Source organism: Gorillibacterium sp. sgz306347, from assembly GCF_059735245.1.
Genome location: NZ_JCAPET010000042.1, coordinates 1 through 42067, shown reverse-complemented (window position 1 = coordinate 42067; position 42067 = coordinate 1). Strand labels below are relative to the sequence as shown.

Below are 42067 nucleotides of genomic sequence, written 5' to 3'. Positions count from 1 at the left end.
CTGGCGGGCACCACAGACGATGAAGTTGCGTTATTTTCAGGGTAGAATGAACGTATTTTCAACGACCACAGTTACACGTAATGAAAAAAAGAAGTAGGACGTTTCATTATGCTTGGCTCCGAAAACGAGCAAGTAATGAAACAAGTCCTACAAAGGGTTAATCGATTAAGACTCAATATAACGAACCTTCCCAATCCTTACGCCACCAACTAAGGTACAGGCTGCTTGGCTGTATTTTTTCTTTCAAAACTTTCTATAACCTCCATATGAGTTATTTCCCTATACTGTCATTGGATTGAATTCATTAACTCGTAGAAATGTTTAGGTTCGTGAGTTTTATTAAGTCGATACCAAGCGTCTAATGTTTTTGAAGAAAATACATCCAGCGCTTTTAAAGCATGAACAGCAAATTCTAATGGAGCTACTCCGGATGCGGTGATCAATTTCCCATCGGTGACAGCAGGTTCCATTTTGTAATATTCTTCGCCCGTGTAAGATTGGCAAATCATTTTAAGGTAGGCCAAATCATTGCTTGTGTGCCAACGTGAATCTAACAGTCCTGCTTGAGCAAGTCCAAAAGTAGCACCGCAAATTGCTCCAACTATGATCCCTTCCTTTAAACACATCTCGGCAATTTTTAATAGGGGCATGTGAATAGCTTCTGTCCATGTATTTCCACCAGGTAAAATCAGTGCATCTACGCTTTTCATTCTCCACTCCTCCACTTTAATGTCAGGCATTATTTTCAATCCGCCCATTGTAGTTACTGGAGTCTTTTCTATCCCAACGGTGACTATTTTTGCTGGAGCCAGCCCATGTCTGAAGTATCTTCCGGAATTCAGCTCGGCGGTTAAATAACCTATTTCCCAATCGGACATGGTATCAAACACATAAAGATATACTGTACGGTTCATTTCTAATTGCTCCTCATAAAGTTTATTAGGTAACAGAAGCCATTCCTCTTTCATGAGTGGTTAATCATTATAATAAAACAACTTCACTGACAACTGCTGTCAGTGAAGTTGTTAAGCTTGATAATGTTCCATTAACTCGGAAGCAACCGCCACAAGTTTATTCTTTAGATTCTGTGGCTCTATAACTTGAATGGATTTCCCATAGGGGAGAATTAGAAGCGGAACATGTGTATACAGTGATTCTTCCTCAAGTAAAAAAATTGCTTGCGTTGATGTCCGCTCCTGCAAATGATGCTCCAAAAACCAATGAAGGCATAAATCATCCAGCGCCTCTGCCCTGCCACCAATAATTAAAGAAATTAATCCGGATTTATCTCCTACATCCGGTAACAGATTTTTCATAAAAAAAGTACGCGCTGAAAATTCCTTGGGACGCCTAAATGAGAATGGCGCTGTTCCTGATTCGAATACATTTTCAACTTGGAGGTTGCATTCTCTAATGCCTCACTCAAAGGATATCCGGCTTCTTTTGCAAATAGGGCGGCATGAAGCAGTGTCTTTTTTTCATCCATACTAAATAGCAGAGGGGATTTGATAAAATTGTGCAGCAAGCTATACCCGCCATTGTGCCCTGTGTCGGCTATAATAGGGACGCCACTGGCACATAGTGCATCCATATACCGATAAACTGTTCTTATGTTTATCTCTAACTTTTCCGATATTTGCTGTGCAGTCAATTTCTCTCCCGAATTCAACATCCATAGAATGGTTAGCATATTATCATTTTTTGGCATAAGTTTTGTGAATTATATGTCCCCCCTTAATAACCTATCGATCTGTCTGCTCCTCAGAATTAAGCTGACTCCATGTGTTATTCAACCATTCAGCAAATAACTCTTCCTCCTCAAATTGAGGATAATGAGCGGATTTTTGGAAACTAACAAATTCCTTCATCGGCGCTTCCAATACTTCAAAGTATTCTTTTGCCGCGTTTACAGACGTCATATAATCATATTGCCCCATTACAAAATAAACGGGTATATCTAATTTATCGACAATGCTTGTAATATTATTTTTCGACTCTTCCTCTAACAAAATTTCCTGCGACAATGAAACTCCTTTTAAATAGCGAAGGACATCGAGCAAATTATACTCCGGATTAAAGAGAAACCCTGTATAATAATCCCTATTATCATCAATTAATCTAGCCGCTCCGCCATATTTCCGAACCATATCTCTTGGGGTAAGCTGCTCCTCTTTTTCTATTGGACCTCGAAGCTGTTCTAATCGTTCTGCATCCTTTAAATTACCAGCTAATTTTGCTTGTTCAATAGAGTAATTCAAGCTATCCAACTCGCTTTTTCCATGATCGGCAACCTGCCCTATTCCAACATAGGCACTATATTTTTCAGGTGCTTTTGCGGCAGCTTTCATTCCAATATATGTGCCAAAAGAGTGGCCGACCAGCAGCACTTTTTCTTGTCCGAATTCCTTTTCCACATAATCTGTTAAGGCCAACAAATCTTCTACGAGCAAGTCAGCGGATAATGTAGAATAATCCTCAAAAAAATGATACGACTTCCCGCTTCCGCGTTGATCATAGTGTACAATGGTAAAGTTTTTTTCAAGCAAATCTTGATATTTCCGCACATAAGGAATTTCCGAACAGCCCGGACCGCCATGCACAAAAATGACTATTGGATTGCGTCGGTCCACTCCCCTAATCATGACTTCATGATCAGTGCCGTTGATCTCGACCTGTTTTAGAGAACTTATGCTATGATCTCCTTCAATTCGAGGTGTCCATGTTGGAAAAACGAATCCGATTGCAAGAAGCATACCCATAATGAAAATACTTATCTTTGTCATTTTTATGTATTTTCTTTTCATATGACGCTCCTTAATGGTATTCCATACATTATTCAAACCATTGACACTCTGAGAAGGAAGATCCAATTTTGAGTGTTTAAGCTGGCACAGCGAACTCACCCGACAATTGGCATCCAAGGGATTGAGTAAGGAAATTTACGAGGAGACCGTTGGAGAAATCACGAGAGAAAGAAAGTTTGTCCGTCTGGATGTTCCTGACGAGGAGACACTACGAGATATCCTGCACAACTTGATTCGGAAGATTGAAATCAATGCTGACGAAGATAGATGTCTCTAACAACTGCAACTTCATGAATCCTTTAACAGGAAAGGGAGCCGAAGCAGCTCCCTTTTTGTCTTAATCTTTCCTGATCAACAGTGAACAACACTCCACATGACTCGTCTGTGGGAACATGTCCACCGGCTGCATCCATTCCAGCCGGTAGCCGGAGGCGAGCAGCGTCTTGCAGTCTTTGGCCAGTGTGGACGGGTTGCAGGAGACGTATACGAACCGCTTCGGCTTTGCCTCGGCGACGGCGGCGAGGAGAGCGTCATCGCAGCCGGTGCGCGGCGGGTCGACGACCACGACGTCGGGCCGGATGCCTTCGCGCAGCCACTGGGGCAGCAGCTTCTCGGCCTGGCCCTGATAGAAGCGGGCGTTGGCGAAGCCGCTGCGCTCCGCGTTCCTGCGGGCGTCTTCGACCGCTTCGGGCACGCTTTCCACGCCGCGCACCTCGCGCGCGTGGGGAGCGAGCCACAGCCCGATGGTGCCCGTACCGCAGTAGGCGTCGACGACCAGCTCGCGGCCGGTCAACCCGGCGGCCTCGCGCACCGCGTCGTACAGCTTGACCGTCTGCTCGGGGTTCAGCTGGAAGAATGCGCGCGGCGACAGGGAAAGGGCGACATGGCCGAGCCGTTCGTCCAGCGTTTCGGAGCCCCACAGGTGGCGGGTTTTGTCGCCGAACACGAGAGGCGTGCTGGATGCGTTGATGTTTTGGGCGATGCCTTTCACCTCGGGCAATGCGCGCCGAATGTCTTCGACGAGGGCTTTCCAGCCCGGGAGGCGGTCGCCCGCCGTGACGAGCGTAAGCTGAACGCCGCCGTTTTCCAGGCCGATGCGGGCCACTATCGTGCGGATGTCGCCAGTGCGGGCACGCTCGTCGTACGGACGGAGGCCGGCTTTTTCGAGCAGGCCGCGCACCGTGTCGATCGTCCCGTTGACCGCCGGATGCTGGATGGGACAGCCGGAGATGTCGACGATGCGGTGAGACCCGGCAGCATACAGCCCCGTGACCAGTCGCTCCCCGTCCAATCCCGCTTGAAGCTGCGCCTTGTTGCGGTAGCCCCACGGCTCTTCCATACCGAGCATGGGGCGGAGGGGGGGATCTTCGATATCCGTGTAACGGGCGAATGCCTCGCGCAGCAGTTCTTCTTTGGCTTTCAGCTGGCCTGCGTAGGACAAATGCTGCAACTGGCAGCCGCCGCACTCCTCGTAAACGGGGCAGGGCGGTTGGACGCGGTCGGGCGAGCGCTTCTCGATTTCATGGAGCGTTGCCTGCAAGTAGCTTTTCTCGGAACGCGTCACGTCGGCTTCCACCACTTCGCCGGGCAGTGCGCCGGGCACAAAAACCGCTTTTTTGCGGTAGTAGCCGACGCCCTCGCCGTTGATGCCGATCCGCTTGATCGTCACGACGATCCGGTCGCCGGGCTTCAGCAGGTCGGCGTTGTCCCGTCCGCCGAAGGACGGTTTGGCGGCTTTTTCGGCGGTTGCCGAAGCGGGGCGGACGCGATGGCCGTCTTTTGCGGGCGTTCCCGTCCTTGCGCCATTCGTCATATCCCGCTGTCCGGACTTCGTGCCGCTCCATCGGGGCTGTCCCGTTTTTTCCGCTGCTGCGTTGCCGCCGTCTTGCCGTCCGCGGCCAATATCAGGCCGCCCGGTGCGCCCGGTGCTGCTCGCGTAGGGCTTTTTCGGCGTTTCTGCCGGTTTTCTTCCTGCTTGATGCCCGAATGAGGCTTTCTTTCCGGCTTCCACAGCCGGATTCGGTTTATAAGAGCGCGGCGGATTACCGTTTCGTTGATTGCCGTTCATGAGGGAGAGATCGCTCGCTTTCTTTTGGTAGACCGTTCTGGAAACGGTTGTCTGATTTCACTATACCACAAATCGCCACGATTCCATCTTGGGGAGGAGTGCGCCCGTAAAAAAGGGAATTACCGGTAGCGGCCTTTCATCTGAAACGGTAAGATAAGAGTATGACGTTTGTGCGAGATTCGGGCAAATGGCCGAGAGACCGTGTTCGGCAGGCTGTTTTGCAAACGCACCCAATAATTCGGATACACGAAGGAGAACTATGATCATCGACGATTGCAAGTTTACCGTAAACGAACTGACGTACACCATCCGCTCCGCCCGCCGGACCGATGCCGCGGCATTGTCCGCGCTCCGGCTGCAAATCGACGGAGAAACCGAGAACCTGGACCGCGAAAAGGGCGAGGCGTTCCTGGACGAAGCCGCATTTGAGTCGCTGATCGAGGCGGATACGAAGGCGGAACGAAATCTGTTTCTGGTGGCGGATGCGGGTGGGCGGCTCGCCGCTTTTTCCCGCTGCGAAGGCAATACGCTGAAACGGTTCGCTCATAAAGCGGAGTTTGGTGTCGGCGTTCTGCAAGCTTTTTGGGGACATGCGATCGGAAAGCAGCTCCTGGCAGAATCCATCCGCTGGGCCGACGCAAACGGAATCAAAAAACTGACGCTGCAGGTGCTCGAAACGAACGAAAAAGCGATCCGGCTGTACCAAGCCCACGGGTTTGAAACGGAAGGCGTCCTCAAAAACGACAAAATCCTTTCCGACGGAAAGTTCTACAATACCGTGCTGATGGGACGCTTCCGGGACTAGTGGACGGCATCGATGGCGGATCGGGAGCAGCGCAGGTAAGGCTTGAGAGGCGCTACCGGGGAGCGGCAGGCAGCGAAGCCCGAGAGAGTTTCGAGAAGGTGCTGGAGGCCGGTGGAAACAGACGCCAGCTAGAGGGCGGCGACATTGAAGGCGGGGAGATAACTTGAGAAGGCGCGCGGGGAGCATGGAAACAAACGCTAGCAGAGAGCGGCGGACGTTGAAACCCGAGAGACAAATTTGAGAAGGCGCGCGGGGAGCGAGGTAAACAAACGCTAGCTAGGGAGCGGCAGGCAGCGAAGTCCGAGAGCCAATTGCGAAAAGGCGTTGGTGGGGCAAGGAGAACTTCTTGAAATCGACTTGCAGACCTCGCCTGCCGCCCCTGCATATTCTAACGGTTGCCACAGCGCTTATTTGCACCAAAATGGCCCTTTTGAAATTCTAACGGTTGCCACAGCGCTTATTTGGAAAAAAACGGGCCGAATCAGGTGAAAAAACGAAAATAAGTCCTGTGGCAACCGTTACAGTTTTGAACCCTTCGTTTTTGGGCAAATAGCCGCTGTGGCAACCGTTAGCGTTCCCCGGCTCCTGAGAGCATCCAACGAGCCAACATGTATTTTGTCAGAGCCAAATGCCGCTGCGGATGCGCTGCTTATGCTCCGGCGGCCCAGCTATCTCCGTCCGCCCGACTATCACCGTCCCCCCAGACTATCTCCGTCGCCCCAGCTATCTCCGTCCGCAATGGCACAAGGAGCGGAAGTCCGGAATTTTTCTTTCCTTTATATATAGGGTTCTGGAGCAGGGTAATACGGCAATTCATTAGTGCAATGATCAGGCAGCGAAATGAGCAAATGAAGCGGTAAAGCATCCGGTTTTCATCTTACATAGAAAGAGGCGTATTTCATGGCAACGGATCAAATCCGCGCGCTCGCGGCGCGTATCCAGGCGAATATTTCCCGGGTGATGGTGGGCAAGGAGCAAACGGCCGAGCTGCTTTTGGTGGCGCTTGTTTCCGGCGGTCATGTGCTGCTGGAGGACGTGCCGGGCACGGGCAAAACGCTGCTCGCCAAAACCCTCGCGCGTTCGATCGACGGCCGGTTCAAACGGGTGCAGTTTACGCCGGATCTGCTTCCGTCGGACATCAGCGGGATCAACTTTTACAACCAGAAAAAAGGAGATTTCGAATTCCGCCCGGGTCCGCTGTTTGCGAACATCGTGCTGGCCGACGAGATCAACCGCGCCACGCCCCGCACGCAGTCCAGCCTGCTGGAGGCGATGGAAGAGCGGCAGGTAAGCGTGGACGGGGAAACGCGCCCGCTGGATAAGCCTTTTCTGGTCATTGCGACGCAAAATCCGGTGGAAAACCAGGGCACCTTCCCGCTCCCCGAGGCGCAGCTCGACCGGTTCCTGATCAAAATCGGCATGGGCTACCCGGCCGCCGAGGAAAGCGTGGAGCTGCTCCGCCGGTTCCGGGAGCAAAACCCGCTGGAGGAAATCGGGCCGGTCGCCGAAAAGGAAGAGCTGGCGGAGGCTGCCCGCGAAGTCGGGAAAATTCGCGTGAGCGACGATCTGCTGCGCTACCTGGTGGCGCTGGCGGAGAGCACGCGCGTTCACCCGGACATCGCTCTGGGCGTCAGCCCGCGCGGCATGCAGGCGATGCTGCGGGCGGCACAGGCGCTCGCGGCGATCCGGGGACGGGCTTACGTCATCCCGGATGACATCAAGGAGCTGGCTGTGCCGGTATTTGCCCACCGCATGCTGGTGCGGGGGCGCTTGCGCGGGCAGAGCGGCGGAGCCGAGCCGGTGCTCCGGCGCATTCTGGCCGAAACGCCCGTCCCGGCGGAAGCCGGCACGGCGTAAGGAGGACGCGATGGGAATCACTTGGCTTCTCGCGGCGGCCGCCATTCTCGTGCCGGTCCAGACCTGGGTGTTCCGCAAATGGGCGCTGAAGGGAATCGGCTACTCCCGTGCCTTTAGCGCGGCGGCCTGCACCGAAGGGGAGGAGGCGGAGCTGATTGAAACGATCGCCAACCGCAAGCTGCTTCCGCTGCCCTGGCTGCGCGTCGAATCCATGATCCTGAGCGGGTTGAAGTTCGGCGAGCAGAGCAACCTGGAAATGAGCAGCGGCCAGATTTACCAAAACCATGCCAGCCTTTTCAGCCTCATGCCTTATACGCGGATTGTCCGCAAGCACCGGATTTTTTGCAGCCGGAGAGGCTATTACAAGCTGGAGACGGCGGCGATGACCGCAGGCGATCTGCTCGGCATCCGGGCTGCGGCCCGCACGCTGCCGACGGACGCCGAGCTGCTTGTCTACCCGCGCCCGGCCGACTTGACGGACGTGGAAATTTCGTCGCACAGCTTCCAGGGAGACGTGACGGTCCGGCGCTGGATCGTGGACGATCCGTTCCTGGCGAGCGGCGTCCGCGAATACCGGTACGGGGACCCCTTAAACCGGGTGAACTGGAAGGCGACCGCACGCACCGGAGCGCTGCAGGTGACGGAGCGCGATTATACGGCCGATCCCCGGCTCATGCTGCTCGTCAACGTTGAAGTCTCGGAGAACATGTGGGGAGCGGTTACGGAGCCGGAGACGGTCGAGTACGCCATATCCGTCGCGGCGGCGCTGGCGATGCAGGCCGTGGGCAACGGCGTTCCCGTCGGCTTTGGTTACAACGGCTGGATGCAAGGGGGCGAGCCGAAGCCGGTCCGGATCGAGCCGCAGGGAGGCGGCGAGCAGCTCGCGCTTTTGCTGGAAACAATGGCGAAGCTGGTTTTGGAGCGGACGCTGGGAATGGAGGATTTCCTGGAGGCGGAAGCGGGGCAAACGGCCGGCAATATCGACTATGTGCTGATCACACCCTATGTATCCCCGAAAATGCAGCTGCAGCTCGATGAACTGGAGGAAGCCGGAAACACGGTGAAGCTCGTGCTTACGGAACACCTGCGAGCCGGAAACGAAAGGGGGACCGGCGATGAAACGAAAAGGCAAACGCCGGCCTGACGCGTTTGGCCCCGAACGGGAACCCGGGGGGACACGGGGAGCGTTCGAAGAAGGGGAGGGCCGCCGGGAAAGCGGCCCGGCAGAGTCCTCCTCTGGGGGCGGTAAGGGGCTGCGTGACGCTTCTGTTAAATGGCGGGGGCTGCCCGCCGTCGCTTTTCATTTGGTCGGCGACCTGCTGTTCTTTCTGCCCGCCGTCCTGCTGGTGTACGAGTTTGTGCGGATGCTCGCCGGTACCGAACGCGGCGGCGAAGCGGGGTTTGCGCTCCAGCTGCCGTTTTACGGTCTTGCCGGCTTTCTGCTGACAGGAAGCCGCAAAGGCTTTTTCCGCGGCCTGCTGCGCGCCGCGCTGCTCGCGGCGGCGGCAGGGGGCATCGCAGTAGCCGCAAACGGCCCGGGCGTAGCGGGATGGTTCTCCTGGGCGGCCGGACTCGCGCTGGGCGTCCGCGGAATGCGGCTGTTCGGGCGTGATTCGCTCCGGCTGTTCAATCCGGCGGCATCCGCCGCCGGACTGCTGCTGTACTTCTTGCTGCCGGCGATCGTCCGGCTGCAGCCCGCACTTGAGCCGGAAGCGGAGCTTCTGAACGCGCTCGGCATCGCAGCGCTCGGCGTCTACCTGTTCCGCTTGAGCCGGTATCAACTGGCGGAAGCGGCCCGGCAGCAAACCAGAGGCAAGCGGCCCGCCGCGGCCCTGGTGCTGAAAAACCGGATGTGGACCGCCGTCTTTTTCGTACTGGCGCTTGTCCTCGGGTTTTTCCGCCAGGCCGGGCAGGCGGTCGAGCAAGCGCTCGGTTTCCTCGGCCGGGGAGTGGCGTACCTGTTCTCTTTGATTCCGTCCGGCAAATCGGTGCCTATGGAGCCGGGAACGCCGCCGGCTCCTCCTCCGCAGCTTCCGGAGGCTCCGGACAAGGGCAATCCGCTTTGGGTCATGATCCTGAATGTGCTGTTTTACGTTTTGTTCGCCCTCATTGTCCTCTGGGCGCTCTATCATCTCCTGCGCCGGATCAAGGGAGTGCCCCGTCTTTTCGGACGGTGGAAGGCGTTTTTCGCCCGGCTCTTCGGCGGACGGGAACGGGCGCGGGCTTCGGACTACATCGACGAGAAGGAATCGCTGCTGGAGCTGAAGGAGGCGCCGCGGGCGCTGCTGGCGGGTCTCCGCCGGTGGCTGGCGGGCCGTACGGGCAAAGCGCCGGCGTGGAACAGCTTGACCGACGGCAAGGATAAGGTCCGGTTTCTTTACCGGTCCGCCGTACGGCGCGCCGCAGCCAAAGGCTTTCGCCCCGATCCTTCCCAGACTCCGGGTGAAACAGCGGATCGCCTTGGCGAAGGAGGATTTGCGCCGCCGGAGGATGCGGGGAAGCTGGCCGACGCTTATAACGCTGCGCGATACGGGGAAGAACCCCCCGGAGAGGAAGAGCTCGCCCACTTGACGGAGCGATTTCTGCACCCGAAAAAATAAAAGAATCACTCCAATCTATCACTAACCTGACATGTAAAGAGAGAAAGATCACACTTTTTCATAACGATGACATATTGCGCCGAGGCGTTTTTCGCCGAAGCGCTTTTTTTATGGCATTTATCAGGGTTTTCTTTACCATCCCAATCCCTTGATGCCAAATGATTTCATTTTTTTATGAGGCTTAATGGATATTTTATGGATGAATTCACATTTTTTTCACAGATGGTTCTGGTAGAAAAAACCTCTTCATGTTACTATTGATAACATTAATTCTATCCATGTACTGCACTAACGCAATATGGTGGTGATCGGGCAAACCAACCGGGAAATACCCAACGACGTGAGGAAAGACAGGGGCCTGTACAAAGAAAAGCAATCCAATAAACAGAGGTGCCAGATGGATTACCACATTCAGCAGTTAATCAACGGGATTTCCGCAGGGAGCATCTACGCGCTTATCGCTCTGGGCTATACGATGGTTTACGGCATTATCAAATTGATCAATTTCGCGCACGGGGACGTGTTCATGGTCGGCGCTTTCATCGGCCTGAATACCATCAAGACGCTGGACGGCCGGTTCGACCCCGTTACCACCTTTTTGACTTCGCTTGTCGTTTCCATGCTGCTTTGCGCCATTCTCGGCGTCGTTCTTGAGCGTCTCGCTTACCGGCCGCTGCGGGGCGCCTCGCGGATCGCGGTGCTCATCACGGCCGTGGGCATGTCGTTTTTTCTGGAATACGTGATGATGTATTTTGTCGGTCCGCAAGCCCAAGGCTTTCCCGATGTTCTTCAGAAGAAAACCTACCGCTTGTTCGGAGACGTTCAGATCGATTCCAATCAACTGATGATCCTGCTGTCGACCATTATTTTGATGCTGATTCTGGTCTTTATCGTGCATCGCACGAAAACCGGCAAGGCGATGCGCGCCGTATCGCACGACATGGAGGCCGCCCGCCTGATGGGCATCAACGTGGACCGTACGATTTCTGCGACCTTCGCCATCGGCTCGGCGCTCGCGGGCGCGGCCGGCGTTATCTTCGGCATGACGTACAGCTCGATCGATCCGCTCATGGGCATGATTCCGGGACTCAAGGCGTTCGTTGCGGCGGTTCTCGGCGGAATCGGCAGCATTCCGGGCGCGCTGGTCGGCGGGATTTTGCTCGGCACCATCGAAACGGAAATCTCGGCCGCCGGAGCGTCGATGTGGAGAGACGGAGCCGCGTTCGCGGTGCTGATCCTCATTCTGATTTTCCGGCCGTCCGGACTGTTCGGCAAAAACGTCAGGGAGAAGGTGTAACAAGTCATGCTCAAAAAGCTCAACATCAATTTTTGGCTTCCCTTCGCCGCTTCCCTGGTGCTGTATGCCGTCATTCAATTGCTTCTCGTCACCGGGTTTCTCGACGATGTGGCCGAATCGACCATTCTGCTTATCGGCATCAACGTGATCCTCGCGGTATCGCTTAACCTGATCAACGGCTTCACCGGCCAGTTCTCGCTCGGGCACGCCGGCTTTATGTCGGTCGGCGCTTACGCGTCCGCCGTGCTGACCATCAACTTCGACTTTCCGTTCGTTCTGGCGCTTCTGCTCGGCGGAGCGGTTTCCGCGCTCTGCGGCCTGCTGATCGGCATCCCGACCCTCCGGCTCAAAGGAGACTACCTCGCCATCGCCACGCTCGGCTTCGGCGAGATTATCCGCATTGTGCTGCTGAACACGGAGTATGTGGGGGGCGCTTCCGGCCTGAACGGAATTCCGACCTACACGAACTGGACCTGGATTTTTCTCTTCACGCTCGTGACCGTCATTCTGATTCAGAACTTTGTCCGCTCCAAGCACGGCCGGGCCTGTATCGCCATCCGCGAGAATGAAATCGCGGCGGAGGCGATGGGGATCAACACGACGTACTACAAGGTCGTTGCGTTTATGATCGGGGCTTTTTTCGCAGGCATCGCGGGCGGGCTGTCCGCCCACAATTTCTACGTCATCAACCCGACCAGCTTTAACTTTATGAAGTCGTTCGAGATTCTGGTTATGGTCGTGCTCGGCGGACTGGGCAGCACCACGGGCGCGATTCTGGGCGCGGTTGTGCTGACGCTGCTGTTGACCTTCCTCCAGGAATACCCGGAGCTGCGCATGATCATCTACTCCGCGCTTTTGGTTCTGATGATGATTTTCCGTCCCGGCGGATTTATGGGGACGAAGGAATTCACGCTCAAATTTTTCCGTAAGAAGGGGGTTCCGAACGCATGATGCATGCGGCATCCGTGTTGCTTGATGTTACGAACGCCAGCCGCCATTTCGGCGGCATCAAGGCCGTTACGGACGTTTCCATCCGCCTTCATTCCGGCGAGCTGATCGGGCTGATCGGCCCGAACGGCGCCGGGAAAACGACCCTGTTTAATCTTTTGACCGGAGTTTACGAGCCGTCGGCGGGCGACATCACCCTGAACGGACAGTCGATCAAAGGACAGAAGCCGTACCAGATCAATCACCAAGGCGCGGCCCGCACCTTTCAGAACATCCGCCTGTTCGGGAGCATGAGCGTCATCGAAAACGTGAAGATCGCCTATACCCATCACGCCAAATATTCCTTGTGGTCTTCCTTCTTCCGGCTTCCCTCCTACGTGAATGGGGAGGCGAAGATCGAAGCGAAGGCGCTGGAGCTGCTCAAAATTTTCAAGCTCGACGGACTGCGGGACGAGATGGCGGCCAACCTCAATTACGGCGCCCAGCGGCGGCTGGAAATCGCCCGCGCCCTTGCGGCCCGCCCGCAGCTGCTGCTGCTGGACGAACCGGCGGCCGGAATGAACCCGCAGGAAACCCGCGATCTGATGAACCTGATCCGCTGGATCCGGGAGGAATTCAAGCTTACCATTCTGCTGATTGAGCACGACATGTCCCTGGTCATGGGCGTCTGCGACCGCATTTACGTGCTGGACCAAGGGAAGCTGATCGCTCAGGGAACGCCCGAGCAGGTCCGCAACGATCGCCATGTGATCGAAGCGTATTTGGGACAGGAGGCTTAAGCCGTGCTGATCATCAACGACATCAACGTGTATTACGGAGCAATCCACGCTCTGCAAGGCGTTTCGCTTGAGGTTCGGCAGGGAGAGATCGTCTCCCTGATCGGGGCCAACGGGGCGGGCAAATCGACCCTGCTCAAAACCATTTCGGGCCTTCTGAAGCCCAAAACGGGCGAAATCCGGTTTCTGGATAAACCGATCGCCGGCCAGTCCGTGCAGGCCATTGTCAAAAACGGCATTGTTCACTGTCCGGAAGGGCGGCGGATTTTCGCCAACATGACCGTGGAGGAAAACCTGGACCTCGGCGCCTACCTGCGCAAGGACAAAAACGTCGGCGCGGACGCGGCGGCCGTATACAAACGGTTTCCCCGGCTCGCCGAACGCCGCAAGCAGCAGGCGGGCACCTTGTCCGGGGGGGAGCAGCAGATGCTCGCCATCGGCCGGGCGCTGATGAGCAAGCCTCAGCTGCTGCTTCTGGATGAACCGTCGATGGGGCTTGCCCCGATGCTGGTCGCGGAAATCTTCCGGGTTGTGGAGGAGATCAACCAGTCGGGCACGACCGTGCTGCTCGTCGAGCAGAACGCCAATCAGGCGCTCAAAATCGCCCATCGGGCCTATGTGCTGGAAACCGGGAAAATTGTGCTTTCCGGTCCGGCGGAGGAACTGGCAAACGCGGAAGAGGTTAAGCTGGCCTATCTGGGCCATTAACAATATCTTTGGGGGAAAAGGGAGGGCATTACATGAAGTTGAACAAATTCGCGGTGCTATCCGCCGCACTGGTCCTGGCTGTCACCGGCGCAGGCTGCGGCCAAAAAAGCGGGGATGACGGCACCGGTCCGATCAAGATCGGAGCAAACTTTGAAATGACCGGCGGAAATGCATCCTTCGGCAACTCCTCCATGAAAGGCGTCAAGCTTGCGGTGGAGGAAATTAACGCCGCCGGCGGGGTGCTGGGCCGCCAGCTGGAAATTCTGGAGGCCGACAATGCCTCGAAGGCGGAGGAAGCGACCCGTGCTGCCCAGAAGCTTATCAGTGAAGGCGCGATTGCGCTGATTGGTCCGGTTACAACCGGCAACACGCTAGGCGCGGTTCCGGTTGCAATGGAGAAAAAGATCCCGCTGATCACAACGTCCGCAACGAACCCTAATGTTACTGTAAACGAAAAGTCGGGCAAGGTGAACGACTGGATCTTCCGTGCTTGCTTTATCGACCCCTTCCAAGGGGAAGTGGCGGCGAATTTTGCCACGAACGATTTGAAAGCTAAAACCGCAGTCGTTTATGTCAACGCATCGAGCGACTATTCCAAAGGCCTGCAAAAGTTCTTTGAGCAAACCTTTACCGCAAACGGCGGTGAAATCGTCGGCAGCGAAGCGTTTGCCGAAAAGGATACGGACTTTAAGGCCGTTTTGACCCGGATCAAAGAGAAGAACCCCGAGGTGCTTTACGTTCCCGGCTATTATGAAGAGGTGGGCAAAATCGTGAAGCAGGCGCGCGAAATCGGCCTGACGATCCCGATTGTCGGCGGCGACGGCTGGGATTCCCCGAAGCTGGTGGAAATCGCCGGCGCAGACGCGCTGAACAACACGTTCATCTCCAACCACTATGCGCCGGACGATGAGTCCGAAGCGATCCAAGCCTTTGTCAAAGCCTACAAAGCCGCCAATAACGACGAAACGCCGGATGCGTTGGCCGCGCTTGCCTACGATGCCGTGAAGCTTCTGGCCGACGCCATCACACGCGCCGACTCGACCGACCCGGAGAAGCTGAAAGAAGCGCTTGCCGCCACGAAAGACCTGAAGCTGGCCACGGGTACGATCACGTTCAACGAAACCCATGACCCGGTGAAGGCCGCCGTCATCCTTGAATACAAAGACGGCAAGCAGACGTTTAAAGCCAAAGTAGACCCGAAATAATCTCCTTTCCTGCGAGCCTGTTCCCTATTGCCGGGGGAGCGGGTTCTTTTTTGTCTTCTTCCGCTCTGCTACAATAGAGGACGAAACAAGCGGAAAGGACTATCCCCCATGAAAATTGTACTCGCGACCCTGAACGCCAAGTTCATTCATACCAATCTGGCTCTGCGGCTGCTCAAGGCCTATTGCGGCAGCGAATTTCCCGTGGAAATCGCCGAATATACCATCAAGGACCCGGCCATGAACGTCGTGTCCGATCTGTTCGTAAAAAAACCCGACGTGCTCGGGTTTTCCTGCTACATCTGGAATATTGAAGAGACGCTCCGGATCGTCTCGATGATCCGCAAGATCATGCCCGAAACGCGAATTGTGCTGGGCGGCCCGGAGGTGTCTTACGACGCCGACCATTGGCTGAAGCGTTCCTCCGAAACCGACTTCGTCATCATGGGCGAAGGGGAGGGCCCGCTGCTCCATTTGCTGCGCGAGCTGGCGGGAGCGGGCGACTTCCGTTCGGTCGGAGGGCTCGCCTACCGGGAAGGCGAGCGCATCCGCCTGAATCCCGTGGCGCCCAAGCTGGACTTGGCGGACATTCCGTCGCCGTACCGGTTTCCGGAGGACGCGCCCGATCTGGACAAGCGGATCGTCTACTTTGAAACGAGCCGCGGCTGCCCGTTCAACTGCCAGTTCTGCCTTTCCAGCGTGGAGACGGGCGTGCGTTATTTTGACATCGAGCGCACGAAAGCGGACATCCTGTATCTGGTCCAGTCGGGAGCGAAGCAGATCAAATTTGTGGACCGGACCTTCAACATCAAGCGGGATTACGCCCTTGAAATGTTCGCCTTTCTGATCGAGCATCACGGCGGATGCGTCTTCCAATTCGAGATTACGGCGGATATCATGCGCCCCGAGGTGCTGGAGTATCTCTCCAAAAACGCGCCGCCCGGCGTGTTCCGGTTCGAGATCGGCGTCCAGTCGACCAACGAATTGACCAATGAGCTGGTCAAGCGGAAGCAAAATTTCGCCAAGCTGAGCCGTACGGTTCAAGCGGTCAAAGCGTCCGGGTGCATCGATCAGCATCTGGACCTGATCGCCGGCCTGCCGGAAGAAGACTATGAATCGTTCAAAAAAACCTTTAACGATGTTTTTGCCCTTCGGCCGGAGGAGCTGCAGCTCGGATTCCTAAAAATGCTGCGGGGGACCGGCATGCGGAGAGACGCGGAAAAGTACGGGTACGTTTATATGGATCACGCGCCTTACGAGATTCTGGGCAATCGCGTGCTGCCGTTCCGGGATATTTTGCGGATCAAGCGGGCGGAGGACATGCTGGAGAAATATTGGAACGATCATCGGCTGGACCGCACAGTGGAATTTCTGATCGGGCGGGTGTTTCCGACGCCGTTCGATTTTTTCCAGGAGCTTGGGGATTACGGCGAGCGCGAAGGGTGGGCCAAAACCGGGCATCAGCTGGAGGATTTGTTCAGCCGGCTGTACGGGTTCCTGCGGGACCGGGAGACCGCCGGGCTGGAGATCATCGAGGGCTTGCTGAAGCTCGATTACTTTCTCAACCATAAGTGCAAGCCGCGAAAGATCTGGTGGACGTTCGCCTATTCAAAGGAAGGGCAGGCGGAGCTGATCCGGTATGCGGCCGAGCACCCGGAGGCGTTTTTGCCCGGTGAAGGCTGGCTGGCGGGGGATGCGGCGGCCGTTCGTCCGGCGGGCATCGGACCGGCTGCGAAGGACGATGGCCCGGGGAAGAACGGGGCGGCAGACGGCCGGTTTGCCGCGTTGGCGCTGGGCGAACGCGAGCTGCACAAGCACGCCATGGTGGAGGCGCTGCCGTTCGACCTGCAGCGGTACGAGCGGGAGGGGACGCTGGACACGGCAAATGGCACGCTGCTTCTGGTGTATTACCCGCCGGGCGAAGAAAAAGCCCGGTATTACATGGCTCCGCTGCCGGATGCCTTCCGGCGGCGCACAGATTGGACGGCGGCGGAGAACGGCTGATCAGGAGCGGGGAGAAGCCCCGTTCCAGAAAAAGGACACAATCTGACGGACCGCGTCTTCCTTGGTTGCAAAGGGGGACGCTTCCGTGCTTTTTTGGCCGATTTTCATCATGGAGAAAAAAGCATGGGACAAAAACAGGGCGTTGCCATGCTCCATTTCGCCCCGCTGCATCGCCTCCAGAAAAGTGGCGGCCAGCAAATCATGGATGCCGGCTTCGGCTTTGCGGATGGACTGCGTTTGCTCTTCCGCAAGCTGCGGGCCGGCTTCCTTCATCAGGCTCTCAAAATCGACGTGGGAAGAACGCAGGTAACTGCCGACGATTCCCTCCAGCCGTTCCCGGAGAGAGCCTTCCTGCATGAGGATCGCCTGCGTATATCCGCGGATCTTGTCCATCATTTCCGTGACTCCGGCGGTGAAAAGCCCCGCTTTATTGGTGAAGTAATAATAGATGGAGGCTTTGGTCACCCCGCTGGCGGCGGCGATTTCCTCCAGCGATACGCTTTCGTAGCCGCGTTCCATAAACAGCCGGGAAGCGGTCGCGAGAATTTGCTTGGGCACCGTCATTCCGGCAGCCGATGCTTTGGGACGCCCGGGAGGACGCTTTGCCGGTTTGGCCATGCTCATCACTCCGTTTACAGTAGGCTTGTTTTACAAGATTGGAATCATTTTAAACCGCGTTGATAATTAACCTTCCGGTATATATAATTATGGTGTTCGAATTAATTCAAGTATACCGTGACGGAGGGGCAAATTCATCCTTTGCCTGGTTGTTCGTTCATGGGAGCAGGAGGAGAAAGATGAACGGTTCGCGTTTGGAAAGATTCGGCCGGCTGGTTGCCGGGCCGAAGACGAAATGGGTCACGCTTTTGGTGTGGATCATTCTCACTGCGGCGCTTACCCTGCTGCTGCCTTCCGTCGGGGAAAAAGAAGACAACGGAGCGGCCAATCTCAGCGCCGACCGGCCGTCGGTGCAGGCGGCCGAAGTGGCGGCCCGCGAGTTTCCCGGGCAGGAAGGGACGCCCGCCCTGGTGGTCTGGAGCCGGGAGGGGGGCTTGACGGACGGGGATTTGGGCGGCATCCAGGAATTGACCCGGATGCTGACGGAGGAGCCGCCCGCCAATCTGTCCTCGGTGCCGCCTTATTTTCAAATGCCGCTTCCGGCACTGAAGGCGGTTTTGTCGGAAGACGGAAGCACGCTTGTGCTGCCGGTCCTTTTCGCCGAGAAAGCCGGCGATCCTGACGACTGGCTGGAAAAAAGCGTCGACCGCCTCAAGGAAACCGCGACCGAAACCGTGGGCGAGTCGGGCGATCCGTTTGCCGCCAGGCTTGGCGGGGCGGAGCTGACGGCGCGCGTTACGGGGCCGGCTGGTATTTCACTCGACGCCGTGGGCCTGTTCGAGAACGCGGACGTGTCGCTGCTGATCGCGACGGTGCTGCTGGTGCTCGTTTTGCTGCTGCTGATTTACCGCTCGCCGGTGCTGGCCCTGATCCCGATTGTGGCGGTCGGCTTTGCCTATGGCGTTGTCAGTCCGCTGCTCGGGTTTATTGCCGGAGAGGGCTGGATTGTGGTCGACGCCCAGGCAATCTCCATCATGACGGTGCTTTTGTTCGGAGCGGGCACCGATTACTGCCTGTTCCTGATTGCGCGTTACCGCAAGCTGCTGACGGAGGAAGCCGACCGGAGCGGCGCCCTGGTGCGGGCGCTGAAGGATTCTTCGGGCGCTATCGCCATGAGCGGCATTACTGTGGTGCTGTCGCTGCTGGCGCTTCTTCTGGCGGAATACGGGGCGTATCACCGGTTCGCCGTGCCGTTCAGCCTTTCGATCCTGATCATGGGGCTGGCGAGCTTGACCCTGGTTCCGGCGCTGCTCGCTATTTTCGGCCGGGGCTCGTTCTATCCGTTTGTGCCCCGCACCCCGGAAATGCTTCGCGAACGGGCGGCGCGCAAAGGCAAGCCCGTCCGCCAGCCCCGCGAGGGCGGGCGCTTCGGCCGGATGATCGGCGGCGCCGTTACGCGTAAGCCGTGGACCGTCACCCTGTCGACGCTGGTCTTGCTGGGCGCCTTGGCGGCTTTTTCTCCGCAGGTGAAGGTATCGTACGACCTGCTTTCGTCCTTTCCCGAAGACATGCCCTCGCGCGAAGGCTTCGCGGTGCTGGCGGAGAAATTCGCGCCCGGCGAGCTGGCGCCCGTAAAAGTGATGGCGCAGACGGAAGGGAAGGCGGTGGACCTTGGCGCCAAGCTGGCGGCGCTGCCGGCGACCGGTAAGCTGTCCGAGGAAGCCAAAGGCCAGACCGATCCGAACATCGTCGCTTACGAGCTTCAGCTTCGCATGAATCCGTACTCCAACGAGGCAATGGAGGCGATTCCGCAAATCCGCGTAGCGGCCGAACAGGCCTTGGCCGAGGCGGGCGTCGCGAATCCCGGAAAGGCGGTCTGGATTTCGGGGCAGACCGCGACGCAGTATGACACGCGGCAGGTGAGCCAGCACGACACCTGGGAGATCATTCCCGTCGTGATCGGGCTGATCGCCGTGCTGCTGCTGTTGTACCTCCGTTCGATCACCGCAACGCTCTATCTGGTGCTCACGGTCATCCTGTCGTTTTTCTCCGCGCTTGGGCTGGGCTGGATCATTCTCCACTACGGCTTCGGCGCTGAAACGATTCAGGGCGCGATTCCGCTGTACTCGTTCGTCTTCCTGGTCGCGCTTGGGGAAGACTACAACATTTTCATGATCTCGAGCATCTGGCAAAAGGTGCGGCAGGGCATTCCGCTCCGCCAGGCCATCCGCGAAGGGGTGGCGCGCACCGGTTCGGTCATTACGTCCGCCGGACTGATCCTCGCCGGAACGTTTGCGGTGCTGACCACGCTGCCGATTCAGGTGCTCGTCCAGTTCGGCCTGATCACGGCGATCGGCGTCCTTCTGGACACCTTCATCGTCCGCCCGTTCCTGGTGCCGGCCATCACGACATTGCTTGGCCGCGCCGCCTTCTGGCCGGGCAAAGCGTGGAAGCTGCCGAACGCCGCCTCCGGCGAACCGGAGGTCGGGAAGCAGTCATAAATCATCCCATGAATTATAATGAAAAAGGGCTTTGGCTAATTCAGCAAAGCTCTTTTTTGTAAAAAATAAAATAAAAACATAAAAATGTAAAATTAATCACATGATTACATATGATGAATGAATTATAGTGGTAAATGAACAAAAAAAGGAAATACTTATTAATCTCTATTCATCTACAAAATTGGGAGGTTTTTTGGTGAAAAAAATATTTTCATTCATCTTATTGCTTCTGCTATTTCTAGGGGGAGCCAATAACTTTGCTAAAGCTGAGGAATCTGAAACAATAGCTCCGATAGAAGCTAAAGCCGCATCGCTTTATCACGTAATGATGGTTCAGAATTCAAATGATGATTCAGCCTGGAAGGGACATAACGTTAAAGCACTGGACCCGCAACCGGTTTTTGATGTTAATAATGAGATAGTTAGCTATGTGGTCAATCTAGAAGTAGAAGGTGCTGCGGCTGGATATGTAGAGATAGAAAACAACAGATTAAATTATCCAGTTATTAGCTATAGCGATACATTTAATGTGCACAAAGCGAAACAAGATATTGTTGCTGTGGCGGAAAATAATATAATGTCCAAAAAGGAAAAAAAGCACGAGTCATTGATCGCTATCGCTCCCGGGTATTTTGGAGTTAGGATTGACTATCAAGACGGGTCAACGGATTTATATGGTGGGGATAAAGCTAGGTTGATGAGTAATCAGAATTCGATTTATAAAAAATTAAAGTCCGTTGACCCAGGTAGTGCATCGGAATGGGAGACTGTTCAGGATATTGTTGATGGCGAACTTGGTTCCATAACAGATGGTGTAACAGACGACCTTTCTTTTGAAAAAGGCTACAGTAGTGTTATTACGATGTCCCACGCAAATGTCGGAGGGATAAATCAATATAATCAAACGGCACTATGGGCTGGGCCATCAGGATGTACACCAACAACTGCTTTTAATGTTTTGTCTTATTGGGTTACTAAAAATTCCACAAAGTATAACAGCCTTTTAACGACTGATCCCGTTTTCACCAGTATGGATGTAACCATATCGGCTCTACGAAGAGCAATGGGGACGGATAATAATGGTGGCACAATGAGAGCAAATGAAGTTCCCGGGTTAATTAACTATGTGAGAGCACGAGGTTTTGTTTCAGCGAGTGCGGCGTTACACCAAAATCCGTCTTGGAGCACCATCAAAAATGATCTTGGTTATGGACCAACTCTCCTAAATTTTAAGAACCAAACTTATTATAGAGAAAATTCTTCTAATCCCAACAGTGAGATTGGACATACGGTTGCAGGTATTGGCTATAAAGAATTTGTTTATAATGGTAGTTCAACAGGGCATCAATATATGCTTGTCCACGACAATTGGCATGGTTCAAATTCGGTAGCTATTGTTTATGGAAGAAGTTATGATAACATGGCATCGGCTTATTTTGTTCCGGAATAATGAAGAAAAGGGGATTGGTATGAAAAGAATAGTCATCCATCTTTTTCTTCTGTTCTTGATGGCTGGATGTCGTAGCAATCAGGTTGATGGTTTTCCTCCTTTCGTGCCGGAAAATTATCAAAGCCTGCTGAAGGAACATAACTTAACTGAGCTGGCCGCATTGCCAGACTTTAGGGAACCATTTGGCCTCGTGGGACGTAACCCGTCAGGAGAAGAATACCTTATTTTAGTTTACAAAGATGGGACCAAGGAGAAACTTGCTTTGCCTGTTCCTTTCGGGGAGATTGTGCAGAAATTTGTCGACGCTGGATGTTTTGTTATTTCGGAATCAAATAAGGTGATTAATATTTCTGTTTTTAAAAGCGAGGAATCTGTTTATTATACTTCGCAAAGTCATGATACCCATGAGGGACTTATGGTCACCTTAACTTTGGACGGTAAAACTACGGATATCGTACGAAAGTAAGAAGTCCCAAAACGATATAATTTCTGCCGACCATCACGATTGAAAATACCCGGCTGGAGAGAGGGAAGCCCCTCTCCGGCCGGGTATTTTTCAATCTTGGCTTCATCGCCCAAATAAAACAGTACCGAATGGAAAACCGACTAGGTTTCGTTTACGGCAAATAGCTGCGCAGTACGGTCAACTCGCCGTCCAGCGTGTAGGCGCCAAGCGTCGCCGGAACGAGGACGCAGTCGCCCGGTGCGAGCTCGAGCTTGCCGTCTTCCCAGGACAGCGTGCCGTTGCCTTCGCCAGCGACGAGGATCGTAAACGAGTCCGGCGAGGTTTCCAGGCTCCAGGGGCCGCGCACGATGCCTTTTTCCGTCACGAAGTAAGGGGAGCGCGCCAGCTCCAGCCAGGCGCCCGGCTTCGCGCCGTCCGTTTTCATCCGGGTTGCGCCCGCGCCTTCGTAGGCGATGACGTTCAGGGAGTCCTCGATGTGCAGCTCGCGCGGTTTGCCGTCCAGGCCCGGGCGGTTGTAATCATACAACCGGTAGGTGGTATCCGAGTTTTGCTGGATTTCCGCGACCAGAACACCGGAGCAGAGGGCATGCACGGTGCCCGCCGGAATGTAGAACGAGTCGCCGGCTTCGACGGGCACTTCCTGCAGCGTGTCCATGATGCGGTCTTCCGCGATGGCTTTTTCCAGCTCGGTCCGGCCGATGCCGTCCTTCAGCCCGTAGATAATTTTTGCGCCGGGCTTGGCGTCGAGGATGTACCACATTTCCGTTTTGCCCAGCTCGCCGGCCGGAAGCTTCTCATAGTCGTCGTTCGGGTGAACCTGAACGGACAGGTCGTCCTGGCAGTCGAGCAGCTTGATCAGGAGGGGGAACCGTCCTCCGCCGGGCGAAAAGCCTTTGCTTCCGAAGTAAGCTTCTCCGTATTTGGCGCGGATTTCATCCAGGCCTTTGCCGGCCAGCTCGCCGTTGACGGCGGAGGTGGTGCCGTTCGGGTGGTCGCCGATCGTCCAGGCTTCGCCGATCCGGCCTTCCGGCAGCTCGAAGCCGAATTGCTCGAGCGCCCGGCCGCCCCATACGCGTTCTTTCATTTCGGGTTTGAATTTCAAAGGATAAGGTTTCATCTCGTCCATTCCTGCTTTCTTTATATGATGGAAACAAGCGGAGCGCCAGACAGATGCGGCTTTTTGCCGGAAGTCACCCTCGGCAAGTTCGGGTCTCGAACCGTCCGCAGCTTATACGGCTCCGCTTCTTTCATTCCCGTATAGCGCCGGAACACCCGTGTTGCTCACCGCTTGATAAACGCGAGCAGGCGCGCGGCGCCGTCGCCGCGGTTCACGAAGCGGTATTCCAGCGCGTCGATGCGCTCCGGCGGAAGCGCGGCGGCCCAGGCGTCGACGGCGGCCGCTTCTTCGGCTCCGCCGGGATGGCCCGGGTACAGCACCGCGGTCAGAATGCCGCCGGGCCGGAGCAGGCGCAGCGCCGCATCCAGGGCGGGCAGCGTCGTCCCGGCCCGTGTTACGGTGGCGTGGTCCGCCGCCGAACCGGGCAGGAAGCCGAGGTTGAACATCGCGGCCGCGATCCTGCCCCGGTGCCGCTCCTCCACGGCCTCCTCCATCCGCTCATGGGAGAGAAGATGGAGGCGGACCTCCGCCAGCGCGGAGCATCCGCCGCTTTTGCCGCCGGCGCCCTCCAGCCGGACCCGCGTGCCCGCCAGCGCCGCCTCCTGAATGTCGAAGGCGTAGACCGTTCCTTTCGGACCGCTGGCCTCGGCCAGAAACAGCGTGTCCACGCCGTTTCCGGCTGTCGCGTCCACTGCCGGCTCGCCCGGCTGGATTCTTTCTCCGGCAAGCCGCCGGGCAAAGGACAAGACCGATAAAAAGCCCATTTTCCGACGTTCACTCCTTGCTGTTTGACCGGATGACCGCTTCAGGTGCGAAAACGGCCCGTCAGGCGTTCACCTTCGCCGCCCGCAGCTTGCCCTGCCATGTATTCCGCCGTTCCAGCTCGGCGTCGATGGCGTTCAGCACTTCCCATTTCTTCAGGCTCCACATCGGGCCGATCAGAAGCTCGCGCGGCGCGTCCCCGGTCAGCCGGTGAACGATCATCTCGGGCGGCAGCATTTCGAGCGTGTCGGCCACAAGCCCGACATACTCGTCCTTCTCGAGAAAACGAAGCAGCCCGGCTTCGTACTGCTTGACCATCGGCGTTTTGCGCATGAGGTGCAGAAGATGCACCTTGATGCCCTGCACGTCCATGTCCGCCACGGCCGCGCCGGTCTCCAGCATCATGCGGCGGTCTTCGCCGGGAAGCCCGTAAATGATGTGGGCGCAGGTGCGGATGCCGTGCTTGCGCAGCTTGGCGACCCCCTCCACGAACGTTTCCGTGTCGTGCGCCCGGTTGATCAGGCGGGAGGTCGATTCGTGAATGGTCTGAAGGCCCATTTCCACCCACAGGTACGTCCGCTTGTTCAGCTCCGCCAGATAATCCACCACATCGTCGGGCAGACAGTCGGGACGGGTGGCGATGGACAGGCCGACGACACCCGGCTGCTCCAGAATCGCTTCATAATACTCCCTCAGCTCTTCGACAGGGGCGTAAGTGTTGGTGTAAGCCTGAAAGTAACCGATGTATTTCGCGTCCGGCCATTTGAGGTGCTGCAGATCGCGAATTTTGTTGAACTGGGTGACCAGGTCGTCGCGGCGGCTGCCGGCAAAATCGCCGGACCCCCGCGCGCTGCAAAAGGTGCAGCCGCCTTTGGCGATGCTTCCGTCACGGTTGGGGCAGGTAAAGCCTGCATCCAGCATGACCTTGAATACCTTCGTACCGAACTCGCGGCGCATTTCGTGATTCCAGGTGTGGAACCTTTTGCCGCTCCACGTGGACGGCTCTTGCTGTTCCGGGCGCATGGGTTCCTCCCTTTTTGATCGTAATCCTGCAACCATTTTAGCCGAAAACCCGAAAAATTGCGAACGGCCGGGACCGGGCGGAGAACGGCGCGGGATAATTTTCGGCCCCCCCGAGAACAATAAGTTCGCATCTCCTATTAACCGAAGGAAAGGGGACTTCAGCTTGAAGAAAATTACGACAGCCTGGTTATCCGTTATGCTTGTGTCGGCCCTCGGCGCTTCCTCGGCTTTTGCCGCCGGAACGACCACGACGAGCGGCACCGGCGCGGGTATGGGCGGTACGACCACCACAAGCCCGGGCAACATGATGAACAACACGAACAACGCCCGGACGTACGGCACCAATCCGTACACCAACGACGGGATGGCCGGCCGCGGCGACTTCGGGATGACGAACCGGAACAACTACGGCGTCTATACGACCGAAACGCCTATTCCGGGGTACGGCAACAACAACAACACAGGCACGGCAGGCAATCGGGGCGGCGCCAACAACACTTACCGGACCCGCGCCGCCAACGGCAACAACAACAACGACAACTGGGGCTGGCTGGGACTTCTCGGCCTGATCGGCCTCGCCGGGATGCGCAACAAGAACGACAACCGCACGCAGAGCAAAATGTAAAAAGCAAAAGGAAGCAAGCTTTGCAAAAGGATGGCTGCCTCCCAAGGAACGCTGCTGCGTTTCCGGCCGGTGGCGGTCCTTTTTGCGTTCCGCGGCCTCGCCGGGGACGGGGCTTTACAGCGAGCGGCGGAATCGCGTATCCTTTGAGAATAGAAACGGTTTGGAGGAAGGCAGAGCATGCGATTAAGAGGAAGAAAAGGAATCCGCGAAGAGCTGGAAGCCCAGAAGGACCTGGTGATCCTGGAGCCGCAGGAGCTGAAGGGAAACTGGAGCAAGCATTTCGGCAACGACAACCCGATCCACGTGGAGCTGGGCATGGGAAAAGGAATTTTTATCAGTGAGATGAGCGCGCGCTACCCGAACGTGAATTTTATCGGGATTGATATGTACGACGAACTGATCCGCCGGGCAAGCGAAAAGGCGAGAAGGCAACGCGAGCCGGTGGAACGCTGGAATCTGGCTTTGGCCCTCGTGAACATCGGCCGTATTGCCGATGTCTTCGCTCCGGGCGAGGTGGAGCGGGTTTACCTCAACTTCAGCGACCCGTGGCCGAAAAAGCGGCATTTCCGCCGCCGGCTGACGCATCCGGTTTTTGTCCGGCGTTACCTGGATTTCCTGAACGAACGCGGGGAAATCCACTTCAAAACGGATTCCCGCATGCTGTTCGAATTTTCCTTGAACTCCTTTGCCGATATGGGCCTGCGCATGCGGAATATTTCCCTGGACCTGCACGGCGAAGGGGTTCGGGAAGACCTCGTCATGACCGAATATGAGAAAAAGTTCGTGGAACGGGGCATGCCGATCCACCGCGTCGAGGTCGTGACCGGGCGCGAAGCGCTTGCGAACCACTTGGAACGGCTTAAGCAGGCGGAGGCGGACGAAAACGCCGGGGAGACGCAAGACGACAGGGAAGAGCGGACCGGTGCAAGCAGCTAAGAGACCGTCCCGGAGCGCCTGAATCCGAGCAAGAGAACCGCCCGACGAAAGCCGCCATGCGGCCGGAACGGGCGGTTTTTTCGCGGGGAACGGAGTCATGTCGATCCGGGTCGAAAAGGCGCTTTGCGTCCGATTTTGCCGGATGGACGGAGCTTTCTCCCGGGACCCGGGCCTTTTTCTGGGACCATGCTCCTGTTTTGCTGCTAACCTTGGAACTTTTTAAGGTTTGAAACGTTCTCTATTTTGAAAGAATAAAGGTGACGAGAGCCGTTCCAAAGCCGAGGAGGGCGCCTGCGGCGCAGTCGGACGGGTAGTGGAGGCCGAGGATGATTCGCGAGACGCCGACCGTAAATGCCAGGGGCAGCAGCAGCAGCCCGAGGAACGGGAAATGGAGCACGTAAGGCGTGGTCAATGCGAAAATGGCGGTCGTGTGACCCGAGGGGAACGAGGCGTCGGTCAAGGGGTTCCGCACGGTTTCGGTTTCGGGCAGCGCCTGATGGGGCCGGACCCGGGGGAACGTTTTTTTGATCAGAGCTACCGGAACATGGCTTGCGGCAAGCGCCAGCAGCGAAGCGGCAGCCGCGCGCTGCCAGGCTTCGCCCCAGGCGGCGGCGAGGAGCAGGATGCTTGCAGAGACGGTAAACCAGGCTCCGCCCAAATGCGTGATGCGGGAAAAATAGCCGAACCCGGAAATGCGTTTCCGGTTGAGACGCCGAAACATCAGTAGCTCGGCTTCCCTCAGCCAAACCGTTACCTTTTGCATGCCAGTCGCCTCCCGACTCCGTATTTGTCACCAGTATAACCCCCCATTGTCATGGGGATGTAAAGCACGCGCCGTGTGCGGAAAAAGGCCGCGAGCCGTCGCCAAAAGGGACCGGTCTGCATTTTATGTTACAGGAATGTTTCATTTGTGTTACGATTAGGTTAAAATAACATCGGACCGATCCGCTGATCGAAATTATCGGGGGGATGGAGGGCAGGGGCAGGCTTCCGAGGGTACTTACCCCGAAAACGAGGCAAATAACCCCATGCGGACAGCTGGACGCCGAAATCATGTGCAAAGGCCGCAGCGGATTGCAGTTTGCTTACGCTGGCATTCGTTTGCAGGTCGAGGCAAGCTTTGACAAAAGGGACCGTCCGAGAGAAAATCAGTATCGGGCTCATGACATAGAATGCTTTAAAGCGATAAAGAATACGGTACTTACTTACAGAGAGATAAACTCAACTGCGCTTACGCGCGCTTGTGAAAAGGGGGAAATCCTATGCTGGACCGTGTGCTGATTGGTTTGCAGATCGTCTTTGCGGTAATCGCAGGCTACCAAACCATTCTCGCCTTCTTCGGCCTCATGCGAAAAAAGAAGCGGCAGAAGCATCTTCCGCAAAAATCGTTCGCTGTTCTCGTCGCCGCGCACAATGAGGAGCAGGTTGTGGGCGCGCTGCTGGAAAACCTGAAGAAAATGAATTATCCGAAAGAACTTTACGATGTGTTTGTCATTGCCGACAATTGTACCGACAATACCGCTGAAATCGCCCGCCAGCACGGCGTCTACGCCTTCGAACGGCATGATTCGTCGCGGCGGGGCAAAGGCTATGCGATCGAGTGGATGCTGCGCGAGCTGTGGAAGCTTCCCCGCCAGTACGACGCCGTCGTCATGTTTGACGCCGACAATCTGGCGAATCCCGACTACCTGACGCATATGAACAACGACCTGTGCAACGGCTCCCGCGTCATCCAGGCGTATCTGGATACAAAGAACCCGCATGACTCCTGGATCACCTCGGCTTACGCCGTTTCATACTGGTTCTGCAACCGGCTGTGGCAGCTGGCCCGGACCAACCTGGGACTGGCCAACTACCTGGGCGGAACCGGGATGTGCTTTGAAAGCAAGCTGCTGAAGGAATTCGGCTGGGGCGCCACCAGTCTGGTGGAAGACCTGGAATTCACGATGCGCTGCGTCCAAAAAGGGATTTACCCGACGTTTAACTATGACGCCAAGGTGTACGACGAGAAGCCGCTGACCTTCAAAGCGTCCTGGAACCAGCGTCTGCGCTGGATGCAGGGGCATTTTGACGTGGCCCGCCGGTACTTTTTCCCGCTTTTGTGGCAGGGCCTCAAGGAGCGCAGCTGGGCCAAGCTGGACACCGCCCTGTACGCGTTGAACGTTTACAACGTCTTTATTACGGGAACCGTCACGGCGGTTCTGTATATCGACATGCTGCTGCCGGGATCGCCGAAGCTGACGTCGATTTACATGCACGCGCCGCTGATTCTGATGACCCTGTCGGTGCTCAGCGTGATTCAGTTCCCGATCGCCATGATTCTGGAGAAAGCGCCCTGGAAAATCGTGAAGTCGCTGATCACCATGCCGGTCTATCTGATCTCCTGGTATCCGCTCACCTTCTACGCTTTCTTCACGCAGAACAACAAGCAGTGGAGCCACACCCGCCATACGCGCGTTTTGCGCATCGACGAGGTGCAAAAGCAGGCGAGCTGACCGCGAAATGCGGGGGATGCGCCCTCTGGGCTACACGGACGGGGTATTTCCTCGGGACAACGGTTTGGCTGTTGACAATGCCTTTGCGGGATGGTATAGTATTCAAGTATGTTTATCCAAAGAAGAAGCGCCCGCTTCTCACCTGACCGGCTCTGCCGGCTGGTTATTCGAGAACCATGATCGTGATTATGGAACTTATGGAGATGCGGGGCGATTCTGTCCGCGTCTCTTTTTTATTCCCGGCCGTTGGCCGGAAAGTGACCATTTTGACGGAGGTGGAAGGCTATTAGTAAGGACCATATGATTAACGACGAGATCCGCGTGAAGGAAGTGCGTTTGGTCGGCGAAGGCGGCGAGCAGCTCGGCATTCTGCCGATCCGGGAAGCCATGCAGATGGCGATCGACGCAAATCTTGACCTGGTGAATGTGGCCCCTCAGGCGAAACCGCCGGTCTGCCGCATCATGGACTACGGCAAGTATCGCTATGAGATGCAGAAGAAAGAAAAAGAAGCCCGCAAAAACCAAAAGGTCGTCGAGCTCAAGGAAGTCCGCTTCAGCGCGACCATCGACGAGCACGATTTCCAAACCAAGCTCCGCAACGTCATCAAATTCCTGAACGAGCAGGACAAGGTGAAGTGCTCCGTCCGTTTCCGCGGCCGCGAAATCACCCATGCTTCGATCGGGCAGCGCGTGCTGGAGCGCGTGGCGGAAGAAGTGAAGGACATCTGCACCATCGAGCGCCGTCCCAAGCTGGAAGGCCGCAGCATGATCATGATTTTGGCGCCGAACAAATAAGGCGTACCGCCGTTTTGCCATATCAGTCTTAGGAGGACAAATTCAATGCCGAAAATGAAAACGAACCGCGCCGCAGCCAAGCGCTTCACCAAGACCGGCTCCGGCAAGATCAAGAGAAACCAAGCCTACAAGCGCCACATCCTTGAAAGCAAATCGCCAGCCCGCAAGCGCAAGCTGCGCGGCAGCGTTCTGGTCTCCTCCGGAGATGTAAAACGCATCAAGAGCTTGCTCGTTTACGTCAAATAATTTTTCACTCACCCGAAAACTCAGGAGGTAGAATCAGATGGCAAGAGTCAAAGGCGGTTTTGTAACCCGCCGTCGTCATAAAAAAGTATTGAAGCTCGCAAAGGGCTATTTCGGTTCCAAACACCGGCTGTTTAAAACGGCCAACGCGCAAGTCATGAAATCCGGCCTGTACGCATACCGCGACCGCCGCCGCAAAAAACGCGACTTCCGCCGCCTGTGGGTGACCCGCATCAACGCGGCTGCCCGTCAAAACGGCCTGAGCTACAACAAATTCATGTACGGCCTGAAGCTGGCCGGCGTGAACGTAAACCGCAAGATCCTGGCCGATCTGGCAGTAAGCGACACGAAAGCCTTCGCCGACCTGGCGACGGCCGCCAAAGCGAAAATCAACGCGTAAGCAAACGCGTGAAGGACGCCCGGGCACTCTGGAAGCAGAGCGCCCGGGCGTTTTTGCGCGCGCGGGTTTATGCAGCGGGAGGAGCGCCCTCCGGCCGGTCCGGGCGCTGGCATTCGCATGCCCGTCCCGCTGCAGCGGGTTTAGGGAAGCGGACGGGCCTGCGGGTCCGCTTCCGCCACGGCAAAATTGTGCAGGAACGAGCGGGAGAAGCGTTCGCCTTTGGCGTTGGTGCCTTCAAAGTCAAAGGAAAGCGTATAGACGCCCGGCTCTTTGGGCGCCGCAAACGGAAGCTTGACGCGGTTTCCTTCCGCTGCCCGTTCGGGAACGGCCGTAAGCGGGGCGGGGGAAGTGAGCGCGCCGCTGCCGGACCGGGTCAGCCTGGGGGCGCGGATAACGCCTTTTACCGGGGCGCCTTCGAAACGGACGGTAAACGCAGCGGCCTCGCCGGGGCGCAGCAGCTTTTTGGCGTCCGCTTCGCCGGCTTCAGGCGCTCCGGCAAGCTGCGCCAGGGCAAAATAGGCGTCCGCTTTGCCGGAAAGCCGCAGCGTCCAGCTTCCGGCCTCCGGCGCCTCGACCCGGAACAGATGCCGGGCCGCGCCGGAGAACACCTCCTCCGGACCGGCGGGAGCCGCATCCGTTTGCGGCTCATATACGAGGCCGGAGGGGGAAACCAGCGTCACGGCGGTTTCCGGCCGGGCGGTCAGAGCGGCCAGGTGCAGGTCCGCGAGTCCGCTTTCCAGAAGGAAGACGGCCTCCGCCGTTCCGTCCACGGGACCGCCGCGCAAAATCCGGCCGCCTTTTTCCGCCGGCAAGCCGAAAGGAGACGATGCGGCTGCGGAGAAGAGGCTGGCAGCCGCTTCGGCTGCTGCCGCGCCGTCCGCATCCGGGTCTTCCTCGCCAGCCGTCATCTTGGCGGAGGCGGCACCGGCGACGGTATGGGCCGACAGCTTGGGGCGGACCAGATCCCAGGTTTCCGAAGCTCTTGCCATCGCGCTGTGGGAAATGTTTTTGGTAAAGCTGACGATCCCATACGGCAGCCCCAGCGCCGAAGCGATCGAAACGGCCCCGTCGTCCTCGCCGGGAAGGATCGCGTGCGCCAGCCAGCCGGCGGTAAAAATACCGTCGTCCCCTTCACCCCCGGACATGTAGGTGATCACAGGGAGCTGGGCGGCCAGGGCGTCAGTTTTCACCCGGAAATCGGCCATATAGGACGTCTGCAGCGAGTAAACGGCGTCGTCCTTTTGCCCGAGCAGAGCCGCCAGCCAGGACGCCCAGGCGCTGTAAGCCAGGTCGGCCGCCTCCGAACCTTTGTTCGGCGTGGAAAGCTGATGGACGACGTTCACGTAAGGCGCGGCTCCGTAGTGCACCAGAGCCGCTTCGGTGTCGATGCCGCCCTTGGAGTGGGCGATGATGTTGATTTTCGCGCCTTCGTAATAATCGGCCGTTTTCTTGATCAGCCCGGCCAGCAGTTTGCCGTTGTCCCACATGTTCCTGCCGGTGCCGTCCGCGTCATGGAGCTGGACGAAAGCGGTGCGGTAGCCGGCGGTGTAGGCGGCTTCGTAATAGCCGTCCGTACCGGTCCAACGCCCGTAGGAAGAATGCAGCCCTTGAACGAACAGCAGCACCGGTTTGTCGGGAGAAGCGTTCGAAGGGACGGCGCCGGTGTACCAATCGCCGGCGCTGCCCGCCGGATTTTCGTCGTGAAGCGCGGGAGGCGGAATGGCGGCGGCGCGGACGGCCGGGGCGGGGGAAACGGAAAGCGAGAGCAAAGCGGCGGCAAGCAGGGCGGAAGGAACACGGGACAAGGACATCGGATAATGCCTCCTTATGGAAAATGATGGATTATTTCTTCCCATTTTACATTATGAAAGAATGATTATCCGAATGTTTGGGCAGTTTATAGCTTTGGTGAAGCCGAAAAGCTTGTTATCAATACGATAAAAAAGATCGATATTTCACCGGCAAGCGGCGTTTTCCGCGTGAGATAAGGATTTTTTCTCCGATTTCGGAATTGTCAAAAAATATTCTTTATCGATTTAAATCATCAAGGTATTGACTCCCCCCTGGAGTCTGCGTATAATCGAGTGTAATCAAAGCCAGAACATGACATCGGCTGTGAAGAGGACGAAGTGATAAAGGCTCTTGTGTACCAGAGAGCGCCGGATTAGCTGAAACCGGGGCCACGAATCCTTTATCGACGAGCTCACCTCGGAGCCGTTTTCCTGAAAAGCAAGGGCGCCTTTGCCTAGTAGGGAAATCCGGAATGGCACACGTTACCGTGCCGCAGTGCCGCATTACGGCCGCACTGCTGAAGGCCCGGCGCTGCGAGGCGCGGGCAAATCTGGGTGGTACCACGGAAGAATAACCCTTTCGTCCCTCGAAAACGGAGAATCCGTTTCAGGGGGAGAAAGGGTTTTTTATTTTTGAAAGGAGGGGTTGGGGTGAGTATTGACTATCCGACCAAAGTGCTGCAGGACGATTTGAAAACCAAGCTGTTGAAGCCCGATGTGATTTCGGGCTCCGAGATCTTGCTTCGCAGCTTGCTTCTGGAGGGCGTGGAGTGCGTCTTCGGATACCCCGGCGGCGCGGTGCTGTACATTTACGACGCGATGCACGGGAACCCCGATTTCAACCATCTCCTGACCCGGCATGAGCAGGGTGCGATTCACGCGGCGGACGGCTACGCCCGTTCCACCGGGAAAGTCGGCGTATGCATCGCCACCTCCGGCCCGGGCGCGACGAACCTGGTGACCGGGATCGCGACGGCCTACATGGACTCGGTGCCGCTGGTGGTCATTACCGGCAACGTCGCCAGCTCGCTGATCGGGACCGACGCGTTTCAGGAGGCGGACATCACCGGCATCACGATGCCGATCACGAAGCACAGCTACCTGGTGCGCAGCATCGAGGAGCTGCCGCGCATCATTCACGAGGCGTTCCACATTGCCGGCACGGGGCGCAAAGGCCCGGTGCTGATCGATATCCCGAAGGACATTTCGGCCGAAAAGACAGTGTTCCGTCCGGTGACGGAAACGAACCTCCGCGGCTACAACCCGACGACGGAGCCCAACAAGCTCCAGGTCGACAAAATGGTCCGGGCCATCAAGCAGGCCGAGCGTCCGGTCATCATCGCCGGCGGCGGCGTAGTGGCTTCCGACGCGGCCGAGGATCTGATCCGCTTCGCGGAGCTGACCCAAATTCCGGTTACCACGACTCTGATGGGGCTGGGCGGCTTCCCGAGCGCGCACCCGCTCTGGATGGGCATGCCGGGGATGCACGGCACCTATACGGCGAACATCGCCATCCAGAACGCCGATCTCCTGATTAACATCGGCGCCCGGTTCGACGACCGCGTGACCGGCAAGCTGAACGGCTTCGCCCCGCTGGCCGAAACGATCGTGCACATCGACATCGACCCGGCCGAGATCGGCAAAAACGTCAAGGTGGACATTCCGGTGGTCGGCAATGTGAAGAACGTGCTCGCTTACGCGAACACCAAGGCGGAGGCCGCCCGCTCCGCCGAATGGATCGGGAAGATCGACGCCATGAAGGAGGAGCACCCGCTCCGCTATAAGGATTCCGACGAGGTGCTGAAGCCCCAGTATGTGGTGGAAATGATCAACGAGACGACAAAGGGCGAGGCGATCATTACCACCGACGTCGGGCAGCACCAGATGTGGGCGGCGCAGTATTACCGGTTTCTGCACCCCCGCTCCCTGATCACCTCCGGCGGCCTTGGCACCATGGGCTTCGGCTTCCCGTCCGCCATCGGCGCCCAGATGGGCAATCCGGACCGGCTCGTGGTGTCGATCAACGGGGACGGCGGCATCCAGATGTGCTCCCAAGAGCTGGCCATCTGTGCAATCAACAACATTCCGGTCAAGATCGTCATCCTGAACAACCAGGTGCTCGGCATGGTCCGGCAGTGGCAGGAAATCATCTACGAGCAGCGTTACAGCCATATCGACCTGGCGGGCAGCCCCGATTTCGTCAAGCTCGCCGAGGCGTACGGCGTCAAAGGACTGCGGGCATCGACCAAGGAAGAAGCGCAGAAAGTATGGCAGGAAGCGCTCGATACGCCGGGCCCGGTACTGATCGACTTCGTCGTGCACAAAGGAGAAAACGTGTATCCGATGGTGGCGCAGGGCAATACGATCGACAAGATGATAATGGGGGATGCGGAATGATCGTCCGGAAGCATACGATTTCCGTGCTGGTGAACAACCAGCCGGGCGTCCTGCAGCGGGTCGCCGGGCTGTTCGGCCGGCGGGGGTATAACATCGACAGCATCACGGTCGGGGAATCCGAGGAAGCCGGTTTGTCCCGGATGATTATTGTTACAACGGGCGACGAATCCACCGTGGAGCAAATCGAGAAGCAGCTCTACAAGCTGGTCGATGTCATTAAGGTCATCGGCCTCAGCAGCAAGCCGAACGTGGAGCGGGAGGTCGCGCTGATCAAGGTCAACGCGGAGCCCGCGGCCCGGCCGGAAATTCTCGGCGTAGTGGAAACCTTCCGGGCCGCCGTCGTGGACATCGGACCGACGGCGATGATCGTTCAGGCGGTCGGAAGCACCGAGAAGGTGGATGCCATCGTCGAGCTGCTGAAGCCGTACGGCATCCGGGAGCTATCGCGTACCGGCGTCACGGCGATGATGCGGAGCGTCCGCTAAAACGCAGAGAGAAATGAATCGGGCGAAAACCCTTGCCCGCAATCCGCCCTTCCAGCAGGGAGCCTGAGCGGATGAGGCCGAGCGTCGGGCGGCCGCCCCAAACCGGGCGGCGGCCGGCAGCGGCGGCTCCGCGCTCGTCTTTTCAGGTCCCTGATTGGAAGGGTACATAATCGAAGGAGGAATAGGAACAATGGCTGTTACCATGTACTATGAGCAAGACGCCGATGCGGGCGTACTGAAGGGCAAAACTGTTGCGGTTATCGGTTATGGAAGCCAGGGACATGCGCAAGCGCAAAACCTGCGCGAGAGCGGGATCAAGGTCATCATCGGCCTTCGTCCGGGCAAATCCTTCGATCAGGCGAAAAACGACGGGTTTGACGTCTACCCGGTAGCCGAAGCCGCCAAGCTGGCGGACGTCGTGCAAATTTTGATGCCGGACGAAACGCAAGCAAAGGTCTTCAAGGACGAAATCGAACCGAACCTGAAAAAAGGCGCGGCGCTGCTGTTCTCCCACGGCTTTAACATTCACTTCGGCCAGATCGTTCCCTCCGCGGATATCGACGTGCTGATGGTCGCACCGAAATCGCCCGGCCACCTGGTGCGCCGCACCTACGTAGAAGGCTTCGGGGTTCCCGGCCTGATCGCCGTTCACCAGGACGCGACCGGACAAGCGCATGCCATCGGCCTGGCATATGCCAAGGGCATCGGCTGCACCCGCGCCGGCGTTATCGAAACTACGTTCAAGGAAGAAACCGAAACCGACCTGTTCGGCGAGCAAGCCGTGCTTTGCGGCGGCGTAACCGCCCTGATCAAAGCGGGCTTCGAAACGCTGGTGGAAGCCGGTTACGCGCCGGAAATGGCTTACTTCGAATGTCTGCATGAAATGAAGCTGATCGTCGACCTGATCTACGAAGGCGGCATGGCCAACATGCGCAATTCGATCTCCAACACGGCCGAGTACGGCGACTATGTCACCGGCCCGCGCCTCGTGACGGAAGAAACCAAGAAAGAAATGAAGCGCGTGCTGTCCGATATTCAACAGGGCAAATTCGCTCGCGACTTCATTCTCGAAAACCAATCCGGCCGCGCCTTCCTGACGGCGACGCGCCGCAACGAGTCGGAGCATGAGATTGAAGTCGTCGGCGCCCGCCTGCGCGAGCTGATGCACTGGATCAAGAAATAAGACATCCGAATGAAAAGGCCGTCCGGTCCGCTGCCGCGGAAACCGGGCGGCCTTTTGCCGTGTATGGAAGCAAAAATCTGCGCCCGGGAGGAAAACGCTTCCTCTTTGCCGAATTTTCAGGAAGATCAGATAAAAGGAGGCAGAAGATGAAAGGAAAAGCATGGGGCGCCGCCTTGACGGCGCTGACCCTGTTATTGTCCGGCGGCGTACTTCCGGCTTCGGCGGCGCAGGCGGCGGGAAAGGTTCCGGAGGCTGCCGTTGACCGCCAGGCGCCGGTTCGCGTTCTGTTCGGCGAAGACATGGTCCCGTTCGACCGGGAGCCGTTTATCGCCGCTGGGCGGGTGTATGTGCCGGCGCGTGCCTTTTTGAGCCTGACGGGGCTTCGCGTACGGTGGGAAGGCACCACGCACACGGTTTTCGCAGAGGCTCTCCCGACGGACAGCTTTGCGTTCCGCATCGGTGAGAAGCAAGCCGTCCACAATGGAGAGACCGTGACGATGGCCGCCGCGCCGCGGCTCGTGAGCGGAACGGCGTATCTTCCGGTCGGTTCGCTGGCGGCTCTTTTCGGCTGGACGGCCGAATGGGATGGAGCTTCCCGCACGGTGCGGCTGGCGCCGGAGCAGCTTCCCGACACGGAACCGGGACCGAGGCGGTCGTTCGTGATGACCCTCCCCTTTCTGGGGCAAACGCCGCAATACGGCTTCACGGAGCGGGACCGGCTTATTCAGAGCGCGCTGGAGAAGAAGCTCGGAGATCCCTTTGAACTTGTGATCCTCGACAAAACGAACTATCAGGAGAAGGTGAATTTGATGCTGGCGTCGGGGGAGCCGGCAGGCTTGATTTACCGCCAGCTCTCGTCTCACGAGGACAGCTTCAATACCGGTCTGTTGTACGACCTTCGCCCTTTGCTGAAAGATTACCCCAACCTCCGTTCCATTCCGTCCGCTATGCTGGAGCAGGCGACGGTGCAGGACAAGCTGCTCGGTATCCCGCTGCCGGATTCGGCAAACGGAGCGGTGTTCCCCGTGCTCCGGAAGGACTGGCTGGAAAAGCTCGGTCTGGTCGAGCCGCGCACCATGGAGGAGCTTTCCCTCGTGTTGGAGACGGTGGTGAACGGGGATCCGGACGGCAATGGCAAACACGATACGCTGGGGCTGGCGGCGGAAAAAACGCAGGTTTGGGGAACCGGGAACTTCCGCTGGGTCTACAACGTCTTTAACGAAAGCGGAGGCAAATACAAGGTGCAGGAAGGACGGCTCATCGACACCGATCTGGAGCCGGGCACCCGGGAAGCCTTGCGATGGCTTAACAATGCCTACCAGAAGGGGCTCCTTGCACTCGATACCGAAGAAGGAGAACCATTTGCATCCGGGAGGGCGGCCGCCTCCGCGCTGCCGCTTTCGGAAGTCGCCGGGCAGGCGGACGCGCTGCGGCAGAAGGAGCCGGATGCCGCGCTCGCTGCGCTCTCCGGGCTTGTCTCTCCGGCCGGTAAACCGGCTGTCCCCGGCGGCGCGCGGGTAAACGCCATCTATTCCTTTACACGCACGATGACCGAAGATCAGGTCCGCTTCGGCCTGAGTCTGCTGGACGAACTCGCTTCCCCGGCGGGACTGGCCGCCTTGGAGCAGGAGACGCAGGGCGCTTCCGGGCCGTCGGTTTTTGAGCAGGTCGCAGGGCCATACGAAGCGGCAGCCCGTTCGAATGAAACCGGTTTGCCGGCGGCAGAGGCGGAAGCCATCCGCAAAGCGGCGGAAGCGGGGGCGGCCGGTGGGCTGACAGACCGGGCTTACGGGCTGCTGAACGCCCGGGAGAACGAAGCTTTGTGGAAGATTGACCAGGAGCTGAACGAGCTGAAGAACCAGGTGATCACCGGGGCGAAGACGATCGCCGACTGGGACCGCAAGGTGGAGGAAGTGAAAGCCGACACGGCTTACATCAAGGGCATGGACGAATTGGGCAAACGCTACCGGATGCGCGTCGCGGCTTTCAAATAAGCGGAAACGAAAAAAAGAAACCGAACGGCCGTCCCCGGGAAACACCGGAGGACGGCCGTTTTCATATGACGGCCATCGCCTTTTCTCTTATAGGTTTCGTCTATGGAGTCGATAGTTTTTATATCTTTGTCAAAGGACTCCCGCTGTGCTAATAATGAAAGCAGACGAGAAACGAGTACAGGGAGTGAATCGGGTGTCGGATGCGAAGAAGATTGCCGTCATCGCCGGGGATGGAATCGGCCCGGAGGTTGTGGCGGAAGCGGAAAAAGTGATACGGAAAACCGAAGACGTATACGGGTTGCGTTTTGAATTTGAGCATGGGTTATTCGGCGGAATCGCCATTGACGAGCGGGGAACGCCGCTGCCGGAAGACACGCTGGAGATGTGCCAAAGGGCGGACGCCGTGCTGCTGGGAGCGGTTGGCGGTCCGAAATGGGACAACAACCCGAAGGAGCTTCGGCCCGAAACCGGTCTCCTCGGCATCCGCAAGGCGCTTGGCCTTTATGCCAATATCCGGCCTGCGCTGGTGTTCGACTGCCTGAAGGACGCCTCGACCTTGAAGCCGGAAGTATTGGAAGGGACCGATCTCATTGTCGTGCGCGAGCTGACCGGCGGCATTTACTTTGGAGACAAGCTGCGCCGGGAAGGGGCGAACGGACAGGAAGCCGTTGACACCTGCGTATACAGCGTGGCGGAAGTGGAGCGCATTGCCCGCCAGGCGTTTGAAATCGCCCGAACCCGCCGCAAAAAGCTGGCTTCCGTCGACAAAGCCAACGTGCTCGAAACGTCCCGCCTCTGGCGCGAGACCGTCATCCGGGTGGCGCAGGATTACCCCGACGTGGAGCTGGAGCATGTGCTCGTCGACAACTGCGCCATGCAGCTGCTGCGGCGTCCGTCGAGCTTTGACGTGATTGTGACGGAGAACATGTTCGGCGACATTTTGAGCGACGAAGCGGCGATGCTGACGGGCTCGATCGGCATGCTGTCGTCCGCGTCCCTTGGAGAAGGCAGCTTTGGCCTGTATGAGCCGGTGCACGGCTCGGCGCCCGACATTGCCGGTCTCGGCGCCGCGAACCCGGTAGCCACCATCCTGTCCGTCGCTCTTATGTTCCGCCTGACGTTCGGCTACCACGAGGCGGCGGAAGCGATTGAGCGCGCCGTCCGCGAAGTGCTTGACGCGGGACACCGCACCGGCGACATCGCGGTCGACAAGAGCAAGGCGATCGGGACGGCCGCCATGGGCGATCTCATTGCGGCGGCCATCCGCTGATGCAAGCTTGACCAGTCTGGCTTTCTCTCGACCCCCGGCTTATGCCGGGGGCTTTTTTATGCACGCCGATCGCGCTGCATTGACTTTCTTTTTGACGGGTGATACCCTTTTTCCAGCAGCGGCTTCATTCGATTCTTGCTTCGGAGCTTCCTGTCGCAAGGCTTTTTTTGTCAGGCAAGCGATCATAAGGAGGAGTGGAAAATGGCAGAACGTCTGGTAGGCAAAAAGGCACCGTTTTTTAAGATGGAAACCGCTCTTGGCAGCGGGGAAGGCTTCGACTCGGCCTCTCTTTCGGATTATGCCGGCAAATGGCTTGTGCTCTTTTTCTATCCGCTTGACTTCACCTTTGTGTGTCCGACCGAAATTACAGCGCTGAGCGATGCGGCGGAGGAGTTCCGGAAGCTGCACGCGGAAATTCTCGGAGTCAGCACGGACAGCGTCCACTCCCATAAAGCGTGGATCAACGCGCCGAAGGAAACCGGAGGCCTGGGCAAAATCAACTTTCCGCTTGCCTCCGATATCACCAAATCGGTCGCCCGCGATTACGGTATTTTGATCGAGGAGGAGGGCATCGCCCTGCGCGGCTTGTTCATCATCGACCCGGAAGGCGAATTGAAGTACGAGGTTGTCAACCACAATGACGTAGGCCGCAGCGTAGAAGAGACCCTCCGCGTTTTGCAGGCTCTGCAAACCGGCGGCCTTTGCCCGGTGAACTGGAAACCGGGACAAAAAACGTTATAATAGAAGCAGAACGTTTTTTCGCAAACACGAACAAACCCTTTCGTCGGCCTGGCAGACGGAAGGGTTTTTATTCGGCGGAGACGGCAAAAAAAGATGAGAAAAAAATAATGGAGGCGTTTCATAATGGAAACCGCGGCTCAGCGCAAATTCAGCGAAGATCACATTTGGGTGCAGCCGGAAGGCACGAAGGTGCGGATCGGGCTTACCGACTATATACAGAAGGAGCTTGGGGAGATCGTGTTTGCCGAGCTTCCCCGCGAAGGGGATGAACTGAATGCCGGAGAACCCTTCGGAAGTGTGGAATCAGTGAAATCCGTATCCGACCTCAGTTCGCCTGTGACAGGCAAAGTGGTCGGCGTCAACCGGGAGGTACGCGAGCTGCCCGGATTGATCAACCGGGACCCGGACGCCGCCTGGCTGGCGGTAGTGGAGCTCGCCGATTCCTCCGAGCTGTCCTCCCTCTGGACGAAGGAGCGCTACGAGCAGACCTATCGGAAAGAGGAGGACGAAGCGTCCGAGGCTTGAGGTTACCCGGAAAGGGAAACCGGCGCGTGTCCGTGCATGCGGGACACGTAGAGAATTTGGCCGAGGTGCTCGGACAAGGCGTAAATGCACGGAGGAAAGCCGGAATCGAAGCCGCCTTCTTCCTCCGGCAGTCCGGCGGGCGATTCCTGCGCAAGCCGTTCCATATAGACGTCCAGACGGTCGAAAGCGGTCTGGATAAGGGCCAGCAAGTCTTCTTTGCGGCTCCAGGCGGCGGAATCGGCGGACGGCAGCCCGGCCGTTTTCCCATCGGCCATTGGGAAACCGTTTTCAATTTTTTCTCCGAGTACGGACGCCAGATAAAGCACCAGCTCGCTGATGCTCGGGCTGTTTACGTTCGGACGCCAGTTGAGCGAGATTTCGTCAAGCGGTTCGATGGCTTCCATCAGGCGGATGCGAATTTCCAGGCAGCGGGCGGACGAAAGCTCCAGATATTGCCGTCGGTTCATGTGATTCCTCCTTTTTCGACAAATTTTTCGCGAATTGGCTTCCGAGAAACGTCCCGCCGGACGTTCCCTTGAAGTCCCCGGTCTTAATATCTATTACTTGGACATGTTCGCTTTTCGTTAAGCATCCCGAATAAAATTTTGCGGAGCCTTTTTCAAAGGGTTCCGATTTGGATAAATTAACAGTAAGCATACGAAGTGGAACTATCCAAGAACGAAATAATAGAATGAGGAGGGGATCTCCAATGAGCTTTTGCTGTGGCGGAAGTATGATCGGAACAAGAGGAACCTTAAAGCATCTGCATACCAATATTCATAACGTGCCGACAATGTTTTGTCCCGTCTGCCATCGGACGGAGGTCCATTATCTGATCCGGAGCGAGTTTGAAATTTTGGCCGAATACGCGACCGGGGACGGAGCCCCCGAGATTAATTTTATGGATTACGTGCAGGGACGCAAAACGGCGGAGCTGTTCGAAAACTGCATCAACCGGGAAAAGGACGATCCGATGGACCTGGTGGACAACCAGATCGACATGTCGCTTGATCTGCTTTCCGTAGCAAAAGAGCTGTCCGACACGGAATGGGAGGACCAGCTCAAAACAAGGCTGAAGGTTCTGAGCGAGCAGCGCGAAGTGATCGGGGAGCGGAGAATTTCCGGCTGATCCGTAAAGCGCCGGCCGCCGCCAGGCTCTCATTCATTCCTCATAAACCTTCCGAATGCCGGCATACGGAGGGTGTCCCAAAAGCAGGTTTCTGGAACAGACCACAAAGCATA

The 42067-nt window shown here is 57.2% G+C and carries 37 protein-coding genes, 1 pseudogene and 1 other annotated feature; of the genes and pseudogenes, 27 read left to right on the top strand and 11 right to left on the bottom strand.

The window, feature by feature from the left end; translation table 11 throughout:
* Nucleotides 1-287: 287 nt before the first annotated feature.
* From AC6I6H_RS18300 to rlmD, 4 genes and pseudogenes are all read right to left on the bottom strand, one after another.
* Nucleotides 288-914 carry a type 1 glutamine amidotransferase family protein gene (locus AC6I6H_RS18300; RefSeq protein WP_497955443.1) on the bottom strand — a complete coding sequence of 209 codons (627 nt, stop codon included), beginning with the start codon at nucleotides 912-914 and terminating at the stop codon, nucleotides 288-290.
* Between the two features lie 111 nt (nucleotides 915-1025).
* Nucleotides 1026-1708 (bottom strand): annotated as a pseudogene (locus AC6I6H_RS18295) (helix-turn-helix transcriptional regulator).
* 34 nt (nucleotides 1709-1742) lie between these two features.
* Nucleotides 1743-2804: an alpha/beta fold hydrolase gene (locus AC6I6H_RS18290; protein ID WP_497955442.1), complete on the bottom strand. Its 1062-nt coding sequence runs from the start codon at nucleotides 2802-2804 to the stop codon at nucleotides 1743-1745.
* Between the two features lie 337 nt (nucleotides 2805-3141).
* On the bottom strand, nucleotides 3142-4617 hold the full coding sequence (rlmD, locus tag AC6I6H_RS18285; protein ID WP_497955441.1) for a 23S rRNA (uracil(1939)-C(5))-methyltransferase RlmD: 1476 nt from the start codon (nucleotides 4615-4617) through the stop codon (nucleotides 3142-3144).
* Between the two features lie 514 nt (nucleotides 4618-5131).
* Here rlmD and AC6I6H_RS18280 point away from each other — a divergent pair.
* The 10 genes from AC6I6H_RS18280 to AC6I6H_RS18235 all read left to right on the top strand — a co-directional run bounded on the left by AC6I6H_RS18280 (nucleotide 5132) and on the right by AC6I6H_RS18235 (nucleotide 17069).
* Complete coding sequence (locus tag AC6I6H_RS18280; protein WP_497955440.1) at nucleotides 5132-5677, top strand: GNAT family N-acetyltransferase; 546 nt, start codon at nucleotides 5132-5134, stop codon at nucleotides 5675-5677.
* 900 nt (nucleotides 5678-6577) lie between these two features.
* The gene (locus AC6I6H_RS18275) at nucleotides 6578-7534 is read left to right on the top strand and encodes an AAA family ATPase (RefSeq protein ID WP_497955439.1); all 957 of its coding nucleotides are present in this window, start codon (nucleotides 6578-6580) and stop codon (nucleotides 7532-7534) included.
* A gap of 10 nt (nucleotides 7535-7544) precedes the next feature.
* Nucleotides 7545-8678, top strand: a complete 1134-nt coding sequence (locus AC6I6H_RS18270; RefSeq protein WP_497955438.1) for a DUF58 domain-containing protein — start codon at nucleotides 7545-7547, stop codon at nucleotides 8676-8678.
* A complete protein-coding gene (locus tag AC6I6H_RS18265; RefSeq protein WP_497955437.1) occupies nucleotides 8650-10134 on the top strand; it encodes a DUF4129 domain-containing protein in 1485 nt (494 codons plus the stop codon). The genes AC6I6H_RS18270 and AC6I6H_RS18265 overlap by 29 nt, the downstream gene beginning before the upstream one ends.
* Before the next feature lie 397 nt (nucleotides 10135-10531).
* Complete coding sequence (locus AC6I6H_RS18260; RefSeq protein WP_497955436.1) at nucleotides 10532-11431, top strand: branched-chain amino acid ABC transporter permease; 900 nt, start codon at nucleotides 10532-10534, stop codon at nucleotides 11429-11431.
* 6 nt (nucleotides 11432-11437) lie between these two features.
* Entirely contained in the window at nucleotides 11438-12382 is a 945-nt protein-coding gene (locus tag AC6I6H_RS18255; protein ID WP_497955435.1) for a branched-chain amino acid ABC transporter permease, read from the top strand.
* Complete coding sequence (locus tag AC6I6H_RS18250; protein ID WP_497955444.1) at nucleotides 12382-13158, top strand: ABC transporter ATP-binding protein; 777 nt, start codon at nucleotides 12382-12384, stop codon at nucleotides 13156-13158. Before AC6I6H_RS18255 ends, AC6I6H_RS18250 begins: the two co-directional genes overlap by 1 nt.
* Before the next feature lie 3 nt (nucleotides 13159-13161).
* The gene (locus AC6I6H_RS18245; protein ID WP_497955434.1) at nucleotides 13162-13863 is read left to right on the top strand and encodes an ABC transporter ATP-binding protein; all 702 of its coding nucleotides are present in this window, start codon (nucleotides 13162-13164) and stop codon (nucleotides 13861-13863) included.
* Nucleotides 13864-13895: 32 nt separating this feature from the next.
* The gene (locus tag AC6I6H_RS18240) at nucleotides 13896-15068 is read left to right on the top strand and encodes an ABC transporter substrate-binding protein (protein WP_497955433.1); all 1173 of its coding nucleotides are present in this window, start codon (nucleotides 13896-13898) and stop codon (nucleotides 15066-15068) included.
* A 108-nt stretch (nucleotides 15069-15176) separates the two neighbouring features.
* Nucleotides 15177-17069, top strand: coding sequence for a B12-binding domain-containing radical SAM protein (locus AC6I6H_RS18235; protein WP_497955432.1), 1893 nt, complete (start codon nucleotides 15177-15179; stop codon nucleotides 17067-17069).
* Here AC6I6H_RS18235 and AC6I6H_RS18230 read toward each other — a convergent pair whose 3' ends face one another.
* Nucleotides 17070-17687 carry a TetR/AcrR family transcriptional regulator gene (locus AC6I6H_RS18230; protein ID WP_497955431.1) on the bottom strand — a complete coding sequence of 206 codons (618 nt, stop codon included), beginning with the start codon at nucleotides 17685-17687 and terminating at the stop codon, nucleotides 17070-17072.
* 179 nt (nucleotides 17688-17866) lie between these two features.
* Between AC6I6H_RS18230 and AC6I6H_RS18225 the strand changes: the two genes are divergently transcribed.
* The 3 genes from AC6I6H_RS18225 to AC6I6H_RS18215 all read left to right on the top strand — a co-directional run bounded on the left by AC6I6H_RS18225 (nucleotide 17867) and on the right by AC6I6H_RS18215 (nucleotide 22044).
* Nucleotides 17867-20128 (top strand): MMPL family transporter, encoded by a 2262-nt coding sequence (locus AC6I6H_RS18225; protein WP_497955430.1) that lies wholly within the window; start codon nucleotides 17867-17869, stop codon nucleotides 20126-20128.
* Between the two features lie 196 nt (nucleotides 20129-20324).
* The gene (locus AC6I6H_RS18220) at nucleotides 20325-21578 is read left to right on the top strand and encodes a C39 family peptidase (RefSeq protein WP_497955429.1); all 1254 of its coding nucleotides are present in this window, start codon (nucleotides 20325-20327) and stop codon (nucleotides 21576-21578) included.
* Between the two features lie 19 nt (nucleotides 21579-21597).
* Nucleotides 21598-22044, top strand: a complete 447-nt coding sequence (locus AC6I6H_RS18215) for a hypothetical protein (protein ID WP_497955428.1) — start codon at nucleotides 21598-21600, stop codon at nucleotides 22042-22044.
* Nucleotides 22045-22195: 151 nt separating this feature from the next.
* Here AC6I6H_RS18215 and AC6I6H_RS18210 read toward each other — a convergent pair whose 3' ends face one another.
* The 3 genes from AC6I6H_RS18210 to mnmL all read right to left on the bottom strand — a co-directional run bounded on the left by AC6I6H_RS18210 (nucleotide 22196) and on the right by mnmL (nucleotide 24946).
* The gene (locus AC6I6H_RS18210; RefSeq protein ID WP_497955427.1) at nucleotides 22196-23161 is read right to left on the bottom strand and encodes a type I phosphomannose isomerase catalytic subunit; all 966 of its coding nucleotides are present in this window, start codon (nucleotides 23159-23161) and stop codon (nucleotides 22196-22198) included.
* A 164-nt stretch (nucleotides 23162-23325) separates the two neighbouring features.
* Nucleotides 23326-23925, bottom strand: coding sequence for a tRNA 5-(aminomethyl)-2-thiouridylate-methyltransferase MnmM (gene mnmM / locus AC6I6H_RS18205; protein ID WP_497955426.1), 600 nt, complete (start codon nucleotides 23923-23925; stop codon nucleotides 23326-23328).
* Between the two features lie 61 nt (nucleotides 23926-23986).
* Nucleotides 23987-24946, bottom strand: a complete 960-nt coding sequence (gene mnmL / locus AC6I6H_RS18200) for a tRNA modification radical SAM protein MnmL/YtqA (protein WP_497955425.1) — start codon at nucleotides 24944-24946, stop codon at nucleotides 23987-23989.
* A gap of 163 nt (nucleotides 24947-25109) precedes the next feature.
* On the opposite strand from mnmL, the gene AC6I6H_RS18195 reads away from it, so the two are divergent.
* Together AC6I6H_RS18195 and trmB are read left to right on the top strand one after the other, a co-directional pair.
* Nucleotides 25110-25571, top strand: coding sequence for a WGxxGxxG family protein (locus tag AC6I6H_RS18195; RefSeq protein ID WP_497955424.1), 462 nt, complete (start codon nucleotides 25110-25112; stop codon nucleotides 25569-25571).
* Nucleotides 25572-25748: 177 nt separating this feature from the next.
* Nucleotides 25749-26507, top strand: coding sequence for a tRNA (guanosine(46)-N7)-methyltransferase TrmB (gene trmB, locus AC6I6H_RS18190; protein ID WP_497955423.1), 759 nt, complete (start codon nucleotides 25749-25751; stop codon nucleotides 26505-26507).
* 238 nt (nucleotides 26508-26745) lie between these two features.
* Here the strand turns inward: trmB and AC6I6H_RS18185 are convergent, their stop codons facing one another.
* Complete coding sequence (locus AC6I6H_RS18185) at nucleotides 26746-27270, bottom strand: phosphatase PAP2 family protein (protein ID WP_497955422.1); 525 nt, start codon at nucleotides 27268-27270, stop codon at nucleotides 26746-26748.
* Nucleotides 27271-27769: 499 nt separating this feature from the next.
* Here AC6I6H_RS18185 and AC6I6H_RS18180 point away from each other — a divergent pair, with 499 nt between their 5' ends.
* The 4 genes from AC6I6H_RS18180 (at nucleotide 27770) to rplT (ending at nucleotide 30440) form a co-directional block, all read left to right on the top strand.
* The gene (locus AC6I6H_RS18180; protein ID WP_497955421.1) at nucleotides 27770-29002 is read left to right on the top strand and encodes a glycosyltransferase family 2 protein; all 1233 of its coding nucleotides are present in this window, start codon (nucleotides 27770-27772) and stop codon (nucleotides 29000-29002) included.
* 113 nt (nucleotides 29003-29115) lie between these two features.
* Nucleotides 29116-29240: a sequence feature (ribosomal protein L20 leader region), on the top strand.
* A gap of 62 nt (nucleotides 29241-29302) precedes the next feature.
* Nucleotides 29303-29797 (top strand): translation initiation factor IF-3, encoded by a 495-nt coding sequence (gene infC, locus AC6I6H_RS18175; RefSeq protein WP_497955420.1) that lies wholly within the window; start codon nucleotides 29303-29305, stop codon nucleotides 29795-29797.
* 45 nt (nucleotides 29798-29842) lie between these two features.
* Complete coding sequence (gene rpmI / locus AC6I6H_RS18170; protein WP_497955419.1) at nucleotides 29843-30043, top strand: 50S ribosomal protein L35; 201 nt, start codon at nucleotides 29843-29845, stop codon at nucleotides 30041-30043.
* Nucleotides 30044-30080: 37 nt separating this feature from the next.
* The gene (gene rplT, locus AC6I6H_RS18165) at nucleotides 30081-30440 is read left to right on the top strand and encodes a 50S ribosomal protein L20 (protein WP_497955418.1); all 360 of its coding nucleotides are present in this window, start codon (nucleotides 30081-30083) and stop codon (nucleotides 30438-30440) included.
* Nucleotides 30441-30580: 140 nt separating this feature from the next.
* Here the strand turns inward: rplT and AC6I6H_RS18160 are convergent, their stop codons facing one another.
* On the bottom strand, nucleotides 30581-32251 hold the full coding sequence (locus AC6I6H_RS18160) for an esterase/lipase family protein (protein ID WP_497955417.1): 1671 nt from the start codon (nucleotides 32249-32251) through the stop codon (nucleotides 30581-30583).
* A 630-nt stretch (nucleotides 32252-32881) separates the two neighbouring features.
* Between AC6I6H_RS18160 and ilvB the strand changes: the two genes are divergently transcribed.
* The 7 genes from ilvB (at nucleotide 32882) to gcvH (ending at nucleotide 40825) form a co-directional block, all read left to right on the top strand.
* Entirely contained in the window at nucleotides 32882-34627 is a 1746-nt protein-coding gene (gene ilvB, locus AC6I6H_RS18155; RefSeq protein ID WP_497955416.1) for a biosynthetic-type acetolactate synthase large subunit, read from the top strand.
* The gene (gene ilvN / locus AC6I6H_RS18150; protein WP_497955415.1) at nucleotides 34624-35112 is read left to right on the top strand and encodes an acetolactate synthase small subunit; all 489 of its coding nucleotides are present in this window, start codon (nucleotides 34624-34626) and stop codon (nucleotides 35110-35112) included. Before ilvB ends, ilvN begins: the two co-directional genes overlap by 4 nt.
* A gap of 190 nt (nucleotides 35113-35302) precedes the next feature.
* On the top strand, nucleotides 35303-36295 hold the full coding sequence (gene ilvC / locus AC6I6H_RS18145) for a ketol-acid reductoisomerase (RefSeq protein ID WP_497955414.1): 993 nt from the start codon (nucleotides 35303-35305) through the stop codon (nucleotides 36293-36295).
* Between the two features lie 146 nt (nucleotides 36296-36441).
* The gene (locus AC6I6H_RS18140; RefSeq protein ID WP_497955413.1) at nucleotides 36442-38289 is read left to right on the top strand and encodes an extracellular solute-binding protein; all 1848 of its coding nucleotides are present in this window, start codon (nucleotides 36442-36444) and stop codon (nucleotides 38287-38289) included.
* 193 nt (nucleotides 38290-38482) lie between these two features.
* The gene (leuB, locus tag AC6I6H_RS18135; RefSeq protein ID WP_497955412.1) at nucleotides 38483-39559 is read left to right on the top strand and encodes a 3-isopropylmalate dehydrogenase; all 1077 of its coding nucleotides are present in this window, start codon (nucleotides 38483-38485) and stop codon (nucleotides 39557-39559) included.
* 201 nt (nucleotides 39560-39760) lie between these two features.
* Entirely contained in the window at nucleotides 39761-40300 is a 540-nt protein-coding gene (locus AC6I6H_RS18130) for a peroxiredoxin (protein ID WP_497955411.1), read from the top strand.
* Between the two features lie 123 nt (nucleotides 40301-40423).
* Entirely contained in the window at nucleotides 40424-40825 is a 402-nt protein-coding gene (gene gcvH, locus AC6I6H_RS18125; RefSeq protein ID WP_497955410.1) for a glycine cleavage system protein GcvH, read from the top strand.
* Nucleotides 40826-40827: 2 nt separating this feature from the next.
* Here gcvH and AC6I6H_RS18120 read toward each other — a convergent pair whose 3' ends face one another.
* On the bottom strand, nucleotides 40828-41292 hold the full coding sequence (locus tag AC6I6H_RS18120; RefSeq protein ID WP_497955409.1) for a DinB family protein: 465 nt from the start codon (nucleotides 41290-41292) through the stop codon (nucleotides 40828-40830).
* Nucleotides 41293-41534: 242 nt separating this feature from the next.
* Between AC6I6H_RS18120 and AC6I6H_RS18115 the strand changes: the two genes are divergently transcribed.
* The gene (locus AC6I6H_RS18115) at nucleotides 41535-41954 is read left to right on the top strand and encodes a hypothetical protein (RefSeq protein WP_497955408.1); all 420 of its coding nucleotides are present in this window, start codon (nucleotides 41535-41537) and stop codon (nucleotides 41952-41954) included.
* Nucleotides 41955-42067 lie beyond the last annotated feature (113 nt).

Excerpts from the sequence above, each read along its gene's own strand:
- AC6I6H_RS18230 (WP_497955431.1), bottom strand. The coding sequence starts at position 17,687 with ATGGCCAAACCGGCAAAGCGTCCTCCCGGGCGTCCCAAAGCATCGGCT.
- AC6I6H_RS18290 (WP_497955442.1), bottom strand. The coding sequence starts at position 2,804 with ATGAAAAGAAAATACATAAAAATGACAAAGATAAGTATTTTCATTATG.
- gcvH (WP_497955410.1), top strand. The coding sequence starts at position 40,424 with ATGGAAACCGCGGCTCAGCGCAAATTCAGCGAAGATCACATTTGGGTG.
- AC6I6H_RS18265 (WP_497955437.1), top strand. The coding sequence starts at position 8,650 with ATGAAACGAAAAGGCAAACGCCGGCCTGACGCGTTTGGCCCCGAACGG.
- AC6I6H_RS18140 (WP_497955413.1), top strand. The coding sequence starts at position 36,442 with ATGAAAGGAAAAGCATGGGGCGCCGCCTTGACGGCGCTGACCCTGTTA.
- AC6I6H_RS18120 (WP_497955409.1), bottom strand. The coding sequence starts at position 41,292 with ATGAACCGACGGCAATATCTGGAGCTTTCGTCCGCCCGCTGCCTGGAA.
- AC6I6H_RS18225 (WP_497955430.1), top strand. The coding sequence starts at position 17,867 with ATGAACGGTTCGCGTTTGGAAAGATTCGGCCGGCTGGTTGCCGGGCCG.
- AC6I6H_RS18180 (WP_497955421.1), top strand. The coding sequence starts at position 27,770 with ATGCTGGACCGTGTGCTGATTGGTTTGCAGATCGTCTTTGCGGTAATC.
- AC6I6H_RS18270 (WP_497955438.1), top strand. The coding sequence starts at position 7,545 with ATGGGAATCACTTGGCTTCTCGCGGCGGCCGCCATTCTCGTGCCGGTC.
- AC6I6H_RS18260 (WP_497955436.1), top strand. The coding sequence starts at position 10,532 with ATGGATTACCACATTCAGCAGTTAATCAACGGGATTTCCGCAGGGAGC.
- AC6I6H_RS18280 (WP_497955440.1), top strand. The coding sequence starts at position 5,132 with ATGATCATCGACGATTGCAAGTTTACCGTAAACGAACTGACGTACACC.
- AC6I6H_RS18255 (WP_497955435.1), top strand. The coding sequence starts at position 11,438 with ATGCTCAAAAAGCTCAACATCAATTTTTGGCTTCCCTTCGCCGCTTCC.
- rlmD (WP_497955441.1), bottom strand. The coding sequence starts at position 4,617 with ATGACGAATGGCGCAAGGACGGGAACGCCCGCAAAAGACGGCCATCGC.
- AC6I6H_RS18210 (WP_497955427.1), bottom strand. The coding sequence starts at position 23,161 with ATGAAACCTTATCCTTTGAAATTCAAACCCGAAATGAAAGAACGCGTA.
- trmB (WP_497955423.1), top strand. The coding sequence starts at position 25,749 with ATGCGATTAAGAGGAAGAAAAGGAATCCGCGAAGAGCTGGAAGCCCAG.
- mnmL (WP_497955425.1), bottom strand. The coding sequence starts at position 24,946 with ATGCGCCCGGAACAGCAAGAGCCGTCCACGTGGAGCGGCAAAAGGTTC.
- rpmI (WP_497955419.1), top strand. The coding sequence starts at position 29,843 with ATGCCGAAAATGAAAACGAACCGCGCCGCAGCCAAGCGCTTCACCAAG.
- AC6I6H_RS18240 (WP_497955433.1), top strand. The coding sequence starts at position 13,896 with ATGAAGTTGAACAAATTCGCGGTGCTATCCGCCGCACTGGTCCTGGCT.
- ilvC (WP_497955414.1), top strand. The coding sequence starts at position 35,303 with ATGGCTGTTACCATGTACTATGAGCAAGACGCCGATGCGGGCGTACTG.
- infC (WP_497955420.1), top strand. The coding sequence starts at position 29,303 with ATGATTAACGACGAGATCCGCGTGAAGGAAGTGCGTTTGGTCGGCGAA.
- AC6I6H_RS18160 (WP_497955417.1), bottom strand. The coding sequence starts at position 32,251 with ATGTCCTTGTCCCGTGTTCCTTCCGCCCTGCTTGCCGCCGCTTTGCTC.
- AC6I6H_RS18275 (WP_497955439.1), top strand. The coding sequence starts at position 6,578 with ATGGCAACGGATCAAATCCGCGCGCTCGCGGCGCGTATCCAGGCGAAT.
- ilvN (WP_497955415.1), top strand. The coding sequence starts at position 34,624 with ATGATCGTCCGGAAGCATACGATTTCCGTGCTGGTGAACAACCAGCCG.
- AC6I6H_RS18235 (WP_497955432.1), top strand. The coding sequence starts at position 15,177 with ATGAAAATTGTACTCGCGACCCTGAACGCCAAGTTCATTCATACCAAT.
- AC6I6H_RS18215 (WP_497955428.1), top strand. The coding sequence starts at position 21,598 with ATGAAAAGAATAGTCATCCATCTTTTTCTTCTGTTCTTGATGGCTGGA.
- AC6I6H_RS18130 (WP_497955411.1), top strand. The coding sequence starts at position 39,761 with ATGGCAGAACGTCTGGTAGGCAAAAAGGCACCGTTTTTTAAGATGGAA.
- AC6I6H_RS18115 (WP_497955408.1), top strand. The coding sequence starts at position 41,535 with ATGAGCTTTTGCTGTGGCGGAAGTATGATCGGAACAAGAGGAACCTTA.
- mnmM (WP_497955426.1), bottom strand. The coding sequence starts at position 23,925 with ATGGGCTTTTTATCGGTCTTGTCCTTTGCCCGGCGGCTTGCCGGAGAA.
- rplT (WP_497955418.1), top strand. The coding sequence starts at position 30,081 with ATGGCAAGAGTCAAAGGCGGTTTTGTAACCCGCCGTCGTCATAAAAAA.
- AC6I6H_RS18300 (WP_497955443.1), bottom strand. The coding sequence starts at position 914 with ATGAACCGTACAGTATATCTTTATGTGTTTGATACCATGTCCGATTGG.
- AC6I6H_RS18185 (WP_497955422.1), bottom strand. The coding sequence starts at position 27,270 with ATGCAAAAGGTAACGGTTTGGCTGAGGGAAGCCGAGCTACTGATGTTT.
- AC6I6H_RS18250 (WP_497955444.1), top strand. The coding sequence starts at position 12,382 with ATGCATGCGGCATCCGTGTTGCTTGATGTTACGAACGCCAGCCGCCAT.